Origin of the sequence: Meridianimarinicoccus sp. MJW13 (genome assembly GCF_014901205.1) — a bacterium.
GTDB lineage: Bacteria > Pseudomonadota > Alphaproteobacteria > Rhodobacterales > Rhodobacteraceae > Meridianimarinicoccus.
The window spans coordinates 230,687-285,575 of the sequence record NZ_JACNMU010000001.1 but is presented as its reverse complement, the minus strand read 5'-3'; the positions used below and the strand labels follow the sequence as shown (position 1 = coordinate 285,575).

At 65.4% G+C, this 54,889-nt stretch carries 58 protein-coding genes, 3 tRNA genes and 1 riboswitch (2 of these 62 cut by a window edge); of the genes, 27 read left to right on the top strand and 34 right to left on the bottom strand.

What is annotated here, in order from left to right:
- The 7 genes from H8B03_RS01255 to H8B03_RS01225 form a co-directional block, all read left to right on the top strand.
- Positions 1–499: the 3' portion of a class I SAM-dependent methyltransferase gene (locus H8B03_RS01255; protein WP_193139476.1), read on the top strand. The gene continues 263 nt to the left of window position 1, outside the view; 499 of the gene's 762 nt are visible here — the last part of the coding sequence; the start codon falls outside the window, past its left edge; its stop codon occupies positions 497–499.
- Positions 500–802: 303 nt separating this feature from the next.
- Positions 803–1,363, top strand: coding sequence for a F0F1 ATP synthase subunit delta (locus tag H8B03_RS01250; protein ID WP_193139474.1), 561 nt, complete (start codon positions 803–805; stop codon positions 1,361–1,363).
- The gene (atpA, locus tag H8B03_RS01245) at positions 1,363–2,901 is read left to right on the top strand and encodes a F0F1 ATP synthase subunit alpha (protein WP_193139472.1); all 1,539 of its coding nucleotides are present in this window, start codon (positions 1,363–1,365) and stop codon (positions 2,899–2,901) included. Before H8B03_RS01250 ends, atpA begins: the two co-directional genes overlap by 1 nt.
- 21 nt (positions 2,902–2,922) lie before the next feature.
- Complete coding sequence (locus tag H8B03_RS01240) at positions 2,923–3,792, top strand: F0F1 ATP synthase subunit gamma (protein WP_193139470.1); 870 nt, start codon at positions 2,923–2,925, stop codon at positions 3,790–3,792.
- A gap of 18 nt (positions 3,793–3,810) precedes the next feature.
- Positions 3,811–5,229, top strand: coding sequence for a F0F1 ATP synthase subunit beta (gene atpD, locus H8B03_RS01235; protein ID WP_193139468.1), 1,419 nt, complete (start codon positions 3,811–3,813; stop codon positions 5,227–5,229).
- A 12-nt stretch (positions 5,230–5,241) separates the two neighbouring features.
- Entirely contained in the window at positions 5,242–5,637 is a 396-nt protein-coding gene (locus H8B03_RS01230) for a F0F1 ATP synthase subunit epsilon (RefSeq protein WP_193139466.1), read from the top strand.
- A 162-nt stretch (positions 5,638–5,799) separates the two neighbouring features.
- A complete protein-coding gene (locus H8B03_RS01225; RefSeq protein ID WP_226925628.1) occupies positions 5,800–7,272 on the top strand; it encodes a mechanosensitive ion channel family protein in 1,473 nt (490 codons plus the stop codon).
- On the opposite strand, the gene H8B03_RS01220 is transcribed toward H8B03_RS01225, so the two are convergent.
- The 7 genes from H8B03_RS01220 to thiM form a co-directional block, all read right to left on the bottom strand.
- Complete coding sequence (locus H8B03_RS01220) at positions 7,269–8,009, bottom strand: ABC transporter permease (RefSeq protein WP_193139462.1); 741 nt, start codon at positions 8,007–8,009, stop codon at positions 7,269–7,271. The genes H8B03_RS01225 and H8B03_RS01220 overlap by 4 nt on opposite strands.
- Before the next feature lies 1 nt (position 8,010).
- A complete protein-coding gene (locus H8B03_RS01215) occupies positions 8,011–8,733 on the bottom strand; it encodes an ABC transporter ATP-binding protein (RefSeq protein ID WP_193139460.1) in 723 nt (240 codons plus the stop codon).
- 70 nt (positions 8,734–8,803) lie between these two features.
- A complete protein-coding gene (tenA, locus tag H8B03_RS01210; RefSeq protein ID WP_193139458.1) occupies positions 8,804–9,487 on the bottom strand; it encodes a thiaminase II in 684 nt (227 codons plus the stop codon).
- Positions 9,484–10,422: an ABC transporter substrate-binding protein gene (locus H8B03_RS01205; RefSeq protein ID WP_193139457.1), complete on the bottom strand. Its 939-nt coding sequence runs from the start codon at positions 10,420–10,422 to the stop codon at positions 9,484–9,486. The genes tenA and H8B03_RS01205 overlap by 4 nt, the downstream gene beginning before the upstream one ends.
- Positions 10,419–11,252: a bifunctional hydroxymethylpyrimidine kinase/phosphomethylpyrimidine kinase gene (gene thiD, locus H8B03_RS01200; protein WP_193139455.1), complete on the bottom strand. Its 834-nt coding sequence runs from the start codon at positions 11,250–11,252 to the stop codon at positions 10,419–10,421. Before thiD ends, H8B03_RS01205 begins: the two co-directional genes overlap by 4 nt.
- Positions 11,249–11,896 carry a thiamine phosphate synthase gene (gene thiE / locus H8B03_RS01195; RefSeq protein WP_193139453.1) on the bottom strand — a complete coding sequence of 216 codons (648 nt, stop codon included), beginning with the start codon at positions 11,894–11,896 and terminating at the stop codon, positions 11,249–11,251. The genes thiD and thiE overlap by 4 nt, the downstream gene beginning before the upstream one ends.
- Entirely contained in the window at positions 11,893–12,684 is a 792-nt protein-coding gene (gene thiM / locus H8B03_RS01190) for a hydroxyethylthiazole kinase (RefSeq protein WP_193139451.1), read from the bottom strand. Before thiM ends, thiE begins: the two co-directional genes overlap by 4 nt.
- Positions 12,685–12,732: 48 nt before the next feature.
- A riboswitch (TPP riboswitch) is annotated at positions 12,733–12,822 on the bottom strand.
- Positions 12,823–13,406: 584 nt separating this feature from the next.
- Here thiM and ade point away from each other — a divergent pair.
- From ade to H8B03_RS01170, 4 genes are all read left to right on the top strand, one after another.
- The gene (gene ade / locus H8B03_RS01185) at positions 13,407–15,203 is read left to right on the top strand and encodes an adenine deaminase (RefSeq protein ID WP_193139450.1); all 1,797 of its coding nucleotides are present in this window, start codon (positions 13,407–13,409) and stop codon (positions 15,201–15,203) included.
- A gap of 7 nt (positions 15,204–15,210) precedes the next feature.
- Positions 15,211–16,674 (top strand): AMP nucleosidase, encoded by a 1,464-nt coding sequence (locus tag H8B03_RS01180; RefSeq protein WP_193139448.1) that lies wholly within the window; start codon positions 15,211–15,213, stop codon positions 16,672–16,674.
- Positions 16,675–16,796: 122 nt separating this feature from the next.
- Positions 16,797–17,084: an HU family DNA-binding protein gene (locus tag H8B03_RS01175; protein WP_193139446.1), complete on the top strand. Its 288-nt coding sequence runs from the start codon at positions 16,797–16,799 to the stop codon at positions 17,082–17,084.
- 83 nt (positions 17,085–17,167) lie between these two features.
- Positions 17,168–18,046 (top strand): DMT family transporter, encoded by an 879-nt coding sequence (locus H8B03_RS01170; RefSeq protein ID WP_193139444.1) that lies wholly within the window; start codon positions 17,168–17,170, stop codon positions 18,044–18,046.
- A 136-nt stretch (positions 18,047–18,182) separates the two neighbouring features.
- Here the strand turns inward: H8B03_RS01170 and aroC are convergent, their stop codons facing one another.
- The 4 genes from aroC to petA all read right to left on the bottom strand — a co-directional run bounded on the left by aroC (position 18,183) and on the right by petA (position 22,170).
- Positions 18,183–19,289: a chorismate synthase gene (gene aroC / locus H8B03_RS01165; RefSeq protein ID WP_193139443.1), complete on the bottom strand. Its 1,107-nt coding sequence runs from the start codon at positions 19,287–19,289 to the stop codon at positions 18,183–18,185.
- Between the two features lie 153 nt (positions 19,290–19,442).
- Positions 19,443–20,234 carry a cytochrome c1 gene (locus tag H8B03_RS01160; RefSeq protein WP_193139441.1) on the bottom strand — a complete coding sequence of 264 codons (792 nt, stop codon included), beginning with the start codon at positions 20,232–20,234 and terminating at the stop codon, positions 19,443–19,445.
- Positions 20,235–20,250: 16 nt separating this feature from the next.
- Positions 20,251–21,594: a cytochrome b gene (gene petB / locus H8B03_RS01155; RefSeq protein WP_193139439.1), complete on the bottom strand. Its 1,344-nt coding sequence runs from the start codon at positions 21,592–21,594 to the stop codon at positions 20,251–20,253.
- Between the two features lie 12 nt (positions 21,595–21,606).
- Positions 21,607–22,170 carry a ubiquinol-cytochrome c reductase iron-sulfur subunit gene (gene petA, locus H8B03_RS01150; RefSeq protein WP_193139437.1) on the bottom strand — a complete coding sequence of 188 codons (564 nt, stop codon included), beginning with the start codon at positions 22,168–22,170 and terminating at the stop codon, positions 21,607–21,609.
- A gap of 289 nt (positions 22,171–22,459) precedes the next feature.
- Here petA and H8B03_RS01145 point away from each other — a divergent pair, with 289 nt between their 5' ends.
- Entirely contained in the window at positions 22,460–23,128 is a 669-nt protein-coding gene (locus tag H8B03_RS01145; protein WP_226925627.1) for an outer membrane protein, read from the top strand.
- Positions 23,129–23,186: 58 nt separating this feature from the next.
- Here the strand turns inward: H8B03_RS01145 and H8B03_RS01140 are convergent, their stop codons facing one another.
- From H8B03_RS01140 to dapF, 3 genes are all read right to left on the bottom strand, one after another.
- Positions 23,187–23,798: a glutathione S-transferase gene (locus H8B03_RS01140; RefSeq protein ID WP_193139435.1), complete on the bottom strand. Its 612-nt coding sequence runs from the start codon at positions 23,796–23,798 to the stop codon at positions 23,187–23,189.
- Between the two features lie 64 nt (positions 23,799–23,862).
- Positions 23,863–25,125: a tRNA (N(6)-L-threonylcarbamoyladenosine(37)-C(2))-methylthiotransferase MtaB gene (gene mtaB / locus H8B03_RS01135; RefSeq protein WP_193139433.1), complete on the bottom strand. Its 1,263-nt coding sequence runs from the start codon at positions 25,123–25,125 to the stop codon at positions 23,863–23,865.
- Entirely contained in the window at positions 25,122–25,976 is an 855-nt protein-coding gene (dapF, locus tag H8B03_RS01130) for a diaminopimelate epimerase (RefSeq protein WP_226925626.1), read from the bottom strand. The genes mtaB and dapF overlap by 4 nt, the downstream gene beginning before the upstream one ends.
- A 95-nt stretch (positions 25,977–26,071) precedes the next feature.
- Between dapF and H8B03_RS01125 the strand changes: the two genes are divergently transcribed.
- Together H8B03_RS01125 and H8B03_RS01120 are read left to right on the top strand one after the other, a co-directional pair.
- Positions 26,072–26,147 (top strand) — tRNA-Lys (locus H8B03_RS01125).
- A gap of 246 nt (positions 26,148–26,393) precedes the next feature.
- A complete protein-coding gene (locus H8B03_RS01120) occupies positions 26,394–28,352 on the top strand; it encodes a bifunctional 2',3'-cyclic-nucleotide 2'-phosphodiesterase/3'-nucleotidase (RefSeq protein ID WP_193139431.1) in 1,959 nt (652 codons plus the stop codon).
- Positions 28,353–28,387: 35 nt separating this feature from the next.
- Here the strand turns inward: H8B03_RS01120 and gph are convergent, their stop codons facing one another.
- From gph to H8B03_RS01100, 4 genes are all read right to left on the bottom strand, one after another.
- The gene (gene gph, locus H8B03_RS01115; RefSeq protein ID WP_193139429.1) at positions 28,388–29,056 is read right to left on the bottom strand and encodes a phosphoglycolate phosphatase; all 669 of its coding nucleotides are present in this window, start codon (positions 29,054–29,056) and stop codon (positions 28,388–28,390) included.
- A complete protein-coding gene (locus H8B03_RS01110) occupies positions 29,053–29,610 on the bottom strand; it encodes a thioredoxin family protein (RefSeq protein WP_193139427.1) in 558 nt (185 codons plus the stop codon). Before H8B03_RS01110 ends, gph begins: the two co-directional genes overlap by 4 nt.
- 26 nt (positions 29,611–29,636) lie before the next feature.
- A complete protein-coding gene (gene rpe / locus H8B03_RS01105; RefSeq protein ID WP_193139425.1) occupies positions 29,637–30,332 on the bottom strand; it encodes a ribulose-phosphate 3-epimerase in 696 nt (231 codons plus the stop codon).
- A 234-nt stretch (positions 30,333–30,566) separates the two neighbouring features.
- Entirely contained in the window at positions 30,567–31,265 is a 699-nt protein-coding gene (locus H8B03_RS01100; RefSeq protein WP_193139424.1) for a response regulator, read from the bottom strand.
- 138 nt (positions 31,266–31,403) lie between these two features.
- On the opposite strand from H8B03_RS01100, the gene mce reads away from it, so the two are divergent.
- From mce to H8B03_RS01085, 3 genes are read left to right on the top strand one after another with little or no spacing between them, the layout of a single operon-like run.
- Positions 31,404–31,808: a methylmalonyl-CoA epimerase gene (gene mce, locus H8B03_RS01095; RefSeq protein WP_193139422.1), complete on the top strand. Its 405-nt coding sequence runs from the start codon at positions 31,404–31,406 to the stop codon at positions 31,806–31,808.
- Positions 31,809–31,838: 30 nt separating this feature from the next.
- A complete protein-coding gene (locus H8B03_RS01090) occupies positions 31,839–32,123 on the top strand; it encodes a DUF1467 family protein (protein ID WP_193139419.1) in 285 nt (94 codons plus the stop codon).
- 55 nt (positions 32,124–32,178) lie between these two features.
- Positions 32,179–32,931: a VPLPA-CTERM sorting domain-containing protein gene (locus H8B03_RS01085; protein ID WP_193139417.1), complete on the top strand. Its 753-nt coding sequence runs from the start codon at positions 32,179–32,181 to the stop codon at positions 32,929–32,931.
- Here H8B03_RS01085 and H8B03_RS01080 read toward each other — a convergent pair whose 3' ends face one another.
- Positions 32,932–33,630 carry an EI24 domain-containing protein gene (locus tag H8B03_RS01080; protein WP_193139416.1) on the bottom strand — a complete coding sequence of 233 codons (699 nt, stop codon included), beginning with the start codon at positions 33,628–33,630 and terminating at the stop codon, positions 32,932–32,934.
- Positions 33,627–34,205 (bottom strand): nitroreductase, encoded by a 579-nt coding sequence (locus H8B03_RS01075; RefSeq protein ID WP_193139415.1) that lies wholly within the window; start codon positions 34,203–34,205, stop codon positions 33,627–33,629. The genes H8B03_RS01080 and H8B03_RS01075 overlap by 4 nt, the downstream gene beginning before the upstream one ends.
- 115 nt (positions 34,206–34,320) lie before the next feature.
- Here H8B03_RS01075 and H8B03_RS01070 point away from each other — a divergent pair, with 115 nt between their 5' ends.
- Positions 34,321–34,551 carry a DUF167 domain-containing protein gene (locus H8B03_RS01070; RefSeq protein ID WP_193139414.1) on the top strand — a complete coding sequence of 77 codons (231 nt, stop codon included), beginning with the start codon at positions 34,321–34,323 and terminating at the stop codon, positions 34,549–34,551.
- A gap of 53 nt (positions 34,552–34,604) precedes the next feature.
- Here the strand turns inward: H8B03_RS01070 and H8B03_RS01065 are convergent, their stop codons facing one another.
- Positions 34,605–34,850: a hypothetical protein gene (locus H8B03_RS01065; RefSeq protein ID WP_193139413.1), complete on the bottom strand. Its 246-nt coding sequence runs from the start codon at positions 34,848–34,850 to the stop codon at positions 34,605–34,607.
- Between the two features lie 157 nt (positions 34,851–35,007).
- Between H8B03_RS01065 and H8B03_RS01060 the strand changes: the two genes are divergently transcribed.
- The gene (locus H8B03_RS01060; RefSeq protein ID WP_193139412.1) at positions 35,008–35,721 is read left to right on the top strand and encodes a M48 family metalloprotease; all 714 of its coding nucleotides are present in this window, start codon (positions 35,008–35,010) and stop codon (positions 35,719–35,721) included.
- A 49-nt stretch (positions 35,722–35,770) separates the two neighbouring features.
- On the opposite strand, the gene H8B03_RS01055 is transcribed toward H8B03_RS01060, so the two are convergent.
- Positions 35,771–36,058: a hypothetical protein gene (locus H8B03_RS01055; protein WP_193139411.1), complete on the bottom strand. Its 288-nt coding sequence runs from the start codon at positions 36,056–36,058 to the stop codon at positions 35,771–35,773.
- 184 nt (positions 36,059–36,242) lie between these two features.
- Between H8B03_RS01055 and H8B03_RS01050 the strand changes: the two genes are divergently transcribed.
- Positions 36,243–36,536, top strand: a complete 294-nt coding sequence (locus H8B03_RS01050) for a DUF6455 family protein (protein ID WP_193139409.1) — start codon at positions 36,243–36,245, stop codon at positions 36,534–36,536.
- A gap of 42 nt (positions 36,537–36,578) precedes the next feature.
- Positions 36,579–36,926, top strand: coding sequence for a YigZ family protein (locus H8B03_RS01045; protein WP_193139407.1), 348 nt, complete (start codon positions 36,579–36,581; stop codon positions 36,924–36,926).
- On the opposite strand, the gene cutA is transcribed toward H8B03_RS01045, so the two are convergent.
- The 4 genes from cutA to H8B03_RS01025 all read right to left on the bottom strand — a co-directional run bounded on the left by cutA (position 36,908) and on the right by H8B03_RS01025 (position 40,180).
- Positions 36,908–37,255, bottom strand: coding sequence for a divalent-cation tolerance protein CutA (cutA, locus tag H8B03_RS01040; protein WP_193139405.1), 348 nt, complete (start codon positions 37,253–37,255; stop codon positions 36,908–36,910). The genes H8B03_RS01045 and cutA overlap by 19 nt on opposite strands.
- Positions 37,237–38,640, bottom strand: a complete 1,404-nt coding sequence (gene rimO, locus H8B03_RS01035; RefSeq protein WP_193139403.1) for a 30S ribosomal protein S12 methylthiotransferase RimO — start codon at positions 38,638–38,640, stop codon at positions 37,237–37,239. Before rimO ends, cutA begins: the two co-directional genes overlap by 19 nt.
- A 139-nt stretch (positions 38,641–38,779) precedes the next feature.
- The gene (locus tag H8B03_RS01030) at positions 38,780–39,256 is read right to left on the bottom strand and encodes a hypothetical protein (RefSeq protein WP_193139401.1); all 477 of its coding nucleotides are present in this window, start codon (positions 39,254–39,256) and stop codon (positions 38,780–38,782) included.
- 330 nt (positions 39,257–39,586) lie between these two features.
- Positions 39,587–40,180 carry a GcrA family cell cycle regulator gene (locus H8B03_RS01025; protein ID WP_193139399.1) on the bottom strand — a complete coding sequence of 198 codons (594 nt, stop codon included), beginning with the start codon at positions 40,178–40,180 and terminating at the stop codon, positions 39,587–39,589.
- Positions 40,181–40,358: 178 nt separating this feature from the next.
- On the opposite strand from H8B03_RS01025, the gene H8B03_RS01020 reads away from it, so the two are divergent.
- Positions 40,359–41,162: an ABC transporter permease gene (locus tag H8B03_RS01020; RefSeq protein ID WP_226925624.1), complete on the top strand. Its 804-nt coding sequence runs from the start codon at positions 40,359–40,361 to the stop codon at positions 41,160–41,162.
- Between the two features lie 28 nt (positions 41,163–41,190).
- On the opposite strand, the gene trpA is transcribed toward H8B03_RS01020, so the two are convergent.
- A complete protein-coding gene (gene trpA / locus H8B03_RS01015) occupies positions 41,191–41,982 on the bottom strand; it encodes a tryptophan synthase subunit alpha (protein WP_193139397.1) in 792 nt (263 codons plus the stop codon).
- A 215-nt stretch (positions 41,983–42,197) separates the two neighbouring features.
- Here trpA and ychF point away from each other — a divergent pair, with 215 nt between their 5' ends.
- Positions 42,198–43,295, top strand: a complete 1,098-nt coding sequence (ychF, locus tag H8B03_RS01010; protein WP_193139395.1) for a redox-regulated ATPase YchF — start codon at positions 42,198–42,200, stop codon at positions 43,293–43,295.
- A gap of 79 nt (positions 43,296–43,374) precedes the next feature.
- Here the strand turns inward: ychF and hisA are convergent, their stop codons facing one another.
- Positions 43,375–44,100 carry a 1-(5-phosphoribosyl)-5-[(5-phosphoribosylamino)methylideneamino]imidazole-4-carboxamide isomerase gene (hisA, locus tag H8B03_RS01005; RefSeq protein ID WP_193139393.1) on the bottom strand — a complete coding sequence of 242 codons (726 nt, stop codon included), beginning with the start codon at positions 44,098–44,100 and terminating at the stop codon, positions 43,375–43,377.
- Between the two features lie 140 nt (positions 44,101–44,240).
- Here hisA and H8B03_RS01000 point away from each other — a divergent pair, with 140 nt between their 5' ends.
- Complete coding sequence (locus H8B03_RS01000) at positions 44,241–44,627, top strand: DUF2147 domain-containing protein (protein ID WP_193139390.1); 387 nt, start codon at positions 44,241–44,243, stop codon at positions 44,625–44,627.
- 55 nt (positions 44,628–44,682) lie between these two features.
- Here the strand turns inward: H8B03_RS01000 and H8B03_RS00995 are convergent, their stop codons facing one another.
- The 5 genes from H8B03_RS00995 to H8B03_RS00975 form a co-directional block, all read right to left on the bottom strand.
- Positions 44,683–45,201: a VPLPA-CTERM sorting domain-containing protein gene (locus tag H8B03_RS00995; RefSeq protein WP_193139387.1), complete on the bottom strand. Its 519-nt coding sequence runs from the start codon at positions 45,199–45,201 to the stop codon at positions 44,683–44,685.
- 385 nt (positions 45,202–45,586) lie between these two features.
- A complete protein-coding gene (gene hisH / locus H8B03_RS00990; protein WP_193139384.1) occupies positions 45,587–46,225 on the bottom strand; it encodes an imidazole glycerol phosphate synthase subunit HisH in 639 nt (212 codons plus the stop codon).
- A 4-nt stretch (positions 46,226–46,229) separates the two neighbouring features.
- Positions 46,230–46,817, bottom strand: a complete 588-nt coding sequence (gene hisB, locus H8B03_RS00985) for an imidazoleglycerol-phosphate dehydratase HisB (RefSeq protein ID WP_193139381.1) — start codon at positions 46,815–46,817, stop codon at positions 46,230–46,232.
- A 136-nt stretch (positions 46,818–46,953) separates the two neighbouring features.
- A tRNA-Gly gene (locus H8B03_RS00980) sits at positions 46,954–47,028 on the bottom strand.
- A gap of 22 nt (positions 47,029–47,050) precedes the next feature.
- Positions 47,051–47,125, bottom strand: a tRNA-Gly gene (locus H8B03_RS00975).
- Positions 47,126–47,262: 137 nt separating this feature from the next.
- Here H8B03_RS00975 and H8B03_RS00970 point away from each other — a divergent pair.
- Positions 47,263–48,189, top strand: coding sequence for a ketopantoate reductase family protein (locus tag H8B03_RS00970; protein WP_193139379.1), 927 nt, complete (start codon positions 47,263–47,265; stop codon positions 48,187–48,189).
- A 67-nt stretch (positions 48,190–48,256) separates the two neighbouring features.
- Here H8B03_RS00970 and H8B03_RS00965 read toward each other — a convergent pair whose 3' ends face one another.
- Positions 48,257–51,691, bottom strand: a complete 3,435-nt coding sequence (locus tag H8B03_RS00965; RefSeq protein ID WP_193139376.1) for a pyruvate carboxylase — start codon at positions 51,689–51,691, stop codon at positions 48,257–48,259.
- A gap of 195 nt (positions 51,692–51,886) precedes the next feature.
- Between H8B03_RS00965 and H8B03_RS00960 the strand changes: the two genes are divergently transcribed.
- Together H8B03_RS00960 and H8B03_RS00955 are read left to right on the top strand one after the other, a co-directional pair.
- Complete coding sequence (locus tag H8B03_RS00960; RefSeq protein WP_193139374.1) at positions 51,887–52,693, top strand: glycoside hydrolase family 19 protein; 807 nt, start codon at positions 51,887–51,889, stop codon at positions 52,691–52,693.
- Positions 52,694–52,862: 169 nt separating this feature from the next.
- A protein-coding gene (locus H8B03_RS00955; protein ID WP_193139370.1) for an ATP-dependent helicase crosses the window boundary here: on the top strand, positions 52,863–54,889 show its 5' portion. It continues 346 nt past the right edge of the window; the window shows 2,027 of its 2,373 coding nt (coding positions 1–2,027); its start codon is at positions 52,863–52,865; its stop codon lies off the right edge, out of view.

The following is a 54,889-nucleotide window of genomic DNA, read 5'->3' as shown; positions in this document are numbered from 1 at the left end:
GCGCTGGCCGCTGCCCACCGGCATGGTCGACAAGCTGGTGCTGATGCACGGGCTGGAAACCTCGGAATACCCCTCGGCGTTGCTGGATGAATGCAGCCGGGTGCTGGGGCCGGGCGGGCGCATCCTGTTTATCGTGCCGAACCGGGCGGGGATCTGGGCGCGGTCGGATCAGACCCCCTTCGGCTATGGCCGGCCCTACAGCCTGGGACAGCTGGAAGCGCAGATGAAGCGCCACGGGTTTTCCGCCGAACGTCACGAGGTCGCCCTGTTCCAGCCGCCCTCGCACAAGCGGTTCTGGCTGAAGGCCGGACCGTTCTGCGAGCGTGTCGGGCAAAGCCTGTCCAACCGCTATGCTGGCGGCGTGCTGATGGTGGAAGCCTGCAAGGAGGTCTTCCGCCCCACCGGCAACGCGGTGCGCGACGCGCTGCCCGATCCGATCCGGGTTCTGGGCGGCATGGCCCCGGCGCGTCCGGTGGCGACACGGTCCGGGCAAGACTGACTCGGTATTCGAAGAAATAATTATGAGAATCAAGGTCTCGAAAACGGGGCGGAAGCGGGCAATCGGGCTGTCCGGGAAATGACATGTCTGGTTTGCATGGATTGCACAAACCGTCGCACCCGCCCAAACCCCCTTATTTTCTGGCGCTCTGCTGCAATCTGAGCCATGTTGCGCTGTTGCCTGTGAATACCTGCTTTGCTACACCCGCGCTGATTTTGACGGCTGCGTGAGCACACGAGCCACAGGCCCCGACCGGTGCCGCCCGCAGGGTGTGTTCCGGCCAACGACATCGAAAGGGTGGACGTGTCCGAACCAGCTTCGATCTCCTCAGGCATCGCCGAGCGCTATGCCACTGCCATGTTTGATCTGGCAAAAGAAGAAGGCCAGCTTGCGGCCCTAGAATCCGATGCGGATGCCCTGGGCGCCGCCCTTGGCGAAAGCGCCGAGTTCGAGGCCATGGTGCGGTCGCCGCTGTATGCGCGCCAGGAACAGCAGGATGCCATCGTGGCGCTTGCCGGGAAAATGGGCCTGTCGGCGCTGACCAGCAACACGCTGGCCCTGATGGCTTCGAAACGCCGTCTGTTCGTGCTGCCGCAGCTGATCGCGGCCCTGCACGAGATGATCGCCGAGGAAAAAGGCGAAGTAACCGCCGATGTGAAATCGGCAGCCGCGCTGACCGACGCGCAGGCCGCACGCCTTGCGGAAACGCTGAAGGCGAAGATCGGCAAGGATATCAAGATCAAGGCGACCGTGGATGAAAGCCTCATCGGCGGTCTTGTAGTCAAGGTGGGCTCGCGGATGATCGACACGTCGATCGCGGCCAAGCTCGCAAACCTCCAGAATGCAATGAAAGAGGTCGGATAATGGGAATCCAGGCAGCCGAAATCTCTGCGATCCTTAAGGAGCAGATCAAGAACTTCGGACAGGAAGCAGAAGTTGCCGAGGTCGGCCGTGTGCTGAGTGTCGGGGACGGCATCGCGCGCGTTTACGGTCTGGACAATATCCAGGCCGGCGAGATGGTCGAATTCCCGGGCGGTATCCGCGGGATGGCCCTGAACCTGGAAAGCGACAACGTCGGCGTCGTGATCTTCGGGACGGACCAGGACATCAAGGAAGGCGACACCGTCAAGCGGACCAACGCCATCGTGGACGTCCCTGCTGGCGAAGCCCTGCTGGGCCGCGTTGTCGACGGTCTGGGCAACCCGATTGACGGCAAGGGGGCGATCGAGACCACCGAGCGTCGCGTCGCCGACCAGAAAGCGCCGGGCATCATCCCGCGTAAATCGGTCCACGAACCGATGGCCACCGGCCTGAAATCGGTCGACGCCATGATCCCGATCGGCCGCGGCCAGCGGGAATTGATCATCGGTGACCGTCAGACCGGCAAGACCGCCGTGGCGCTGGACACCATCCTGAACCAGAAAGTCTACAACGACGCCGCTGGCGACGACGAAAGCAAGAAGCTGTACTGCATCTATGTTGCCGTCGGTCAGAAGCGTTCGACAGTGGCACAGCTGGTGAAGAAGCTGGAAGAAACCGGCGCCATCGACTACACGATCGTCGTCGCCGCCACCGCGTCGGACCCCGCGCCGATGCAGTTCCTGGCGCCCTACGCCGCGACCGCCATGGCGGAATACTTCCGCGACAACGGTCGCCACGCGCTGATCATCTACGATGACCTGTCCAAACAGGCCGTTGCCTACCGCCAGATGTCGCTGCTGCTGCGCCGCCCGCCGGGACGTGAAGCCTATCCGGGTGACGTTTTCTACCTGCACTCCCGCCTGCTGGAGCGGTCTGCCAAGCTGAACGAGGATCACGGTGCCGGCTCGCTGACCGCACTGCCGATCATCGAAACCCAGGGTGGCGACGTGTCGGCCTTCATTCCGACCAACGTGATCTCGATCACCGACGGCCAGATCTTCCTGGAAACCGAACTGTTCTTCCAGGGCATCCGCCCGGCCGTGAACACCGGTCTGTCGGTGTCGCGTGTGGGCTCTTCGGCGCAGACCGACGCGATGAAATCGGTTGCCGGCCCGGTGAAGCTGGAACTGGCGCAGTACCGCGAAATGGCGGCCTTCGCCCAGTTCGGGTCCGACCTGGACGCTGCGACCCAGCGCCTGCTGAACCGCGGCGCCCGCCTGACCGAACTGATGAAGCAGCCGCAGTATTCGCCGCTGACCAACGCGGAAATCGTTTGCGTCATCTTTGCCGGCACCAAGGGCTACCTGGACAAGATCCCGGTGTCCGACGTGGGCCGCTTCGAGCAGGGGCTGCTGGCCTTCCTGCGGAACCAGAAGTCGGACCTGCTGGTCGACATCACCGAGAACGACCGCAAGGTCAAAGGTGAGCTGGAAGACAAGATCAAGGCTGCGCTCGACGAATTCGCTGCTAGCTTCGCTTGAGCACCTTGAGGGAGAGCGCACATGCCTAACCTTAAGGATCTCAAAAATCGGATCGAGAGTGTCAAAAGCACTCGCAAGATCACGAAAGCCATGCAGATGGTCGCGGCGGCGAAACTTCGCCGCGCCCAGGAGAGTGCCGAGGCTTCCCGGCCCTACACAGAACGGTTCAACGCCGTTCTGAGTGGGCTGGCGGCGTCGGTCGGCGGCTCCCCGAGTGCGCCGAAACTGCTCAGCGGAACCGGCGCGGATCAGACCCACCTTCTGGTGGTGATGACCTCCGAACGGGGCCTGTGCGGCGGCTTCAACTCGTCGATCGCCAAGCTGGCCCGCATCCATGCGCAAAAGCTGCGCGGGCAGGGCAAGACCGTGAAGATCCTGACCGTCGGCAAGAAGGGCCGCGAGCAGTTGAAGCGCGATCTGGGGGATCTGTTTGTCGCCCATGTTGACCTGAGCCATGTCAAGCGTATCGGTTATGACAACGCCCTGTCGGTGGCCCAGGATCTGCTGTCCCGTTTCGACGGCGGCGAATTCGACGTCTGCACCATCTTCTACGCCCAGTTCGAAAGCGTGGTCAGCCAGGTGCCGACGGCACAGCAGATCATCCCGGCGAGCTTTGAAGAAACCGCGGAAGCGAGCACGCTGTACGATTACGAGCCCAGCGAGGAAGGCATCCTGGCCGACCTTCTGCCTCGGGGTGTTGCCACGCAGGTCTTCGCGGCCCTGCTGGAAAACGCCGCCTCGGAGCAGGGCGCGCGGATGTCGGCAATGGACAACGCAACCCGCAACGCTGGCGAAATGATCGACAAGCTGACCATCGAGTTCAACCGCTCGCGTCAGGCCGTCATCACCAACGAGCTTATCGAAATCATCTCGGGCGCCGAGGCGCTCTAAAGGAACCGGAGACACGACATGGCACAAGGCAAGGTAGCCCAGGTCATCGGCGCGGTCGTTGACGTCAAGTTCGACGGCGAACTGCCGGCGATTCTGAACGCACTGACCACCGAAAACAATGGCAAGAAACTGGTTCTGGAAGTGGCCCAGCACCTCGGTGAAAACACGGTCCGGACCATCGCGATGGACGCCACCGAAGGTCTGGTTCGTGGCCAGGCGGTTGAGGACAGCGGCGCCCCGATCTCGATCCCGGTTGGCAACGCCACTCTGGGCCGTATCCTGAACGTCATCGGCGAGCCGGTGGACGAAAAAGGGCCGGTCACCGCAAGCGAGACCCGCGCCATCCACCAGCCCGCTCCGCAATTCGACGAGCAGTCGACCTCGAGCGACATTCTGGTCACCGGCATTAAGGTGATCGACCTGCTGGCGCCCTACGCCAAGGGCGGCAAGATCGGCCTGTTCGGCGGCGCCGGTGTGGGCAAGACCGTTCTGATCATGGAACTGATCAACAACATCGCAAAAGTGCACTCGGGCTTCTCGGTGTTCGCGGGTGTTGGCGAACGGACCCGTGAAGGCAACGACCTGTATCACGAGATGATCGAATCGAACGTGATCAAGCCGGACAACCTGGAAGAATCGCAGGTGGCCCTGGTGTACGGTCAGATGAACGAACCTCCGGGAGCCCGTGCCCGTGTGGCGCTGACCGGCCTGACCCTGGCCGAGCAGTTCCGCGACCAGTCCGGCACCGACGTTCTGTTCTTCGTCGACAACATCTTCCGCTTCACGCAGGCCGGTTCGGAAGTGTCCGCCCTGCTGGGCCGGATTCCTTCCGCTGTGGGCTACCAGCCGACGCTGGCCACCGACATGGGCGCGATGCAGGAACGCATCACCTCGACCAAAGCCGGTTCGATCACCTCGATCCAGGCCGTCTATGTTCCCGCGGACGACCTGACCGACCCGGCCCCGGCCACCACCTTTGCCCACCTGGACGCCACCACCGTTCTGTCGCGCGCCATCTCGGAACTGGGTATCTACCCGGCCGTGGACCCGCTCGACAGCTCGTCGCGTCTGATGGACCCGGCGGTTCTGGGCGAAGAGCACTACAACGTTGCGCGTGAAGTGCAGGGGATTCTCCAGCGCTACAAGTCGCTGCAGGACATCATCGCCATTCTCGGCATGGACGAACTGTCGGAAGAAGACAAACTGACCGTTGCCCGTGCCCGGAAAATCCAGCGCTTCCTGTCGCAGCCCTTCGACGTTGCGAAAGTGTTCACCGGTTCGGACGGTGTTCAGGTCCCGCTGGAAAAAACCATCGAGTCGTTCAAGGCCGTCGTGGCCGGCGAATACGATCATCTTCCCGAGGCCGCCTTCTACATGGTGGGCGACATCGACGAAGTGATCGCCAAGGCCGAGAAGATGGCCGCGGACGCGGCATAAGGGAACAGGCGCATGGCTGATACCCTACAATTCGACCTCGTGTCGCCCGAGCGGAGCCTGGCTTCGCTCACCGCGACCTCGGTCCAGATCCCGGGCGCCGAAGGTGACCTGACGGCCATGCCGAACCATGCGCCGTTGATCACCACCCTTCGTCCCGGAATCCTCAAGGTGACCGGGCCGGACGGCACCAGTGAATTCGCCGTCACCGGCGGGTTTGCCGAGATCACCGCAGATGCGACCACGGTCCTGGCCGAGCGGGCCTTTCCCCGCCACGCCGATTCCAGACCGGCCGTCGAGGAACACCTGGTCGCCGCCCGCAGCACCCACGAGGATGCGTCGGGCGAGCACAAGGATGTGGCTGCCAAACTGGTGGCCGATCTGGTCAAGCTTCTGGAAGACATGGAATAACGCAGTTTTATTGCGTGTTCTGAACCCCTCGGATCACATCCGGGGGGTTTTCTTGTGTTCGGAATGCGCTATTCCTCTGACCACCATGGCGTCCCGGTTCGGGGCGTGTCCCCCCCGTGTTCAACAGGAAAGCTTGCCCAACAGATGCTTCGCCGCCTTCTCTTGATTCTATTTTTCGCCGCGGTTTCAGGTCAGGTCCTGACCGCGCCCGCTTTTGCCCAGACCCCCCCCGCTGCCGCGGGCGCTGATGAATCGGCGGAAGCCCCGGCCGAGGGCGATGCCGCCGCCGCCGAGGAAGCGCCCGCCGAAGAAGGGCCGTCCTATCCCGAAGGACTGGACAGCACCGGAATTCCTCTGGACGAGTTGAAGCTGCTGGTCATTCCGCTGACGGCGGACCAGTTGCAGGCCCTGGCCGAAACCTGGCTGGAGATCGTCCAGCGTCAGACGCAGGCGGTCGTCGATCAGCAGGTGGTCATCCTGCAGGCCGAAGGCGACGCCACCGAGGACATGCGGGACCGGCTGACTTCCATGAGCGACCAGCGCGGCGAAGCCTTTGCCCGTTATATCACCGTGGTCGACGCCTTCGAGAAGAAGGGCGGCGACGAGGCCGTGGTGGCGTCGTTCCGTGCCTACCGAAATGCGATCATTGTCGATGAAAAGCAGAACGCGGACTGGCGGACATTGGTCAGTCTGGCCCTGTCGTGGGCGCAGGATCGCGAAGGCGGTATTGCCCTTGCAATCCAGGTCGTGACGATCGTCGGTGCCTTCATCCTTCTGTTGATTGTCAGCCGCACCGTGCGCGGCTTCGTGCGCCGGGCGCTTGGCCGGGTGCCGAACCTGTCGCGGCTGTTGCAGGCTTTCCTTGCGATGGTGGTCTACTGGCTGACCATCGCGATCGGTCTGATGGTGGTGCTGTCGGCGCTCGGGATTGACGTTACGCCGATGTTCGCTCTGGTCGGTGGTGCTTCCTTCATCATTGCCTTTGCCTTCCAGGACACGCTGGGCAACCTTGCCGCCGGTCTGATGATCATGTTCAACCGCCCCTTTGACGAGGGCGACTATGTGACCATCGCGGGCATGGGCGGTACGGTGAAATCGGTGTCGGTGGTGTCCACCACCATCAACACGCCCGACAACCAGGTCATCGTGATCCCGAACTCGAAGGTCTGGGGCGACGTGATCACCAACACCACCGCTTCGACCACGCGCCGGGTCGATCTGACCTTCGGCATTGGCTATGACGACAGCATCTCTGATGCGCAGGCCATCCTTGAGCGGGTGGTAGAGGAGCATCCGCTGGTGCTGAGCGATCCGGCCCCGGTGATCCGGGTCAGCGCGCTGGGAGCCAGCTCGGTGGACTTCATCTGCCGGCCCTGGGTCAACAGCACGGACTACTGGACCGTCTATTGGGATCTGACCCGCCAGGTCAAAGAGGCCTTTGACGAAGGCGGAATCTCGATCCCCTTCCCGCAGACCGACATGCACCTGCACGTGGCCTCGGGGATGGCGCCGGCGCCGCTGCTGGGCGTCGCCCCGGTTGCGGTGGACGGTGACCACGGGCTCGGGCGGCCCAAGGGTGCGCCGGACTTCAAGTCCGGCGACGAAGGTGCCGACGAAAGCACCGACGACACCTAGACCATCCGCGCGGTCAGCCGGTCACAGGCCCGGCTGACCAGCACGTGCAGGGTCAGCGTCAGGCAGGCCAGCACAACCAGCGCTGCGAACATCAGGTCGATCTTGGCGCGGCCATTGGCCAGCAGCATCAGGTAGCCAAGCCCGTTGCTGGCCCCGACCCATTCCCCGATCACTGCCCCGATGGGGGCATAGACCGCGGCCAGCCGCAGGCCCGAGGCCAGTCCCGGAAGCGCGGCGGGCACGCGGATGCGCCAAAGCCTCTGACGCGGTGTCGCCTGCATGGTCTGGGCCAGATCCAGATAGCCGCGCGGGGTCTGCATCAGCCCGTCGAAAAAGGCCGAGGTGACGGGGAAATAGATGATCAGCACCGCCATCAGCACCTTCGACCACAGCCCGTAACCCAGCCACAGGGTCAGGATCGGCGCCAGCGCGAAGACCGGCAGCGCCTGGGTCAGCACCAGCGCCGGGCGGATCAGCCGCCGCGCCAGCCCCGAGGTGGCCAGTTGCAGCGCCGTGACGATCCCCAGCAGGGATCCCAGCACCAGCCCCGCCAGCACTTCGGAAAAGGTCACCAGCGCGTGCCAGCCGATCAGCCCGGCATTGTTCCACAGGGCCTGCGCCACCCGGACCGGGCCGGGCAGGATGAAGGGCGGCAGATCGGCCAGCGTCACCAGCGCCTGCCACAGCCCCAGCAGCACGGCGGTCACGAACAGCGCGTTCAGGATCCGGGCGCCCATGTTACGCCTTCCCGCGCAGGTGTTGCAGAAGCTGTGCCTGCGCCGTCAGCAGGGCGGGGTCGTCCACCGCGCGCAGCGGCGCACCGGGGGGCGTGGGCATCTGCGCAAGCCCATGGGATTCCAGCACGAAGATGCGGTGGCCCAGCCGCGCGGCCTCGGCCGGATCATGGGTGACCAGCAGCACGCTGCGCCCGGCCAGCAGGCCGAAGGCCAGATCCTGCATGTCGGCGCGGGTGCGGGCGTCCAGCGCCGAAAACGGCTCGTCCAGCAGCACCACGGGGCGATCTTCCATCAGCGTGCGGGCCAGCGCCACGCGTTGCCGCTGACCGCCCGAAAGCGCCGCGGGCCGCTTGCCGGAATGGGCCGCAAGTCCAACATCTGAAAGGAGTTTTTCGGCGCGCGCCCGTTCCGCCTTCTGGCCGCGCAACTCGGCCCCCAGCATCACGTTGCCCAGCACGCTGCGCCACGGCAGCAGCAGGTCGTCCTGGGCCATATAGGCCAGGTGCGAAGGGGGGAGCGGGCCGCCGTCGGCGGTGATCTGGCCGGTGAAGCGGGCGCCGGTGTCCAGCCCGGCGATCAGCCGCAGGATAGTGGATTTGCCGACGCCCGACGGTCCCAGCAGACAGGTCCAGCCGCCGGGTTCCAGTGTCAGGTCCAGCGGGCCGAACAGCGTCGCGCCGCCGATTTCGGCCTGACCCGAAACCCGGATCGCCGGGGCGCTCATGGCGCCAAAACCCGCGTCTGGAAAACGTCCGGAAAAGGTATGGCTGGCGTATGGCTGCGGGGCGGCTGGGTCACGGGGTCATCCCCATGTCCCAGAAGCCGACTTCCAGCGCCGTGGCGCGGGTGAACTGCGCCTGCAATTCGGGCCAGCGCGGGGCGGCATCGAACTCCGGCCCGATGCGGCGGGCAAGGGCGGCGTCGATCATCGCGCCAGTGTCGCGGCAGAGATCCTGATATTCGGCCCCGCCATAGGTCTCGATCCAATCGCCGTAAGGGGTGTCGGCGGCCCGTTCGACCGAAAGCCGCGCGCCGATCTCGCCATAGCCCAGCACGCAAGGGGCCAGCGTCGCCAACAGGTCGGCCAGATCGCCGGAATGGCCGGCATCCAGCACATAGCGGGTATAGGCGAGGTTCTCGGGCCGTTCGGTGGCGGTGAACAGGTCCTCCTCGGAGATGCCGGCCTCGGCGCAGGTGGTCACATGCAACTGCATCTCGTGGTTGACCAGCGCGTTCACCGTGGCGGCGGCGGCCTTCATCTCGTCCAACGTGCGGGACTTGGTGACCGCCAGCGCCCAGGCGCGCGAGAAATGCACAAGGAACACATAGTCCTGCACCAGGTAGTGCAGGAAGTTTTCGCGTGGCAGGGTGCCGTCCTTCAGCCCTTCGACGAAGGCGTGCCGGGTATAGGCCTGCCAAGGGTCCGCCGCGCCAGCCCGCCACAGGGCGAAGGCGCGGCCATAATCGGGCGCACTCATTGCGCGCCCAGATCCACGGCCAGTTGCGACACCGGGCGGGTGCCTTCGACCAGACCGCTGTCGGCAAGGAAAGCCTCGAACCGTGCGTAGCGGCCCGCGTCCAGACCGGCCGGCGTCAGGGAGAAGCGCGGATAGGTGTCGACCCAGGCCTTGGCGTTCAACTCGTCCTGAAGCTCCTTGGCGGTGCCCGAGAACACCTCCCACGCGGCTTCGGGGTTGTTGATGATGTATTGGGTGGCCAGTTCCGTGGCGGTCAGGAAGCGGCGGATCATGTCGGCATCCATGGTGTCCGGGTTGGCGACGTAGATCAGTTCGTCATAGGCGGGGATGCCTTCTTCCTCCAGATAGAAGCAGCGGCCCGCGATGCCCTCGATCTCCATCTGGTTGAGTTCGAAGTTGCGAAAGGCGCCGATGACCGCATCCACCTGACCGGCCATCAGCGCGGGCGACAGAGACCAGTTGACGTTGACCAGTTTGATGTCGTCCATGGTCAGCCCGCCGTTGGACAGGATCTTGGTCAGCAGCGCCTCTTCGACACCGGCGACCGAGAAGCCGACCTTGCGGCCGTCCAGATCGGCGAGGGTCTTGACCGGGCCGTCTTCCAGCACCAGCAGGCAGTTCAGCGGCGTGGCGACCAGCGTGCCGACGCGGATCAGCGGCAACCCTTCGGCGACCTGAAGATGCAGTTGCGGCTGGTAGGAGACGCCCAGATCGGCGCGGCCCGCGGCCACCATCTTGGGCGGGTCCGAGGGATCGGCGGGGGCAATGATCTCGACCTCAAGATCCTGTTCTGCGAAATAGCCCAATTCCTGCGCGACGATGATCGGCCCGTGATCGGGGTTCACGAACCAGTCGAGGATCAGGGTCATCTCGTCGGCGGCCTGCGCGGGCAGGGCAAGCATCAGGGCGAGGGCAGAGGCGGCAAGGGTTCTCATCCTTGGGTCCTTTCGGGATAGGTGGCCGCGGGCGGCCAATAGGCGTGGAAATGATGGGTCGGGCCGTGGCCGTGGCCGACGGAAAGCTCGCCCGCCCTGGCAACCGCGCCGGTGACATAGGATTTGGCGGTGCGCACCGCTTCGGGATCCGAGGCGCCCATGGCCAGTTCGGCCGCCAGCGCCGAGGACAGGGTGCAGCCGGTGCCATGGGTGTTGGCGGTGGGAATGCGGGCGGCTTCGAACCAGCGCAGGCCGTGGTCCGAGACCAGCAGGTCCGGGCTTTGGTCGCCGGGCAGGTGGCCGCCCTTCAGCAGCACCGTGCGGGGGCCGAAGGCGCGCAGGGCGGTGGCCTGGTCCTCCATCGCCGCGCGGGTGGTGGCGGGGGACGCGCCCAGCAGGGCCGCGCCTTCGGGCAGGTTGGGTGTCAGATGGGTGGCCAGCGGCAGCAGGTGGCGGGTCAGCGCTTCGACCGCATTGGGGTCCAGCAGGGCCGCCCCGCCCTTGGCGATCATCACCGGGTCCAGCACCACCGGAATGCCGCGATGCGGGGCAAGGGCGCGGGACACCGCCTCGGCGATCTCGGCGGTGGCGATCATGCCGATCTTCACCGCATCGACGCGCACATCGGCAAAGACGGTGGCGATCTGGTCGGCGACGAAGGCCGGCGGCACAAGGTGCACGCCGGTGACGCCGGTGGTGTTCTGCGCGGTCAGGGCCGTCAGCGCGGCCATGGCGTAGCAACCGCGCGCCGAGATTGCCTTGAGGTCGGCCTGGATGCCGGCGCCGCCCGAGGGGTCGGAGCCGGCGATGGACAGCACGTTGGGGATCATGAGCGGGCCTCCGAGAGCGCGGTGACAAGGGTGTGTGTGGCGGCTTGCGCGTCGGGCTGGCCGCAGATGGCCGAAACCACGGCAAGGCCCTGTGCGCCGGCCCTCAGGGCGTCTCGCGCATGTTCGGGCTTCAGCCCGCCGATGGCCACGGCGGGCACCGGGGCGGCGGCCACGATCCGGGCCAGACCGTCGAATCCCACGGGGGTCTTGTGGTCGGTCTTGGTGGGGGTGGCGAAGACCGGGCCACAGCCGACGTAATCGACAAGGGCCGGATCCACTTGCGCGGCAAGTTCAGGGGTTTCCACCGACAGGCCAAGCAGCGGGGTTTCACCCAGCCGGGCGCGGGCCTCGGCCACCGGTAGGTCGCCCTGGCCGATGTGCAGCCCGTGGGCGCCGATGGCCAGCGCAGCATCGATGTCATCGTTGACGATCAGGGCTACCTTGGTGCCCTCCAGCAGGCGCATCAACGTCCGACCGGTGTCGATCAGGGCTTCGGTGCCATGGGTCTTGTCGCGCAGTTGCACCACGGTGATCCCGCCCGCCAGCGCAGCGCGGGTGGTGGCGATCATGCCCTCGGGGCCGCCGCACAGGCCGGGGTCGAGCACCAGATAGGCCGAGAGGTCGGGCAGGGGGCGGCGGCTCATGCGGCGTGCCTTTCGATCCAGTCCAGATCCTCGGGCTTGGCAAGGTAGAGCGCATCCAGAAAGGCGGGCGCGAAACTTCCCGGTCCGGCGGCACCGATGCCCGCGCGCTGACCGGCGGCGGCAAACAGCGTCAGGGCGGCGGCGGTGGCGTCGAACGGGTCCTCGGTGACGGCGGCGAAGGCGGCAACGAGGCTGGACAGGGCGCAGCCGGTGGCGGTGACGCGGGGCATCAGCGGGTGGCCGCCGTGGATCCGCAGGGCGCGGGTGCCGTCGGTGACGAAATCAACCTCGCCGGTGATGGCCACGGTGCCGCCGGTGCGGACGGCCAGCGCCCGGGCGGCGCCTTCGGCGGCGGCGACCGGATCGCTGGCATCGACGCCACGCCCTTCTGACGCTTCACCGGCCAGTGCCAGGATTTCCGAGGCGTTGCCGCGAATGATGGTCGGGCGCAGGTCCACGAGGTCTTGCGCGACGCGGGCGCGGTAGGGGGTGGCGAAATGGCCGACCGGGTCCAGCACCCACGGCGTGCCCGCCGCCTGTGCCCCGGCGATGGCGGCGCGCATGCCGTCGACCCATGGCGGCGACAGGGTGCCGATGTTCACTGACAGCGCGCCCACGACCCCGGCGAAATCGCCGCTTTCCTCGGCGCAATGGATCATGGCCGGGGCAGCGCCCGCCGCCAGCAGCACGTTGGCCGAGAAATTCATGGCCACGAAATTGGTGATGCATTGCACCAGCGGGGTCTGGGCACGCAGGGTGCGCAGGGCCTCGGCAGGGGGGGTGGTCACGTCTTGCGCCTCCTATCAAGACGCAGGAGGCAATGCGGGGCAGCAACGGGGCGGGTCCGCAAGACTTCCTACGCCGGGATCAACCGGATCAGGTTCCAAGGGTACGTCTCAGCCCAGCGGGCGCCCCTGTCTCGGGCAGGGGGTAAACCACAGTCTCGCGGCCGTGTCACGGGCGAAAATCGGCGCGGGGGGGGGGCGGGCTGCCGCCGGGCAGGCGGCGCTAGGCGCTGGCCAAGGGATGCCGGATCGAACCGGGGGATGCCCCCTGCCGGGCCGCGAACCGGACGGCCCAGCGATGTGGTGTACCTACAGAGAGCCGGACAGACTTCGCGGGCGGGCGGCGTTGCACCCCCGGCCGCGCGCGACGGGTCTAGTCGGTCAGCGGGGCGGCGCGCGCCTGCACTGGCGTCCTGCGCGCGCCGCCGCCGGACCCGCGGGGGCAAGGAGGTCTCCCCTCGGGTCATCCGAATGCCATGGTGAGTGCATTTTGCACCGGCCGTTTCCGGCACCAGTTCCGGCAGCCCTTGGTCTAGCAGCCGAATCTCATCAAATTGTTGACGCCGGAGCTGCGCGGGTCCCATCAGGGTATGGAATTTCCCACCCGGCGCGGGAAATCACCGTGCGGGTCGCCTTGCACAACGCTGCGGCACGACCCGGCAACCCCCCGGATTGTCACCGCAATATCACTTGCCGTTCCCCCGCAGCTTGTGTCAGCCTTGGCCATGCAGACCATTTCCTCCTGGGCCGACTGTGCCCCCCGTTTGATTGCCGTCGCCGCCGGTCGCGCGCCTGCCGACCTTGTTCTGAAAGGCGGCACCTGGGTCAACGTTCACACGCGCGAATGCCTTGAAAATCACGACCTGGCCATTGCCGACGGCCGGTTTGCCTATTGTGGGCCCGACGCCAGCCATTGCATCGGACCGGAGACGCAGGTGATCGAGGTCGCCGGGCGCTTCATGATCCCCGGCATGTGCGATGCGCATATGCACATCGAAAGCGGCATGCTGACCCCGGCGGAATTCGCCCGCGCGGTGATCCCCCATGGCACCACCACCATGTTCACCGATCCCCATGAGATCGCCAATGTGCTGGGCCTGCGCGGCGTGCGGCTGATGCATGACGAGGCGCTGCTGCAGCCGGTCAACATCTTCACCCAGATGCCCAGTTGCGCGCCCTCGGCACCGGGTCTGGAAACCACCGGCTATGAAATCACCCCCGAGGATGTGGCCGAGGCGATGGTCTGGCCCGGTATCATCGGGCTGGGCGAGATGATGAATTTCCCCGGCGTGGTCAATGGCGACCCCAAGATGCTGGCCGAGATTGCGGCGACGCAAGCCGCGGGCAAGACCGTGGGCGGACATTATGCCAGCCCCGATCTGGGCCCGGACTTTCATGCCTATGCGGCGGGCGGCCCGGCGGATGATCACGAAGGCACCTGCGAGGGCGATGCCATTGCCCGCGTGCGCGCCGGGATGCGGTCGATGATGCGGCTGGGCTCGGCCTGGTACGACGTGGAAAGCCAGATCACGGCGGTCACCGAAAAGGGGCTGGACCCGCGCAACTTCATCCTGTGCACCGACGATTGCCATTCCGGCACGCTGGTCAATGACGGCCATATGAATCGGGTGCTGCGCCATGCCATCGCTTGCGGCTGCGACCCGCTGGTGGCCCTGCAGATGTGTACGATCAACACCGCCACCCATTTCGGGCTGGAGCGTGAATTGGGGTCCATCGCGCCGGGGCGGCGGGCGGATGTGATCCTGACCTCGGACCTGACCGCGCTGCCCATCGAGACGGTGATCGCGCGGGGGCAGGTGGTGGCCGAAAACGGCCGGATCACCGTGGAGTGCCCGCATCTGGACTGGCCCGAGGACGCCCGCGCCACCGTGCATCTGGGCAAGACCCTTGCCGCGCCCGATTTCGAGATCCCGGCCCCCGAAGGTGCCAATCACGTCACCGCCAAGGTCATCGGCGTGGTCGAGAATCAGGCCCCGACCAAGGCGCTGGTGCGCGAACTGCCGGTGGTCGATGGCCGGATCGAAGGTGATCCCGCGCAGGATGTCTGCCAGATCGCGCTGGTCGAGCGTCACCGCGCCACCGGCGAAGTTCAGAATGCCTTCGTGTCGGGTTTCGGGTATCAGGGCAACATGGCGATCGCCTCGACCGTGGCCCATGACAGCCATCACATGATCGTGGTGGGCACCGCGCGCGCGGATATGGCGGCGGCGGCGAATCATCTGGGCGAACTGGGCGGCGGCATCACGGTGTTTCGCGACGGGGTCGAGCTGGCTTCGGTGCCCTTGCCGGTGGCGGGGCTGATGTCCGACAGCCCGGCGGCCGAGGTGGCCGCACAGGCACAGGCGATGGTCGAGGCCATGGCAACCTGCGGCTGCACCCTGAACAACGCTTACATGCAGCATTCGCTGCTGGCGCTGGTGGTGATCCCGGAACTGCGCATTTCCGACATGGGGCTGGTGGATGTCACCCGCTTCGAACTGACCGATCTGATTGAAAGCTGAACCCCTTATGAACGACGTATCCCTTCTGACGCCGCCCGAGATGCCGGCGCGCGAATTCACCGATCCCGCGCTGGCCGTGGCCTATCTGCAGGAGCTGTACGATGTGGCACGGCTGCATCTGGCCGATGGGTTCGAGGCGGCGCTGAAAGCCGGCGAGCCTGCGGGCCGCTATCGCGCCTATTACCCCGAGATCCGGGTGGTCATGGGCTCGTACGCGCCTGTGGACAGCCGGTTGAGCTTTGGCCATGTGGGCCATCCGGGCGAATTCGCCGCCACGGTGACCCGGCCCGACCTGTTCGAGAACTATCTCAAGCAGCAGATCCGGCTGCTGCAAAAGAACCACGGCACGGCAGTGCGAATCGGGGTCTCGGACACCCCGATGCCGTTGCATTTCGCCATGGCCGGCAAGGCGGTGCCCCATGACGGCGCGCTGACCTTCGCCCTGCGCGATGCCTTCGACGTGCCCGACCTGAATTCGACCAACGACGATATCGTCAACGGCATGGTTCCAGCCGGGCCGGGCGCGGTGTCGCCGCTGGCGCCCTTCACGGCGCAGCGCATCGACTATTCTCTGGCCCGTCTCAGCCACTATACCGCCACCGACCCCGAGCACTTCCAGAACCACGTGCTGTTCACCAACTACCAGTTCTACGTGGATGAATTCGAAGCCTTCGCGCGGCAGGTGCTGGGCGATCCGGACAGCGGCTATACCTCTTTCGTGGGGCCGGGCAATGCCACGATCACCGGTCCCAAGGACGACCTTCTGCATCCCGGCAAGCTGCCGCAGATGCCGTCGTATCACCTGACCCGCGCCGACGGCTCGGGGATCACGCTGGTCAACATCGGGGTCGGTCCGTCGAACGCCAAGACCGCCACCGACCATATCGCCGTGCTGCGCCCGCATGCTTGGCTGATGGTGGGCCATTGCGCCGGGCTGCGGAACTCGCAGCGGTTGGGCGATTTCGTGCTGGCCCATGCCTATCTGCGCGAGGATCACGTGCTGGACGACGATCTGCCGGTCTGGGTGCCGATCCCGCCGCTGGCCGAGATCCAGGTGGCACTGGAACAGGCGGTGGCCGAAATCACCCGGCTGGAAGGGTACGAGCTGAAACGCATCATGCGCACCGGCACCGTGGCGACCATCGACAACCGCAACTGGGAACTGCGCGATCCTACCGGCCCTGTGCATCGCCTCAGCCAGTCACGGGCCATTGCGCTGGATATGGAAAGCGCCACCATCGCCGCCAACGGCTTCCGCTTCCGCGTGCCCTATGGCACATTGCTCTGCGTCTCCGACAAGCCGCTGCACGGCGAGCTGAAGCTGCCCGGCATGGCCAGCGACTTCTACAAGACGCAGGTTTCGCGGCATCTGGAAATCGGGGTGCGGGCGATGGAGCTGCTGCGCGACATGCCGCTGGAACGCATCCATTCGCGCAAACTGCGCTCTTTCGAGGAGACGGCCTTCCTCTGAGAGCCAAAAAACCCTTGAAAACTTGCCTTTTCGCCAAGGAAAGCAGGCGAAAACCATTGTGCCGCTGAATCGCTTGCCGCTAGACTGAGGCCAATGACAAAAGGCAGGCTCTGGAGGCTAGAATGAGCAAACCGATGACCAAGGCACAACTGGTGGCAGCAATCGCCGATGAAATGGGGGCAGACAAGAAGACCGCGACCGCGGCGCTGGACGCCATCACCGGGCTGATCACCCGCGAAGTTTCGGGCGGCGGTGCCGTGACCCTGCCGGGTGTCGGCAAGTTCTACTGCCGCGAGCGTCCCGAGCGTATGGTGCGCAACCCCGCCACCGGCGAGCAGATCAAGAAAGAGGCCGACAAGGTGGTCAAGATCACCGTCGCCAAGGCGCTGAAAGACAGCGTCAACGACTGACCGTTTGGGGCAGGGCGCTTGCCCGTCCCGGCACATCGTGATCAAGGGTCGCCCGGTGCGGCCCTTTTTCGTTGGAGCGCGACATGGATCTCAAGGCAATTCTGGCGGGGCTGGCCTTCGGGCTGATGTGGTCCTCGGCCTTCACCTCGGCCCGCATCATCGTGGCCGAGGCGCCGCCGATCGCGGCCCTGGCCCTGCGCTTCCTGATCTCGGGCGGCATCGCGGTGGCGATTGCGCTGGCGCTAGGCCAGACGTGGCGGCTGACCCGGCGCCAGTGGCAGGCGACGCTGATCTTCGGGGTCTGCCAGAACGCGCTCTACCTCGGGCTCAACTTCGTGGCGATGCAGACGGTAGAGGCCTCGGTGGGCTCGATCATCGCCTCGACCATGCCGCTGGCGGTGGCGGCCTTCGGCTGGCTCGCCATGGGTGAACGGCTCAGCCGGCAGGCCATCGCCGGTCTGGTGGCCGGGCTGATCGGCGTCGTGGTGATCATGAGCGCCCGGATCAGCGGCGGCGCCGATCCCTTCGGCATCGGTCTTTGCGTGCTGGGGATGCTGGCGCTGACCACGGCGACGCTGATGGTGCGCGGTGCCACGTCGGGCGGCAACCTGCTGATGATCGTCGGGCTGCAGATGCTGGTGGGCTCGGCGGTGCTCTGGGTGCCGGTGCTGATCACCGGGATCGAGCCGGTGATCGTGACCTGGCGTCTCGGCGCGGCCTTTGCCTATACCACCGTGGTGCCGGGGCTGCTGGCCACCATCGTCTGGTTCTGGCTGGTCAATCGGGTAGGGGCGACCCGCGCCGCCACCTTCCACTTCCTCAACCCGGTATTCGGCGTTCTGGTCGCGGCGGTGGTGCTGGGCGAACCGATCCGGCTGACCGATGGCATCGGGGTGCTGATCGTGACCATGGGAATCCTCGCGGTGCAACTGTCGCGCCAACGGCCCGCGCAGACGGCCTGATCTCCGCCGCGGCGGTCGCCGACCCAGCCTGATTCTTCTTGGCGAAAATACTCAAAAGGCGCCGCGCAGCGGCGCCCGGCCCAACGGGACGCGCTTCGGCACGAAGCAAGGACGGGCGGGAGTGGCCCCCCGGCTGTTATGTTCCGATCCGGCCGCGCAGGCCTTCGCCGTTCTGGCCCCGGTGCAGCAGCAGGTGATCCAGCAGCACACAGGCCATCATCGCTTCGCCCACCGGCACCGCGCGGATGCCGACGCAGGGATCATGGCGCCCCTTGGTGATGATCTCGGTCTCTTCGCCGTCGCGGGTGATCGTGCGCCGGGTGGTCAGGATCGAGGAGGTCGGCTTGACCGAGAAGCGCAGCACCACGTCCTGCCCGGTCGAGATCCCGCCCAGGATGCCGCCAGCGTGGTTCGAGGAATACTCCGGCCCGGTCGGCCCCATGAAGATCTCGTCGGCATTGGCGCTGCCGGTCAGGGCGGCGGCCTCCATACCCTCGCCGATCTCGACACCCTTGACCGCGTTGATCGACATCATCGCGGCGGCCAGATCGGTGTCGAGCTTGCCATAGACCGGCGCGCCCAGCCCGGCGGGCAGGCCGCTGGCGGTCAGTTCGATCACCGCGCCGACGCTTTCACCGGCCTTGCGCAGCCCGTCCAGATAGGCGGCCCAGTCCTCCGCCGCCTGCGCGTCGGGCACCCAGAACGGGTTCTGCGCGATCTGGTCCCAGTCGAAGCGGTCGCGGTCGATCCTGTGCGGCCCCATCTGCACCATGTAGCCGGTGATCTTCAGATCCGGCACCAGCGTGGCCAGGGCCGCCCGTGCCACCCCCCCGGCGGCCACCCGTGCCGCGGTTTCGCGCGCCGAAGAGCGTCCGCCGCCGCGGTAGTCGCGGATGCCGTATTTCTGCCAATAAGTGATATCCGCATGGCCGGGGCGGAACTTCTCGGCGATGTCGCCATAGTCCTTCGACCGCTGGTCGGTGTTGCGGATCATCAGCTGGATCGGCGTGCCGGTGCTCTGGCCCTCGAAGACGCCGGACAGGATCTCGACCGCGTCGGCCTCGCGCCGCTGGGTGGTGAACTTCGAGGTGCCGGGCTTGCGCTTGTCGAGCCAGACCTGAAGCGCCTCGGCCTCGATCGGCACGCCCGGCGGGCAGCCGTCCACGGTGGCGCCCAGGGCAGGCCCGTGGCTTTCGCCCCAGGTGGTGACACGGAACAGGTGACCGAAGGTGTTGAGGGACATGCGCAGGCTCCTTTGCCCGATGGATTAGCCGGGGCGGGGGCGGGGCTCAAGCCGGAAGCTGCAGTTTCCGGGGCGCGACCACCATGCCGGGCCACCAATGCAAAACGCGCGCCCCGAGGGACGCGCGTTTCGAAAGAGCGGGGGAAAGACGGATCAGTCTTCCTTGGCGGCTTTCTTGACCGGTGCCCAGAGGCGCTTGTTGGTCAGGTACAGCAGCACCGTCAGAACGGTCAGGAACAGCACGGCGGTCAGGCCGGCATCCTTGCGCGCCATCATCTTGGGCTCGGCGGCCCACATCAGGAAGGCGGACACGTCCTGGGCGATGGATTCGGCATCGTTGGGCGAGCCATCGGCGTATTCCACCAGACCATCCTCGATCGGCGGGCCCATGGCGATCCAGCCGCCGGCGAAGACCTCGTTTTCATAGAACAGCGTTCCGGCCTGTTCCTTTTCCTCGCCCGTATAGCCGACCAGCAGGCTGGCGATGTATTCGGCACCGCCGATGCCATTGACCAGCTGGCTGAGACCACTGCCCAGCGGGCCGTGGAAACCGGCACGGGCCTTGGCCATCAGGCTCAGGTCGGGCGCGTTTTCCAGGTTGCTGCCGGGGAAGTGATCGGTCGGCGCGGCCGGGCGATAGTCGTCCAGCGCGGGATCGAAGACCTCCCACTGCGCGGCATAGGCCCGGACCTGGTCTTCCGGCAGGGCCGGACCACCTTCGTCGCCCAGCGTCCGCAGGGGGACGTATTTCAGGCCGTGGCAGGCCGCGCAGACCTCGGTGTAGACCTGAAGGCCGCGCTGCAGCTGATGCTCGTCGTAGGTACCGAACGGCCCTTCGAACGAGAAGCTGTAGTCGTGGACATGGCCACCGCCACCGGCTGCCAGGGCACCGCTGGCCGAAACGGCCAGGGCAGCGAGCGATGCAAGAACGGTTTTCTTGAACATGGGTTCTCTAGTCCTCTTACTCGGCCGGGGTCGTGGCAGCGGCATCAGCCGATTTCGCTTTGCCGTAATGGGCCTTGAAGTCGTCTTCGATGGTGGCGACCTGGGGCTCCGGCTTCTCGATCACGCCCAGCAGCGGCAGGATGACCAGGAAGTAGCCGAACCAGTAGGCCGAGGCGATCAGCGACAGCGACGAATAGGGCTCTTCGGCGGGCATGGCGCCCAGCCACATCAGGGCCATGAAGTCGAAGCACAGCAGGTAGAACCACCACTTGAACATGGGGCGGTAGCGACCCGAGCGCACCGACGAGGTGTCGAGCCAGGGCACCAGGGCCATCACCGCGATGGCGCCGAACATGGCCAGAACCCCGAAGAACTTGGCATCGATGATGCCGAAGGACAGGAAGTTGGCGATCTGAACGACCCAGACGTCGGCGGTGAAGGCGCGCAGGATGGCGTAGAACGGCAGGAAGTACCATTCGGGCACGATGTGCGCGGGCGTCACCAGCGGGTTGGCTTCAAGGTAGTTGTCCGGGTGGCCCAGGTAGTTCGGCATGAAGCCGACGATGGCGAAGAAGATCACCAGCACGAAGGACAGCGCGAACACATCCTTGATCACGAAGTACGGCCAGAAGGGCAGGGTGTCTTTCTTGACCGAGTCCTTGCTGTCGGTCCGCACCGGCACGCCCGACGGGTTGTTGTTTCCCGTGGTGTGGAAGGCCCAGATGTGCACCACCACGAGGGCGGCAATCACGAAGGGCAGCAGGTAGTGCAGCGAGAAGAAGCGGTTCAGCGTATAGCCGCCCACCGCCGGTCCGCCCAGCAGCCAGGTCTGGATCGGTTCGCCGATGAAGGGGATGGCGCCGAACAGGCCGGTGATCACGGTCGCGCCCCAGAAGGACATCTGACCCCAGGGCAGAACGTAGCCCATGAAGGCGGTGCCCATCATGCACAGGTAGATCAGCATCCCGATGATCCATGTGATCTCGCGGGGGGCCTTGTACGACCCGTAGAACAGGCCGCGGAAGATGTGCAGATAGACCGCGACGAAGAACAGCGATGCGCCGTTGGCGTGCAGGTAGCGCAGCATGTGGCCCCCGTTCACGTTGCGCATGATATGCTCGACGCTGGCAAAGGCCGCGCTTTCGGACGGCACATAGTGCATCACCAGCACGATGCCGGTGGCGATTTGCAGCACCAGGCAGAAGGCCAGGACGATGCCCCAGATCCACATCCAGTTGAGGTTCTTCGGAGTGGGGATCATCAGGGTGGTATAGAGCAGGCCGATGATTGGCAGGCGGCTTTCCACCCACTTCTCAGCTTTGGTCGACGGCTCGTAATGGTCGTGAGGAATTCCGGACATGCGGGCTCTCCCTTAGCCGAGTTTGATAGTGGTTTCGTCGGCGAAGGCGGCGACGGGAACATGAAGGTTTTCGGGTGCGGGTCCGCGACGGATCCGGCCCGAGGTGTCGTAGTGCGACCCGTGGCAGGGGCAGAACCAGCCGCCGTAGTCACCGGCGCCATCGCCCAGCGGGACACATCCCAGGTGGGTGCAGACGCCCATCATCACCAGCCATTCGCCGCTTTCGTCCAGCGCGCGGTTGGCATCTTCGGCATCGGTCGAGGCGTCGAGGTTGAAGTTGCGGGCGAAGGGGTCGATGAGCTCGCTCATTTCGACGCCCTGGGCCTCGGCAATTTCTTCTTCGGTGCGACGGCGCAGGAACACCGGTTTGCCCAGCCACTGAACCGTGATCTGGGTGCCGCTTTCAACACCGCTGATGTCGACGCGGATCGACGACAGCGCCTGAACGTCGGCGCTGGGGTTCATCTGGTTGACCAGCGGCCAGACAGCCGCGCCGGTTGCAACCGCACCGGCCCCGGCGGTCGCGTAGTAAAGGAAATCCCGGCGGGTGCCTTCGTGATCTTCTGCGTGGGACACGGAAATTCTCCATCATTTTCGTCGGAATAACCGACGCAAACCCTGGCCGCATATTACGCAGCCTCACCGCCGGTAGGTAGACCTCTGCCCGGGACGGGTCCAGCGGACAATCTAGCGCATGACGGGCGAAATGCCGCAGAAATGCCATGTTTGCGGTCTCAAAAGAGCACATTTCGTGAAAGGGGATTGCACCGGCGCCGGTTGACTGCCAATTCCAAGATCAATTTCACGCCTCGCCCATGCTCCCGGATCGTCGCGCCGCGACACATCGGGGGTCGGAGAACCAGACATGCGCAAGATCTCTACGCTTCTCGCCGCCCCGATCGTGGGCTTCGCCCTGTCGATGGCCGCGTTGCCCGCGGCGGCCGAGTTCGAATTGCAGGCCTACGGTGGGTTCCAGACGTCCCCGCACAGCACCGTCAAAGGGTCCGACCCGAACGGCGTCGGCGATTTCAACTTTACCGCCGGATGGGACGGCAAGTCCTTCGAGGCGCCGCCCTATTGGGGCGTGCGCGGGATCTGGTGGCGCGACGAGGTTCTGGGCTTCGGGGTCGATTTCAACCACGCCAAGGTTTACGCCGACGACGAAACCCTCGACGAAAGCGGATTCGAACGGCTGGAGTTTACCGACGGGTTGAACATCCTGACCGCCAACGTGTTCCGCCGCTTTCCCAGCCTTGAGCGCAAGTGGACGCCCTATGTGGGCGGTGGCGCCGGTGTGGCGATCCCGCATGTGGATGTGGAATCCTCGGGCAGCAAGACTTTTGGCTACCAGGTGACCGGCCCCGCGGTGCAATGGGTGGCGGGCGTGTCCTATCCGTTCGCCGAAAGCTGGTCGGTCTTCGGCGAATACAAGGGCACCTATTCGATGAACAAGGCGGATCTGAAGGGCGGCGGCAAGCTGGAGACCAACATCGTCACCAACGCGCTGAACCTGGGGGTCGGTTTCCGGTTCTGAGGCTTCTTCACCTTGCAGGCTTCAAGCCCCCGGTCGCAGGGCCGGGGGCTTTTTCGTGTCAGCCCGCAGGTGGCACCGTGGCCTGCATCGACGGTCGTTCGGCGAAACCGGCGTACCAGTCGGACAGCGCCGGAGCGTCGGCGCGCCAGTTGCGGGCATCGTGGCGGAAGTCCAGATAGCCGAGCGCACAGCCCATGGCGATCTGCCCCATGGTCATCGGTCCGGCCAGATGGCCGATCCAGCGCGCTTCCAGTGCGTCGATCGACCGGGCGATCTTGGCCCACCAGGCATCCTTCAGGGCGGCGACCGAGGTGCCCTCGGGGCGGATGCGATCCTCGTAGACCATGGTGACGGCGGCATCGAGCATGCCATCGGCGGTGGCTTCCAGCGTCAGCACGTCCCAGAGGTGCGGGGCCTCGGGGTACAGCCGGGCCCCGGCGCGATGGTCGAGGTACTGGGTGATGACGCGGCTGTCATACAGCGCCGGACCCTCGGGGCGTTCCAGCACCGGGATCTTGCCCAGCGGGTTCTGGGCCAGCGGCATGGCCGAGCTGTCGAGCGGGGTGCCGCCGGTCTGAACCAGCTCGATGCTGTCGATCTGGCCGGTCTCGTGCAGCAGCACGAGGCATTTGCGAACAAAGGGCGAAGTGTGGGAGCCGTGCAGACGCATGGGGCGCGTTCCTTCTGGTTGGGCAGTCGCGCAAACCCTAGGCCGCTATGAGCGGTTCCTCAAGTCAGGCGGCGAGGCGGCTTCCGTCATGGCCGGAAATCCGGGCGGTCACGATCTGGCCCACGGGCTGGGCCGTGGCAAAGCGCACCTCGGCGAATTGCGGGGTGCGGCCCAGATCGGGCGCCTCCATCAGTACCGGATGGGCGCGGCCCAGTTGCGCCTCAAGATGCCGGTTCACGGCGCTGCTGCCCGCCGCCCGCAGACGCGCCGCGCGCTCCTTGATGGCCCGGCCGTTCACGGGGGGCATTTTCGCCGCCGGGGTGCCCGGACGCGGCGAATAGGGAAAGACGTGCAGCCAGGTCAGGTGGCAATCGTCGACCAGTTTCAACGAGTTTTCGAACATCGCCTCGGTCTCGGTCGGGAAACCGGCGATCAGATCCGCGCCGAAGGTGATGTCGGGGCGCAGGCGGCGGGCCTCTTCACAAAAGGCGATGGCGTCGTCGCGCAGGTGGCGGCGTTTCATCCGTTTCAGGATCATGTCGTCGCCCGCCTGCAATGACAGGTGCAGATGCGGCATCAGGCGCGGCTCGCTGGCGATGGCTTCCATCAGCGCCGGGTCGGCTTCGATCGAATCGATGGAGCTGATGCGCAGCCGCGACAGGTCGGGCACCAGCTTCAGGATGCGCCGCACCAGATCGCCCAGACGCGGCCCGCCCGGCAGATCGGCGCCCCAGGAGGTCAGATCTACCCCGGTCAGCACCACCTCGTTATAGCCCTTGTCCACCAGCCGGGTGATCTGATCGACCACCACGCCTGCGGGCACCGAACGCGAGTTGCCGCGCCCGAAAGGGATGATGCAGAAGGTGCAGCGATGATCGCAGCCGTTCTGCACCTGCACATAGGCGCGGGAGCGGGTGCCGAAACCATCGATCAGGTGGCCGGCGGTTTCGCGCACCGACATGATGTCGTTGACCTGAACCTTCTCGGTCTCGCCGATCCAGTCGGCCCCGGCCAGCCCGGCCCAGGTCTCGGGCTGCATCTTCTCGGTGTTGCCGATGACGCGCGCGACCTCGGCCATTTCGGCAAAGCTTTCGGGATCGGTCTGCGCCGCGCAGCCGGTGACGATGATCTTCGCGTGCGGGTTGTCACGATGCAGGCGGCGAATGTCCTGCCGGGCCTTGCGCACCGCTTCCGAGGTGACCGCGCAGGTGTTGACGATGATCGCATCGTCCAGCCCGGCCTGTGCCGCCAGATCCTTCATGGCTTCGGTTTCATAGGCGTTCAGGCGGCACCCGTGGGTCGAGAATACCGGCGGTTTGGCGGTCATGACAGCGCCGCCAGCAGGCTGGGCGACAGGGTGCCGGAAAATACCTCGGCCGTGGGGCCGGTCATCCAGACGCCATCCTCGCGCCAGTCGATGATCAGCCAACCGCCGTCCAACTCGATCCGAACCTCGCGCTCGGTCAGCCCCAGCTTGTGGGCGGCTACCGCTGCCGCACAGGCACCGGACCCGCAGGCCAGCGTCACGCCTGCGCCGCGTTCCCAGACCCGCATACGCAGGGTGCCGTCGGCGCGGTGTTCGATGAATTCGACGTTGGTGCGTTCGGGAAACAGCGGGTCGTGTTCCAGCTTCGGGCCGATCTCTTCCAGCGCCACGGCCGCGACATCGCTCACCACGGTGATGCAATGGGGATTGCCCATGCCCACGGCGGCCGGGCGACCGGGCAGGGGCAGCGCCATGATATCGACGTCGCGGGCCAGCGGGATCTCGCGCCAGTCCAGTTGTGGCTGGCCCATGTTGACCGACACCATGCCTTCGGCCCCGCGTCTGGCCGACAGCAGCCCGCGTTCGGTCTCAATGACAAGGCTGTCGGCGCCGCGTGCCGTCATGGCCCGCTCGGCCACGCAGCGGGTGGCATTGCCACAGGCGCCCGAGCGCGAGCCGTCGGAATTCCAGAACAGCAGCTTCAGATCGGCCCGCGCGCTGGGCAGAACCTCGGCCAGTTGGTCAAACCCCACGCCGCGATGGCGGTCGCCCACGGCCCGCGCCAGCGCCGGGGTCACCGGCATTCCGCTTTGCGCGGTATCGACGACCACGAAATCATTGCCCAGCCCGTGCATCTTCACGAAGGGCAGGGCGGCCGGAAACTCAGGGGAACTGTTCATCATCGCGGGCATATAGACCCGCCCCGGAAAAAAATAAAGATGCCGCGAAAAAAGTCGGAAAAGCTGCTTGACCCCCCCGGTGGGGATTTATAGGAGGAGCCTCAAGTGGGCCGTTAGCTCAGTTGGTAGAGCAACTGACTTTTAATCAGTGGGTCGCAGGTTCGAATCCTGCACGGCTCACCACTTGCACCAAGGGCTCGGACGGAAACGTCCGAGCCCTTGGTTTTTCTGCCAAAGTTGAAACGCGCGCTGGCCAGACTGACCCAAAGGGGCTGTCGGGGCTGGGTGTGTGCGGTCCGGGCACACCCTTGCCAGCCAACGACCGACCCCCGTGTCCGGCCAAACGACATGCCGCTCGAACTCAAGGCTGTCACGACTCGTTCTTAGTGCTAGGCTGGCCCACGACTTTCCAAAAGATAGGGGCTCCCAATGTCACTGACTCTCACCCGTCGCGGATTTCTGGCCGGTACGGCGGGCATGATTGCCTTGCATCCTTTCTCGGTCCGGGCCGCTGCCAACCAGGCGCATCTGCGCATCATGGAAACCACCGATCTGCATGTGCATGTCTTCCCCTATGACTATTATTCCGACCGTCCCACCGACCAGGTCGGGCTGTCGCGGACGGCGGATCTGATCAACGGCATCCGGGCCGAGGCGACCAACGCGCTGCTGCTCGACAACGGAGATTTCCTGCAGGGCAACCCGATGGGCGACTACATCGCCTATGAGCGCGGGATGAAGGAGGGCGACACGCACCCGATCATCGCCGCCATGAACACCCTTGGCTACGATGCCTCGACCCTTGGCAATCACGAGTTCAACTACGGGCTCGACTTCCTTGTGAAATCGCTGGCCGGGGCGAATTTCCCGGTGGTCTGCGCCAATATCTCGAAGTCGCTGGGCGCCAGCCCACGCGAGGACGAGACCTTCCTGCCCCCCTATGTGATCGTCGAGCGCGAGGTCGTCGATGGCGCGGGCGACACCCATCCGATCCGGATCGGGTTCATCGGCTTCGTACCGCCGCAGGTGATGACCTGGGATCGTCGCCATCTGGAAGGCAATGTCTCGGCCCGCGACATTCTGGAAGCCGCCCGCGCCTGGGTGCCGCAAATGCGCGAGGAGGGGGCCGACATCGTCATCGCGCTCAGCCATTCGGGCATCGGAGCGGCAGACGCGTCGGACGGGATGGAGAATGCCTCGGTGCCGCTGGCGGCGGTCGAAGGGATCGACGCGATCCTGACCGGGCACAATCACCTGGTGTTCCCGTCCTCTACCTTTGCCGAGTTTGCCGGCGTCGATGCCGACAAGGGCACGCTGATGGGCAAGCCGGCCACCATGGGCGGGTTCTGGGGCTCTCACATGGGGCTGATCGACCTGATGCTGGAGCGCGACGGCGCTGGCTGGCGGGTGCTGTCGCATGTCTCCGAAGCGCGTCCGATCTACAAACGCAACGAGGATCGTTCGACCACCGCGCTGGCCGAGGATGTGCCGGCGGTTCTGGCCGCCGCGCAGATCGAGCATGATGAAACCCTGGCCTATGTGCGCCGGGCCGTCGGCAAGACCGACGCGCCGCTGCACAGCTATTTCGCGCTGGTGGCCGATGATCCCTCGGTGCAGATCGTGTCGAACGCCCAGATCTGGTACATCGCGCAGATGATGGCGGGCACCGAACACGAGGGCCTGCCGATCCTGTCGGCGGCAGCCCCATTCAAGGCCGGGGGGCGCGGCGGGCCGGAGTATTACACCGACGTGGCGGCGGGCGATGTCGCCATCAAGAACGTTGCCGACCTGTATCTCTATCCCAACACCGTGCGTGCGGTTCGGATCACCGGGGCGCTGGTCAAGGACTGGCTGGAACGCTCGGCCGGGATGTTCAATCAGGTCGACGTTGGGGCGCAGGATGCGCCGCTGCTGAATCCCGATTTCCCCAGCTACAATTTCGACGTGATCGACGGGGTGGAATACCAGATCGACCTGTCACAGCCGTCGAAGTTCGACAGCAAGGGCAACCTGATCAATCCCGAGGCCAGCCGCATCGTGAACCTGATGTTCGACGGGCAGCCCATTGATCCGGCGCAGGAGTTCATCGTCGCGACCAACAACTACCGGGCTGGTGGCGGCGGCAACTTCCCCGGCGCCAATGACGACACGCTGGTGTTTGAAGGCCCTGATACCAACCGGGACGTGATCGTGCGCTATATCGTCGAGAAGGGCACCGTCAGCCCGCGCGCCGATGGCAACTGGCGCTTTGCGCCGGTGGATGGCGCGACGGTGATCTTCGAGACCGGGCCAAACGGGGCCGCCTATGCCGCGGAAGTGCCGGGTGTAACCATCGAGGAAGCGGGCATGGCCGACACAGGCTTTGCGCGGTTCCGCATCACCTTGTGACAGGATCTGCGGAAAGGGGCCGGTGGCAGCCCCTTTCATGCAGCCGGCAGGCGCAGGGCGGTTTCGACGATGCCCGGCAGCGCCTTGAAATGATCGAACAGATGCTGGTGGGGGATCTGGGCCACCGGCGATTTGCGATAGCCCCCTGAATAAAGCGCGAAGGGCTGGCCGCTTGCCTGCGCCGTCGCCGCATCCACTTCACTGTCGCCGACGTAAAGGCAGCCCTCGACGCCCAAGCGGTCCAATGCGGCGCGCAACGGTGCCGGGTCGGGCTTTTTCACCGTCAGCGTGTCGCCGCCAATGACGACCGGCAGGAAGCGCGACAAGCCGAAACTGGCCAGAATCGCCCGCGCCGGGGCCTCGGGCTTGTTGGTGCACAACGCCATCGGGCAGCCGAGGGCTTCCAGCTGCTGCAAGGCGCGCAGGGCGCCGGGATACAGTGTGGTCAGTTCGGCGGGCGCGGCGTTGTAGGACCGCAGGAAACCCGCCACCATGTCGGCGTGCCGGTCCGGATCCTCGGGCAGGCCGACCGCTGCCATGATCCGCGCGACCAGCGTGGGAACGCCGTTGCCGATGAAGCTGCGGGTCTGGGCAAAGGTGATCGGCGACAGGCCGTCGGCGGCCAGCATCGCCAGGGCCGCGGCATGCAGATCCGGGGCGCTGTCGACGAGGGTGCCGTCCAGATCAAAAACGACCGCTGTCACGTCTCGGACTTCCACTTGATCGAACATCCCATCGACGGGATCTGATCGCTTGGCCCCTGACCGGTTTCAGCCACCAGTTTCATCGCCTCATACAGATCGCGGCGCAGATCGGCGGGGCCGGTCGTGTTGCGCGAGGCATCCAGCCGCCCGCGATACTGCAATTTGAGATCAGCATTGAAGCCGAAGAAATCCGGCGTGCAGGCGGCATCGAAGGCGCGGGCGACGGTCTGATCGGCGTCGTGCAGATAGGGGAAGGGAAATCCCTTTTCGACGGCCATCTTCTGCATGTTTTCGAAGCTGTCAGCGGGGTGGGAGGTGGCATCGTTGGAACAGATCGCGACAACCCCGACGCCAAGGTCCTGCAGGTCGCGGGCATCGCGGATGATGCGATCCAGTACCGCCAGCACGAAGGGGCAGTGGTTGCAGATGAACATCACCAGCGTCCCGTTCGGACCGGCGATATCGGTCAGGGTGTGGGTCTGCCCGTCGGTGCCGGTCAGGGAGAAATCCGGCGCGGGCCAGCCAAAGTTGCAAACCGGGGTTTCAGTGGCCATGGCGTTTCTCCAGTTTCTGGTGGGGGTCAGGCCGAAGCTGCCGAGGCGCTGGCTGCATCGCGGATGGCGGCGATATTGGTGCCGTAGACTTCAGGCGCCGCGACCGAGCCGCCCTTGAAGACGGCGGATCCGGCCACCAGAACATCGGCTCCGGCGGCGGCCACCAGCGGGGCTGTCTGGGTGGTCACGCCGCCGTCGATCTCGATATGGATCGGGCGGTCGCCGATCATCTGGCGCAACTGGCGCACCTTGCCTGTCATGTCGATGAACTTCTGACCGCCGAAGCCGGGGTTCACGGTCATCACGCAGATCAGGTCGGTCAGGTCCAGCACATGGGCGACGGCCTCGGCCGGGGTGCCGGGGTTCAGGGCCACGCCTGCCTTCATGCCGGCACCGCGAATGGCCTGCAGGGTGCGATGGATATGCGGGCCGGCTTCCACATGCGCGGTCAGGATGTCGGCCCCGGCCTCGGCATAGGCGTCAATATAGGGATCGACCGGCGCGATCATCAGGTGCACGTCCATCACCGTTTTCACATGCGGACGGAAGGCTTTGACGGCGGGGGGGCCGAAGGTCAGGTTGGGCACGAAATGGCCATCCATGACATCCACATGGACCCAGTCGCAGCCCTGATCCTCGATCGCACGAATCTCGGCGCCGAAATTGGCGAAATCTGCTGACAGGATCGACGGAGCGATCTTGATCGAACGGTCGAATGACATGGTCGGTCTTCCTCTGGCCGGGGCGGCAGCGGGCCGCGGACATCCGGCAGTATGGCAGCCGGCTTCTGTCCGTGTCGATACCGCTGCGAGACGGCAAGGACCAGAGGGGCGAGGCGCAAATCAGCCCGTGAGGACCGTTTGCGACCCCTGGCAGAGGTATGCGCGCCGGGCGGCCCCGCGCCTGTTTCCGTCAGTCGAGGCACGTTGGCACCCCGGATTGCCGCCTGTGAGGGGTCAGACCGGCGCGCGCGTTTCCTTGCGCAAACGGTCCTGCAGCAGCGCCCGCAACTGCCGCAGCGCGCCTGAACCTGCAGTGGCGGGCAGGTCGTCGGCGGCACGGGCCAGCGACTCATCCTCGGCACAGCGGGCGACCCCGGCCACGAAGGCGCCCAGATAGGTCCGCATTTCTGTATCCGGTTCGCCGCGGCACAGCCGTTCTGCGTGATCCAGGTCGTCGCGCAGGGCGGCCCGGTCCGGCATCGGCAACTCCCGTCGCAGGATGCGTGGCCCCTTGGGGCGGGCGCTGTCGGGCAGATGGCGCAGGATCACCTGTTCGAACAGGCCAAGACTTGCGACCGGCTTGGGCAGGAAGTCATGCGCCCCGGCCCGCCGCGCCGGCATTTCCCGGTCGGGGTCGCCCGACGTGGCGATCACCGGGGCAAGGTCGCCGCAGCGTTGGCGAATTTCGGAGATCAGCTCGGCCCCGTCGCCATCCGGCAGCCCCATGTCCACGATAGAGACCGAGGGGAAATAGGCCGCCAGGTGCCGGCGGGCCGAGGCAATGCAATCGGCGCGCCGGATCCGGGCGCCGCCGTGCAGGCACATCTGCCGCAGGGCTTCCGAGGCGAAACGGCTGTCTTCCACCACCATGACGGTCAGGCCCAACAGGGGGCGGGCCGATGTGGGGATCAGTCTTGCAGGGGCTGGGGTCATCCTTCTTCTCCATTCTGGCTGCACCCAGAAAAGACCCGCCATGGTGAACGCTGGGTTAAGGCGGCTGCGACGCTCGGTTGCCTTGCCTGCCCCGGTCCGGCACGGGATAAGCCGCAAAACCCATTGGAGGATACTGCCATGATCGGTCGCTTGAACCATGTTGCCATTGCCGTTCCGGATCTGGAGGCGGCCTCGGCCCAGTACCGCGATGCGCTGGGCGCCAAGGTCGGCGCGCCGCAGGACGAACCCGATCACGGCGTGACCGTGGTGTTCATCGAACTGCCCAACACCAAGATCGAACTGCTGTACCCGCTGGGCGAGGACAGCCCGATCAACGGCTTCCTGGAAAAGAACCCTTCGGGCGGCATCCACCATGTGTGCTATGAGGTCGAGGACATCCTGGCCGCCCGGGATCATCTGAAAGCCTCGGGCGCGCGGGTGCTGGGATCTGGAGAGCCCAAGATCGGCGCCCATGGCAAACCGGTGCTGTTCCTGCATCCCAAGGATTTCAACGGCTGTCTGGTCGAACTGGAACAGGTCTGACCGGACCCCTAGGAAAGCGAGCGCGGACACATGTCCATCACCTCTGCCATCGTCCTGTTTGCCGTGATCTGGTTCATGGTGTTCTTCGTCGTGCTGCCCCTGCGTCTGACCACGCAGGGTGAAAGCGGCAAGGTAGTGCCGGGCACCCCTTCGTCGGCGCCCACCAACCCGGCCATCGGGCGCAAGGCGCGGCTCACCACGATCTGGGCGGTGGGGCTGTGGGTCGTGATCTTCACGGTCATCGTCACCGAAACCATCACCGTGCGCGATTTCGACGTGATGGGACGGATGCCGCCGGTGGCCGGGGCCGAATAGCACCCGGCGACAATCTGACCGTTTTCTGCTATGCTTCCCGCAGGGGGAACAGATCATGAAACGGACAGGGAAACCCAGATTCTTCCGAACAATGTGCCTTGGTCTTGCGACCGGGGTTATTGCCGTTGCGCTGCAATCGACGCCAGCCCAGGCGGTCGTGTTCGACGCCGCGTCGCTGCCGCAGTGTTTTACGCAGGATTCGCCGTTCATTCCACCGCAGAAGCAGCGCACGACGATCCACCTTGAGATACACCTGTGCGAGGAGCCAAACCACGTCAAGGCGCTGTTTGTAGGGGACCGGATCCAGCCGGGCACGGCCATCGCCCTGGGTTGGGTGGGGCAATACTGGCAGGGGTACCTGAAGCTGACGCAAAGCACCAATGCGGGCAACAACCGGCAGGTGGATGCCTCGGGCTGGGTGCAGCACCTGGTTCCGTCGGTCGCGCCGCGGTTCAATTTCTCGGGCCTGACGGGGGGCGGCACGGGCAATCCGCAGGTCGAGACGATCAGGGCCATCGGCGGATCGGTGCCGCACGAGTCCGTCTCAGACGACTATTTCCTCGATTTCCTGCTGGACGAGGGTACCGCCCTGTTTGGTCTGTCGCCGGGGAGTTCCCACAACGTCACCCGTCGGGGATGGCTGATCGAACTGGAAGGCTTCCACGGGCCGGGGCCGTTCGATTTCTCGAACCCGCCGAAACCGTTTGAAGTGCAACTTGAGGCCGTGCCGCTGCCCGCAGCCGGCCTGCTGTTGCTGGCCGCGCTGGCGGGGCTATCCGTGGTGCGTGGGCGCAGAACAGGCAGTTGATCAGCTTCGGGCCTCGCCGCGCAGGCGATGATACAAGTGCGTGAAGGTGGCCGCACCCAGGATCGGCACCAGAAGGTTGACCAGCGGCACGGTCAGCGGCACCGCCATCAGCGCGCCCGCCAGCCAGATCTGCACCGAATGGCGGCGGCGCATCCGCCGGGCGTCGGCCTGTGACAGCCGCCGCATGGCGACCATCTGGAAGTATTCCCGGCCCAGGAGGAACCCGTTCATGCTCCAGAAAATGAAGGGCGCGAAGGGTGGAAATACCGCGTAAAGCACCAGCGCCAGCAGGTTGGCCAGCACGATCACGCCCAGAAACTTCAGCGAATCGCCAAGCGCCTTGAGGAACTCGGCCCGTGGTGCGGTGGCCAGTTGCGGATAGTGGCGATCTTCGACCGCGTCTGCCACGTCGTCCAGAAACAACCCGGTGAATGCCGAGGCCACGGGCACCATCAGGAACACCGACAGACCCATGACCGCGATCAGCGAGAAGCCCGAGGCGATCTCGCTGATGTGGCCCACCTCTCCGACAAAGGGCAGGGTCAGGGTTTCGGGCACCAATGCCCCCACCAGCCAGACCGTCGCCACATAGGCCGCAATCAGCAGCCCGAAGGTCAGGCCCAGCCCCAACAGCAGCACCCGGCGGAAGCGCGGATCGCCCAATTGGCCAAGCGCCTTCAGAAAATCGCTGAAGATCATGCGGACACCCAACTGGTGATGGCAGACAGGTCCGGGCGCGGGCGTTCGGGCGGGGCGGCCGGTTCAGTGCCCAGATGGATGAACCCGGCGATCCGCTCGTGCGTGGCCAGGTTCAGGGCGCGGGTGCGGAATTCGGCATCATGCGAGATCCAGCCCGACAGCCAGTTGGCGCCCCAACCTGCGGCCAGCCCGGCATTGACCAACGCCAGGCAGACGGCCCCGGCGGAATAGGTCTGTTCGATCTCGGGGATCTTTGGCGAGGGCTTGGGGCTGGCGATCACCGCCACCACGCAGCCCGCACTGCGATAGACGGCGGCAAGCTTGTCGATATCCTCGGGGGTTTTGCCCAGGTCTGGGCCGCGCGCCTCGATCACCCCGGCGATGCGGGGCAGGGCAGCACCCGTGAGCACAATGAACCGCCACGGCTCCAACGCGCCATGGTCGGGGGTGCGGGCGGCGGCGGTGAGGATCGGCGTCAGGTCTTGCGGCGTCGGGAAGGGGGCCGCCAGCAGCTTGCCGGGGCGCGAGCGCCGCGTGAGAAGAAAGTCGAGAACGAGAGGATTTGGATCAGGCATCAAGGGGTCCGGCGTTTTGTCTGTCCCTGACCTGTGCAATTCTTGCCGCAGTTGCAAGGGGCGGGTCCGGTTTGCCGGGCCGGAAGCGGAAAGATCGGGCCAAAGGGCGGGCAGAATGGCACAAGCGGGGCAGCAATGGCAGGTGCGGGTGACGCCGCGCGCCTCGCGGGCGCGGGTCGAGGACTCCGGGACGGGTCTGCGGGTCTATGTCACCGTGGCGCCCGAGAATGGCAAGGCCAATGCCGCCGTGCGCAAGCTGTTGGCCAAGCATCTGGGCGTGGCGCCGGGACGGCTGGAGCTGGTGCGCGGCGCCAAGTCCCGCGACAAGCTCTTTCGCCTGATCTAGGCGCGGGCGGCGGGGGCGGGAGCCTCCGGCGGGAGTATTTACGCCAAGAAGACTCAATCCGGGGCGGTGCGGGGTTTCAGCCGGTAGACGCCTTCGGGCAGATCAAGAGCGGCGGCGAGATCCTGGATCTGGCGCAGCGTGAAGGTGATGCGGACAACATCGTCGCGGCGGGGGTCGAATTGTTCGACCGTGACGCAATCCTCGAAGGCCTGCACCGAAATGTCTTCGGAGGTCGGCCCGGCCTGATCGTCCACAAGGGTGATGACGGTGGCGTCGAATTCGTGCTCGATGGAGAACATGGCAAGGCTCCGGCTGGTTTTCCTTACAGGCTAGGCCGGGCCGGGCGGCGGGGCCAGCCCTGTTTGTCAGGTGACGCAGGGTTGGCCGGGACCCCATTGTGAAGCCCGCGCGTTTCAGGCTTCAATGGCGCGGTGATCGACCGCGACGGAGGATGGGATGAACAACTGGCACAAGCTGGGCCTTGCTGGGCTGATCCTGATGCTGGCGGGCTGCGCGTCCTCGACAACCCCGGTGCCGCGCACGGCCGGCACGCCCGCGACCGTCGCCCCGGCCCGCGCCCCTTCGCAGGAGGTGAATTTCGCGGCCATCGTGCGGCGGGTGGAACCGGTCGCCGAGGAAACCTGCCGGCGCAGCGGCGCCGTGGCCCAATGCGACTATCGCATCGTCGTGGACACGCGGCCCGGCGTTCCCGCCAATGCCTTCCAGACCGTCGACAAGACGGGACGGCCCTTGCTGATCGTGACCCAGCCGCTGCTGGAGGAGACCCGCAATGCCGATGAGGTGGCCTTCATTCTGGGGCATGAAGCAGCGCACCACATTCGCGGACATCTGACCCGCACCAGCAACACCGCCGTGCTGGGTGCCATTCTTGCCGGTACCATCGTGGCTGCGGGCGGGGGGGATCTGGCCTCGGTCGAGGCGGCGCAGGATCTGGGTGCGCTGGCAGGATCGCGGGCGTTTTCCAAGAACTATGAACTGGAGGCCGACGCCCTGGGCACGGTAATCGCCTATCAGGCGGGATATGATCCGGTGCGCGGGTCGGCCTATTTTGCGCGCATCCCCGATCCTGGAAACCAGTTCCTGGGCACGCACCCGCCCAACGCCGATCGTCAGCGGGTGGTGCGGCAGGTGGCGGCGGGGCTGAACTAAGGGAACTCGTTACGCTTTGGGATCGGCGCGGGGGAGCGCCGCACCGACCCTAACCGGTCACCGGGGCGTCGGCCTGCGCGGGCTTGCGCAGGCGGGTCAGGATCGCCGAAGCACTGGCAAGGATGTAGAAGACCTGAAGCATCGCCGCGCCCAGGTTGAAATCAAGGTGCAGACCGATCAGCACGAGGGTGGCGGCCACCCCGTTGCGGGCAAAGTAGCGCAGTTCGGTCCCGTTCAGGCGGCCCGAGCACAGGGACACGTAGTTGCAGGCATAAAGCGCAAAACCCAGAAGGCCGGGAAGGTCTTTCCAAGACAGCATGATGCCGGCGATTTCCATGGTCGTGATCCTTGCTCGTTTGTCTTCATGAAAGTTAACAGATCCCGAATAATGGGCATGGTCAGGGATTCCCGATGAAACCGGATGCATCGGTCAGGGATTCCCGCATCATTTTGACCTGCATCAAGGTAGACGGGCAAAATGGGCCGCTTCATCGTCGGGCAACCAAACGAAGGACCCGGCCATGACCCTGCACAGCCCCAAGCCGCTTGGCGATCCGATCACCCACTATTGGCTGGTGCTGGAGATGGCGCGCGCTGCCGGTGTCGACCTTGCGGACGCCATGGAAGCAGGGCGCCTGTCGCACGAAGGGTGGGCCGGAATGGTGGAACGCTGCCGTGGTTGCGACTGGCAGCGCGACGGTGGGTGCACGCGCTGGCTGACCATGCAGGATGCGGGCGGCGCCGAAGTGCCGGGAAGCTGTCTCAACCAGCAGGAATTCGACGCTCTGGCCGAGCCGACCGCGCCCGAAGCCTGATCAAGGCTGGACCCTGGCGGTGCCTTGCGGCAGGACGGGGTCATGCGACAGATCGAAAATGTCATCACCGATCGCGGATCGAAATACGCGGTGTCCGGCGGCCCGGCAGCCTCGCGCGCCGAGGTAGAGGCCTTTCTGAAAGAGCTGAAGCGGGCCAAGAAATACGCCAAGGCCACCCACAACACATGGGGGGTGCTGCTGGCGGACGGGCCGCTCAAGTCCGATGACGGGGAATCCGGGGCCGGGATGGTGATCCTGCGGATGCTGGAGCGCGCCGATCTGCGCGACCATGTGATCGTGGTCACACGCTGGTACGGCGGCAAGCATCTGGGCGGGGATCGTTTCCGCCATGTGCAGGAAGCGGTACGGGTCTACCTCGACGCGCTGTGAGCCTGGGTTTCTTGCGCCACCCAACCGGCGGTGGCGGCGTCGGTCTGCACCTCCCACCAGGTGATCGCGGGCAGATCATAGGGATGCGTCTTGCGGATCAGCTCGGCCAGCGGGGCGGCCAGGTCCGGGCGGGTCTTGAACAGGGCGGCGACCTCGGTCTCGCTGTTCAGGGCATCCTCCCAGTGAAACTCCGCAGTGATGGCACCCAGGTTGGCGCAGGCGGCCAGGCGCGCCGTCAGGGCGGCGCCGGCGATGCTGCGGGCGCTCTGGTCGTCGGGGCAGGTGACCCGGAGCAGGGTGATCGTGGCCATCAGACGAGCTTGCCCCACAGATCGTATTCGCCGGCTTCATCCACCTCGACCTCGACGATGTCGCCGGGTTTGAGGGTTTCGAAACCTTCGTCGATGAACAGGTTGCCGTCGATCTCGGGGGCATCGGCCATGGTGCGGCAGGTGGCGGCGTCATCTTCCACCAGGTCGACGATGACCTTCTGGCGGGTGCCGACCTTGGCGGCCAGACGGGCCTCGGAAATTGCCTGAGCCTTCTCCATGAAGCGGTCCCAGCGGTCCTGCTTGATCTCGGCCGGCACATGGTCGGGCAGGGCGTTGGCACGGGCCCCGGCGACGTTTTCGTACTGGAAGCAGCCGACCCGGTCGAGCTGGGCCTCGTCCATCCAGTCCAGCAGGGTCTGGAATTCTGCCTCGGTCTCGCCCGGATAACCGACAATGAAGGTCGAGCGCAGGGTGATGTCCGGGCAGGTGGCGCGCCAGGCGGCGATCTCGTCCAGCGTCCTCGCCGCCGCCGCAGGCCGGGCCATGCGCTTCAGCGTGTCCGGGTGGGCGTGCTGGAACGGAATGTCGAGATAGGGCAGGATGCCACCGCCGCCCGCGTCCAGACCTTCGGCCATCAGCGGGATCAGGTTGCGCACATGGGGATAGGGATAGACATAGTGCAGCCGCACCCAGGCTCCGAGTTGCCCAAGTTCACGCGACAGATCGGTGACATGAGCGCGAACCTCGCGGTCTTTCCAGCTGCTGGCGGCGTGGCGCAGGTCAAGGCCATAGGCCGAGGTGTCCTGGCTGATGACCAGCAATTCACGTACCCCGGCGGTGACCAGGCGCTCGGCCTCGCGCAGAACGGCGGCAGCCGGACGCGACACCAGTTTGCCGCGCATGTCGGGGATGATGCAGAACTTGCAGGCGTGATTGCAGCCTTCCGAGATCTTCAGATAGGCGTAGTGGCGCGGGGTCAGTTGCACGCTGGTCCCCGGCACCAGGTCGATGAAGGGATCAGGGCTGGGCGGCACCGCCTTGTGCACCGCATCCATGACCTGTTCGTACTGATGCGGCCCGGTGACGGCCATGACGGAAGGGTGCGCGCCGGTAATATACTCGGGCTCGGCCCCCAGACAGCCGGTGACGATGACCTTGCCGTTTTCATGCAGCGCCTCGCCGATGGCCTCCAGGCTCTCGGCCTTGGCGCTGTCCAGAAAGCCGCAGGTGTTGACGATGACCGCGCTGGCCCCCGCGTAATCGGGAGAGATCGCATAGCCTTCGGCCCGAAGCCGGGTGAGGATGCGTTCGCTGTCCACCAGCGCCTTGGGGCAGCCCAGGGACACCATGCCGATGGTCGGCTGGCCCTCTCGGGGGGCCGCACCATCGAAACTGGCGCGCGGGGCAAGGTCGGGGCGGAGGCTGGGCGGATTGCTGGTCATGGGGGCGCTATAGGCAAGCCTGCGGTCTGGTGCAATGTGTGCCGCGCGTGGGACGTGATCCGCTAGGGTGCCAAACCGGGTCAATCCCAAACCGGGGAACAGGACCAGCCATGGCCGCCCCTGTCGATGCAATCTGGTCCTAGGGGACCGCAACGGCCCCGGTGACGGTGTTCTGGAAGGCGCCGGTTTCGGGGTCGGTCTCCGAGGCGAAAGTCCCGCCGCCAGAAGCCCCTTCCAACGCGCCCTTGCCGCCCAGGACCGCCCACGTCCCGGTTACCGCACCGTCGGCAGTCAGCGCGGTGATGGTCCAATGCGAGAACATCGCATCGCCATCGTCGCGGGAAAACACGCAATGCCCGGTCCCGTTAGCCATGGGCGGGGCCATTTCAACCGCGCCGTAGCACGTGCCGCTCATCCCGGCCATGGCGCTGCCGTTGCTGGCGGGGTCGAAACTCTGGTAGGCTGAGTTCGAACGAAGAACCATGTGGTTTTCGTTGATCTGGTGGACTTCCGAGGCGGATGTGCCGGACCAGACGCCGTTGGCCGGCAGGATCTCTGCGCCGTACAGCGGGCTTGTCAGGGCGATGGCGGTGAGTGTCGTCAGGATCTGTTTCATTCCGGGAACTTTCTCTCGGGGGGAGCAGACCAATGGCCATCCTGATCGCGCGGCCCCGCCGGTCCACTCTCTGCCCGGGGCGTGCCTCGACTATGCACGATTCTCGCCCGTTGTGACGTGGAATGAAGTATTTTTCCCAAGAAGAACGGCGCAGGGGTGGAGCTGTGATGCACGCCAGAAATGTCCACCGCCGAACGCCCGGAACAGGTCTGCAGTCCGGCCCGCGTCGCGGGCGGCCTCGCGCTGCGCAGACCTGCGCCGAAAGGCTGTCCCGTCCCAACGGAGTTGGACCGGGGTTTCGCGAGACCGCTCTTGGGCCGGACCGGCGCCTTACCGTTTCCGGTCGCGGCGCGAGGACATGGGCTGGAAGGCCACGCCCACATGCGCCTCGCAATAGGGTTTGCCCTGTTCCACGGGCAGGCCACAGAACCAGAACTCCTCGGTTGCGGGGTCGCCGATGGGCCATTTGCAGGTGCGTTCGGTCAGCTCCATCAGGGTCAGCTTGCGCGCCTTCTTCTCGACCTCGCGCTGCGAGGCCAGGGCCTCGGGCGAGATTTCATTGGCCGAGGGTTGCGGCGGCAGCGGCTGGCCGGCGGGAATGATCGCCTTGCGGGCGGGCAGGGCCGGTTTCGGTGCTGGCGAGGCGGGGGCTGCAGCGGCAGGCGCGGCGGCGGCCGGTTGCGGCGCGGGTTTCGCCGCGGCGGGGGCGGCCGGTTTTTCGGCGGCAGGCGCGGGTTTAGCCGCAGGTTCCGCCGGTTTGGCCGGCGCGGCACCGGTGTTGCGGTTGGACAGGCCCAGACGATGCACCTTGCCGATCACGGCGTTGCGGGTCACCCCGCCCAGTTCCTTGGCGATCTGGCTGGCACTTTGGCCGTCGGCCCACATTTTCTTCAGGATCTCGACGCGTTCTTCGGTCCAGGACATGGGGCCACCTTGCAGACATGGGTCAAACGAGAAGGCGCCCGTCGACCCGGACGCCTTGGAGAAATTCAGCAGATGCCTATTTTAATCTTCGTGCCGCCGGATACAAGGTGTCCTTGCGGATTGAGTCCGGTGTGACGGGCCGGAACCCGAGACAGCAGCGAAACATGGAAGGCGGAACATGACGGATATGACCGGAATGGGGGAACGGCGCTTTGGCCGCGTCAACTGGCTGGGCGTGGCGACACTGGCCGAACGCGAGGTGCGCCGGTTTCTGGCGGTCTGGTCGCAGACCCTGATGGCCCCCCTGATCACGGCGGGGTTGTTCCTGGCGATCTTCTCTCTGGCCATCGGCACCCGGCGGGGGGAGGTCATGGGCGTGCCCTTCGCCCAGTTCCTTGCCCCCGGCATCCTGATGATGACGGTGATCCAGAACGCTTTTGCCAACACCTCGTCGGCGATCATGATTGCCAAGGTGCAGGGCAATATCGTGGATACGCTGATGCCGCCGCTGTCGCCGGCGGAACTGGTGGCGGGCTATCTGGCCGGATCTATCGGGCGGGGGCTGTTCGTGGCCACCGCCATTCTGATCGTGGCGGCGATTTTCCTGGGCCAGGGGATCACGCATCCGGTCTGGGTGCTGGTCTTCGTGGTGCTGGGCAGCGCGCTTCTGGGCGGGCTGGGGATCATCGCCGCGATCCTGGCCAACAAGTTCGACCAGATGGCGGCGATCACCAATTTCATCATCACGCCGCTGAGCTTCCTCTCCGGCACCTTCTATTCGGTCGAAGGCTTGCCGCCTGCGATGCAGGTTCTGACCCATGTGAACCCGGTGTTCTACCTGATCGACGGGGTGCGGTTTGGCGTGCTGGGCACCTCTGACAGCTCACCCTGGATCGGCTTGCCGATCTGTCTTCTGGCCACGGCGGCGGTGCTGGCGATCTGTCTGCGTTGGTTCCGCACGGGATTTCGCCTGAAGCCGTAAGGGCAGGTGCTGCGCCTGACGGCAGACGTCAGGCGCGGTGCGCGCCGTCGGCCAACCCCTTGACGAAGGCGAGGATATCGGAAACCGGCTTGCCCTCTTCCACCTGCTTGACGATGGCCGAACCGACAACGGCGCCATCGGCCACCGAGGCGATCTCCTGCGCCGTTTCCGGCGAGCGGATGCCGAAGCCCACGATGACCGGCAGGTCGGTGCTGGCCTTGATGCGGGCCACTTCCGGGGCCACGTCGGTCGCCGAGGCGGCGGCGGCGCCGGTGATGCCGGTGATGGACACGTAATAGACGAAGCCCGAGGTGTTCTGCAGCACCTTGGGCAGGCGCTTGTCATCGGTCGTGGGTGTGGCCAGGCGGATGAAATTCAGTCCGGCGTTCTGGGCCGGAATGCACAGCTCGTCGTCTTCCTCGGGCGGCAGATCGACCACGATCAACCCGTCGATGCCGGCGTCCTTGGCATCCTGCAAAAACCGCTCGACACCGCGATTGTAGATCGGATTGTAGTACCCCATCATCACGATCGGCGTGCTGTCGTCGGTTTCGCGAAAGGCCCGCGCCATTTGAAGGGTCTTGTCCATCGTCTGCCCGGCCTTCAGGGCGCGTTGCCCGGCCAGTTGGATCGTCGGGCCATCGGCCATCGGGTCGGTGAACGGTTGACCCAGTTCGATGATGTCGACCCCGGCGGCCGGCAGCCCCTTGATCAGGTCCAGCGAGCTGTCGTAGTCCGGATCGCCCGCCATCACATAGGCCACGAAGGCTTTCTTTCCTTCGGCGCGAAGGTCGGCGAATTTGCGATCGATACGAGTCATGGCGGGCCCTCTGAATGTCGTCGCGATGGTGTCGCCCATGGGGCCGGAAAAGGCAAGCGGGCGCCGCTGCGCGCCGCAAGTTGCGTATTCTTGACAAGAAAAAGCGCGGTGCGGGGACATCCGGTGTTCGGGCCGGGCTGCTGCTGGCGGCGTCAGCGCTTGCACAGGCTGGGCCGTGCGCCTAAGAGCGTGCCGGTGCCAAGGAGGGACGTATCATGGGTTTCAAGATGGGGATCGTGGGGCTGCCGAATGTGGGCAAGTCCACCCTGTTCAACGCGCTGACCAGGACGGCGGCGGCGCAGGCGGCGAATTTTCCGTTCTGTACCATCGAGCCGAATGTCGGCGATGTTGCCGTGCCCGATGATCGTCTGGAAAAACTGGCGGCGATCGCCGGCTCTAAGGAGATCATCCCGACGCGGATCACCTTCGTCGATATCGCCGGTCTGGTGAAAGGTGCCTCGAAAGGGGAAGGGCTGGGCAACCAGTTCCTGGCCAACATCCGCGAGGTTGATGCCATCGCGCATGTGTTGCGCTGCTTCGTGAACGAGGATGTCACCCATGTGGACGGGCGGGTCGATCCGGTGGCCGATGCCGAGACCATCGAGACCGAACTGATGATTGCCGACATGGAAAGCATCGAGCGGCGACTGCAGAACCTGTCCCGCAAGGTACGCGGCGGCGACAAGGAGGCGGTGCAGCAGGAGCGCCTTCTGAAACAGGCCATGGCCGTGCTGGAAGACGGCCAGCCAGCCCGCACCGTCGAGGTCAGCGACGAAGATGCCAAGGCATGGAAAATGCTGCAGCTCCTGACCTCCAAGCCGATCCTCTATGTGTGCAACGTCGAGGAAGACGCGGCCGGAACAGGCAATGCCTTCTCCGACGAGGTTGCCAAGATGGCGGCGGCGCAGGGGGCGGGCACCGTGGTGATCTCGGCGGCCATCGAAGAAGACATCAGCCAGCTGGATGCCGAAGAGGCCGAGGTGTTCCTGTCGGATCTGGGGCTTGAGGAAGCCGGGCTGGATCGGCTGATCCGGGCGGGCTATGAGTTGTTGTCGCTAGAGACCTTCTTCACTGTGGGTCCGAAAGAGGCGCGTGCCTGGACGATCCGGGAAGGCACCCTGGCGCCGCAGGCCGCAGGGGTCATCCATGGCGATTTCGAGCGCGGGTTCATCCGCGCCGAAACCGTAGCCTATGATGACTATCTCACCTGCAATGGTGAAAGCGGTGCCCGGGATGCGGGCAAGCTGCGCGCGGAAGGCAAGACGTACGAGGTCAAGGACGGCGACGTCCTGCACTTCCTGTTCAATGCCTGACGCCGACCAAAGCTGAAATCGCCGATTTCTTCTTGGTCCAAATACTCAAACAGGCACCGCGCAGCGGTGCCTGCCGCCATCAGGTGGCCTTGAGAAGCGCAAGGGCTTCGCCCAGATCCAGCGCCCCGTCATACAGTGCGCGGCCCGAGATTGCCCCGTTCAGCGGTGTGCCGCAATCGCGCAAGTCGATCAGATCCTGCATTGATGACACCCCGCCCGAGGCGATCACCGGGATCGTGGTGGCGCGCGCCAGGGCTGCTGTGGCGTCTGTGTTGGGCCCCTGCATGGCGCCGTCGCGGTTGATGTCGGTGTAGATGATGGCGGCAATGCCGGCGTCTTCGAACTTGCGCGCCAGATCGGTGACCTGGATCTCGGTTTCTTCCGCCCAGCCGCGCGTCGCCACGAAGCCGTTGCGCGCATCCAGACCAACAGCCACCTGTCCGGGAAAGGCTGCCGCCGCCGCGCGCACAAGGTCGGGATCCTCGACCGCCACGGTGCCCAGGATCACCCGCGAGATTCCCTTGGTCAGCCACATCTCGATGGTGGCCATGTCGCGGATACCACCGCCCAGTTGTGCCGGGACCGAGATCTCGGACAGGATCGCCTCGACCGCCGCGGCATTGACCGGCTGGCCCTTGAAAGCGCCATTCAGATCGACCAGATGGATCCACTCGCAGCCGGCATCCTGAAAGGCGCGGGCCTGTCGGGCCGGGCTGTCGCTGAACACCGTGGCCTTGGTCATGTCACCTTTCAGCAGGCGAACGCAGTGGCCGTCTTTCAGGTCGATGGCGGGGTACAGGATCATGGGGCACCTTCCTTGGCAGAACTTGCGCGCTGTCTGTCACGCGGGGGCGGCAAAGCCAAGGGGCGCGCGACGCAACGTATCACTTGCCACAAGGCTGACCTGCACGTCACCTGAGCCTTCGATCCTGGGAGGAGATGAAAATGAAAACCTTGGTTCTGGCGGCCACACTGGCCGCGATGGCGACGGCCGCCTTTGCGGATCCCGTGCTTGGCACCTGGAAGACCCAGCCGGGCGACGACGGTGCCTATGGCTATGTCGAATTGTCACCCTGCGAAGGTAAGGTCTGCGGTGTGCTGGTGCAGGCTTTCGATGCTGGCGGTGGTCCGCGCAGCAGCGCGGCAGTTGGCAAGCGCATGGTCTGGGACATGGTCGCGCATGGGGGCGGAAGCTATGGCAAGGGCAAGATCTGGGCGCCGGATCGCGACAAGACCTATGCTTCCAAAATGGCGCTGGAGGGCAACACGCTGAAGGTTTCAGGTTGCGTCATCGGAATCTGCCGCACGCAGGTCTGGACCCGCGTGCAGTAACCGCGTCGGCCGTGCTCGCGCCGTGCCGGACAGCAACGGCGCGGGCCGGTTTGGGTCACGCGCTGCCCGGGCGGCGTGCGCGGCGTAGCCCGGTCATGCCGATCAGCGCGGTGCCCAGCAGAAGCGCACCGGCGGGCAGGGGAACTGCCGCGATGTCGAGATCGATGTTGGCCATATCCCCGCGCACCGCACCCCATGCGACCGTCAGCGTGTCCGCGCCACCGGAGGCCAGCCGGGAGCGCACGTTGATGATGGCATTCTGGCCCTGGGCGACCGTCTGGGACTGGCCATTGGCCCAGCTGATGGTCACACCGTCGAAGGTGCCGGAAAACTGCAGAACGGTGCCTTGCGCGACGCCTGCCGTGAACCGGCCCAGCGTGGAATTGGTGAAGGTGAAAGAGGCCGAACCGGCGCTGTCGCCCCGGGAAAAAGTGGCATCCCAGAAGAACGGCCCGTTGGCGATGTCATAGTTGCCGCCATCGCTGATGTTGGAACTGGGCGAGATCGTGGCGGCAAGCGTGGCGGCGGGCGTCAGGGCGACGACGGCGGCCAGGGCAATGGATTTCAGGTTCACTTTTCAACTCCTTGAAACAACTTCCGCGCAGCATCTGGCGCGTCATGATCCAAGGATGCGGAAGGAATTGTCTCAAATCCAACGGAGTTGGGGGGGATGGTTAAAGCCGGACGGCACCGGGGGCGGCAACCATCCTGCGATTATCCCGGTGTGCCTTGCGTCCGCTTCCCAGCCCTAAAAAATTCAGGTGAAACATCATGTGCTTGGACCCGCACGGCGCGACTGTTCCAGCACGGGTCAGGGCCCCGATGGTGCGTTAACCCTGCAGTAAACTCTGGGCGTCCGCTTGGGGCTGCAACCCCGCAAGCACCGAAAAAGCGGGCGGCGCTCTGCATCTGCAGGGTCGGCTACACGGGGCCCAACCACGCGCGGGCCGGGTGGAAACTCAGGGCGCCCAGCCCAGGAAATTGCCAATCATCCGCAGGCCCGCCGCCTGGCTTTTTTCCGGGTGGAACTGAAGGCCGACCATGTTGTCGCGCGCGACCATGGCCGTCACCTCGCCGCCGTAGTCCACATAGGCCAGACGGCTGGCCGGGTCCGAGACGTGGAACTGGAAGGAATGCACGAAATAGGCGTGATCGCCGGTGGCGACGCCCTCCAGCACCGGGTGAGGATGGTCGATGACCAGGTCGTTCCAGCCCATGTGCGGCACCTTCAGGGTGGGGTCCGAGAGCACGATCCGTTCCACGTCGCCGCCGATCCAGTCGAAACCGGGGGTTTGCTCGTACTCATGGCCGGTGGTGGCCAGCATCTGCATGCCGATGCAGATGCCCATGAAGGGCACGGCGCGGTGGCGCACGGCCTCGTCCAGCGCCTCGAACAGCCCGTCGCAGGCTTTCAGGCCGCGCAGGCAGGCCGGGAAAGCCCCGTCGCCGGGCAGCACCACGCGGTCGGCGCGGGCGACATCCTCGGGGAGGGCCGAGACGATGACCTCGCCGGTGCCTGCATTGCGCGCCATGCGCTGGAAGGCCTTCTCGGCAGAATGCAGGTTGCCGGATTCATAGTCGATCAGAACCGTGGTCATCGGCTTACAGGGTTCCCTTGGTGGACGGCACGTCACCGGCCTTGCGCGGATCGGTTTCCAGCGCATCGCGCAGGGCGCGGGCCACGGCCTTGAAAGCGGCTTCGGCAATGTGGTGGCTGTTCACCCCGTGCAGCGCGTCCACATGCAGGGTAATGCCGCCGTGGGTCGAGAACGCCTGGAAGAACTCGCGCACCAGTTCGGTGTCGAAACTGCCGATCTTCTGGGTCGGCATGTCGACATTCCACACCAGGAACGGCCGCCCCGACAGATCCAAGGCCGCACGCACCAATGCGTCATCCATCGGCAGCAGGCAGGCGCCATACCGGGTGATGCCGCGCTTGTCGCCCAGTGCCGCGCTCAGCGCCTGGCCCAGGGTGATGCCGGTATCTTCCACGGTGTGGTGATCGTCGATGTGCAGATCGCCCTCGGCCCGAATCGTCATGTCGATCAGCGCGTGGCGGGCAAGCTGGTCCAGCATGTGATCGAAGAAGCCGACACCGGTCTGGTTGTCATAGCTGCCGCTGCCGTCGAGATCGATCTCGACAGTGATGCTGGTTTCGGCGGTCTTGCGGGTGATGCTGGCCTTGCGCATGCGGGTCTCCATCCGTTTCACCTGCCTTTTAGGAGGCTTGGCACGGGATGAGAAGGCCTTGCAGCGGACCGGGCGCAATAGCTTTGCAGCGGTGGTCCGAAGGGGCGGCGGTTTGAAAGGCTGGGAGTGGTTTTCCTGGAGCGGGCGATGAGATTCGAACTCACGACCCTAACCTTGGCAAGGTTATGCTCTACCCCTGAGCTACGCCCGCATCCGGAAACCTGTCTCTCTCTTGGAGCGGGCGATGAGATTCGAACTCACGACCCTAACCTTGGCAAGGTTATGCTCTACCCCTGAGCTACGCCCGCATCCTTGAGAGTGCGCGTTGTCTAGCGCCACGTTCGGGACGCTGCAAGGGAAAAAATGGCCCCTCGTGCGGGATTGCCACTAGAGTGCAGGTCATGCCTTGATGCGGCCATACGGGCAGGGAACGAAAGAGGATGCGATGAAAATACTGGTCATGGGGGCAGGGGCGCTGGGGGGATTCTACGGCGCGCGGCTGGCCCGAGACGGGCATGAGGTCACGCTGGTGGCGCGCGGCGCGCATCTGGACGCGATGCAGCGCGCCGGTCTGCGGGTGGAAAGCCCGTTGGGCGATCTGCATGTGACAGATTTCCACGCAACCGATCGGCCCGAAGGCAATCCGGACATCGTTCTGCTGATGGTCAAGAACCGCGACGTGGAAGACGCGGGCGCGCAGGTCAAGCCGTTCCTGAATGACGACAGCGCCGTGGTGACGGTGCAGAACGGGGTGTCGGCGCCTGAACGGCTGGGACGGGTGATCGGGGCCGAACGGGTCATTTCCGGTTCGGTCTTCATGCCCGCCAGCATCAAGACACCGGGCGTCATCCTGCATTCATCGGACAACAGCCTTGTGCGCGCCGGCGTGCGCGATGGTGGGCCATCCGATCTGTGTGACAGGCTGATCGCGGCACTTGCCGCAACGGGCGTGGCGACAGAGCGTGTCGAGGACACCGACAAGATGCTGTGGGAGAAGATGATCTTTCAAAGCGTCTTTTCCGCCATCACTACCCTGACGCGGCTGGATATCGGGCCGCTGCGCGACTGCCCGGAAACCCTAGCCTTGCTGCGGGCCGGGGTCGAGGAAGCGGCGGCGGTGGGCAAGGCGGCCGGGATCAATCTGGATGCGGATGTGGCTGAAGTTCAGTTTGCCCGCCTGATGGAGGGGCTCCCGCGGCACAGCCATGCCTCGATGCTGGATGACCTGAACCGGGGCAAGCCGCTGGAACTGGAGTATCTGTCCGGCGAGATCGTGCGGCTGGGGCTGAAACACGGGATCAGCACCCCGACCCACAGCTTCATGCAGGCCGCGTTGTTGCCCTTTGCCCAAGGGGCTCCCGCAGCCCCCTGACGAAAACGCCCCGCCGACGGCATCGGCGGGGCGTGCTATGGGCGGTGGCGGGCAGGGCCGCCCGCGCTTATTCCAGTTCGACCAGAAGATCCTTGGCGTCGATCTGCGCGCCGGGCTGGACGTGAACCGCCTTGACGGTGCCGTCGCGGTCGGCGGCCAGGCCGGTTTCCATCTTCATGGCCTCGATGGTCAGCAGCAGATCGCCTTTCTTGACGGCAACACCGGGCTGCACGGCAACCGAGGCGACGACGCCGGGCATCGGCGCGCCCACGTGATTCGGGTTGCTTTCGTCCGCTTTCGGCGTCGCCTTGCGGCTGGCCTTGGCGTGGCGGTCGGGCACGCGGATCACGCGCGGCTGTCCGTTGAGTTCAAAGAAGACCTTGACCTCGCCTTCCTCGTTGGTCTCGCCGGCCGCCTGCATGCGGATTTCCAGCGTCTTGCCGGGATCGATCTCGGACGAGATCTCTTCCCCCGGCTCCATGCCATAAAAGAAGACCGGCGTCGGAAGGGTGCGGACCGGACCGTAAAGCTCGTGCCGCTTGGTGTAATCCGCAAAGACCTTGGGATACATCAGCGCGCCGTTGAGATCCTCGTCGTCCAGCGGACCGCCAAGTTCGGCTTCCAGTTCGGCGCGGCGGGCCTCCAGGTCGACTGGCGCGGCATGGGCGCCGGGGCGGTCGGTCATCGGGGTTTCGCCGCGCAGGACCTTGGATTGCAGGGCCTTGGGCCAGCCGCCCGGCGGTTGGCCAAGGTTGCCCTTCATCATGTCGACCACCGAGTCGGGGAAAGAGACCTCTTGCCCCGGATCCTCGACATGCTTGCGGGTCAGGTTCTGGCTGACCATCATCAGCGCCATGTCGCCGACCACTTTCGACGACGGCGTCACCTTCACGATGTCACCGAACATCTGGTTCACCTCGGCATACATTTGCGCGACCTCGTGCCAGCGTTCTTCCAGCCCCATGCTGCGCGCCTGCGCCTTGAGGTTGGTGAACTGACCGCCGGGCATCTCGTGCAGGTAGACTTCAGACGCCGGCGCCGCGAGGCCGGATTCGAAGGCCACGTATTGCGCGCGCACCTGTTCCCAGTATTCGCTGATCGCCCGGATCGCGCCGATATCCAGCCCGGTGTCGCGGTCGGTGTTGCGCAGGGCCTCGACCACCGAGCCGAGGCAGGCCTGCGAGGTGCCACCCGAGAAGGCATCCATGGCCGCATCGACGGCATCGACGCCCGCATCGGCCGCCGCCAGAATGGTGGCCCCGGCAATGCCGCTGGTGTCATGGGTGTGGAAGTGGATCGGCAGGCCGACCTCTTCCTTCAGCGCCTTGATCAGGACCTTCGCGGCGGCAGGCTTCAGCAGGCCGGCCATGTCCTTCAGGCCCAGCACGTGGGAGCCTGCATCGCGCAACTCCTTGCCCATGGCGACATAGTACTTCAGGTCGTACTTGGCGCGGTCCGGGTTCAGGATATCGCCGGTGTAACAGATGGTGCCTTCGCAGACCTTGTTGTTTTCCAGCACCGCATCCATCGCCAGGCGCATGTTCTCGACCCAGTTCAGGCTGTCGAACACGCGGAAGACATCGACGCCGGTTTCGGCAGCCTGCTTGACGAAGAATTTCACCACGTTGTCGGGATAGGTGGTGTAGCCCACCCCGTTGGCGCCGCGCAGCAGCATCTGCGTCAGGAGGTTGGGCATGGCCTTGCGCAGATCGCGCAGGCGCTGCCAGGGGCATTCCTGCAAGAAGCGATAGGCCACGTCGAAGGTCGCCCCGCCCCAGCATTCCACCGAGAACAGTTGCGGCAGGTTGGCCGAATAGGCCGGCGCCACGCGGATCATGTCGATGGAGCGCATGCGCGTCGCCAGCAGCGACTGGTGACCGTCGCGCATGGTGGTATCGGTCAGCAGCAGTTGCGGCTGCGCGGCCATCCAGTCGGCCACCGCTTGCGGCCCATGGGCATCCAGGATCTGCTTGGTGCCCTCGGCCCCTGCGGCAATGGCCAGCGGCGGTTTGGGAATACGCACATCGGCGGGTCTGGCGCGGCCCGTGGTCTCGGGATGCCCGTTCACCGTGATATCGGCGATATAGGTCAGGATCTTGGTGGCCCGGTCCTGGCGCGGCGAGAAGTCGAACAGGTCCGGCGTCTCGTCGATGAACTTGGTGGTGTATTCGTTCGACAGAAAGGTCGGGTGCTTCAGCAGGTTCTCGACGAAGGCGATGTTGGTGCTGACGCCGCGGATGCGGAATTCGCGCAGGGCGCGGTCCATGCGGGCGATGGCAGCTTCGGGCGACTGCGCCCAGGCCGTGACCTTGGTCAGAAGGCTGTCATAATAGCGGGTGATGACCGCGCCCGAATAGGCGGTGCCGCCATCCAGACGGATGCCCATGCCGGTGGCCGAGCGATAGGTCTGGATGCGGCCGTAGTCGGGAATGAAGTTGTTCTGCGGATCCTCGGTGGTGACCCGGCATTGCAGGGCGTGGCCCGACAGGGTGATGTCGTCCTGCTTCGCGGCCCCGGTGGCCTCGGCCAGCGTCTTGCCCTCGGTGATCAGGATCTGGGCGCGCACGATGTCGATGCCGGTGACCTCTTCGGTCACGGTGTGTTCGACCTGAACGCGCGGGTTGACCTCGATGAAGTAGAAATTGCCGGATTCCATATCCATCAGGAATTCGACGGTGCCGGCACATTGGTACCCGACGTGCGCGCAGATCTTGCGGCCCAATTCGCAGATCTCGGTGCGTTGGGCGTCGGTCAGATAGGGCGCGGGCGCACGTTCGACCACCTTCTGGTTGCGGCGTTGGACCGAGCAGTCGCGCTCGAACAGGTGGTAGATCTCGCCGTATTTGTCGCCCAGGATCTGCACTTCGACGTGGCGGGCGCGGGTGATCATCTTTTCCAGATAGCCCTCGCCGTTGCCGAAGGCCGCTTCGGCCTCGCGGCGACCTTCCAGAACCTTCTCTTCCAGTTCATCGGGGCCAAGGATCGGCCGCATGCCGCGACCGCCGCCGCCCCAGGAGGCTTTCAGCATCAGCGGATAGCCCACCGCTTCAGCCTCGGCGCGGATCGCGTCCATGTCGTCGCCCAGAACCTCGGTGGCGGGGATGACCGGCACGCCGGCTTCGATGGCGACCTTGCGGGCGCTGGCCTTGTCGCCAAGGGCGCGCATGGTTTCGGCCTTTGGGCCGATGAAAGCGATGCCATTGTTGGCGCAGGCTTCCACGAAGTCGGGGTTTTCCGACAGCAGGCCATAGCCGGGATGGATCGCGTCAGCCCCACAGGCCTTGGCCACGCGGATGATCTCGTCGATGCTCAGATAGGCCGCGACCGGTCCCATGCCGTCACCGATCTTGTAGGCCTCGTCGGCCTTGAAGCGGTGCAGCGAAAGCTTGTCCTCTTCCGCGTAGACGGCGACGGTTCGCTTGCCCATCTCGTTGGCTGCGCGCATCACGCGAATGGCAATCTCGCCTCGGTTGGCGATCAGTAGCTTCTTGAACTCAGTCATCGGGCTGATTTCCTTGCATGCACCGGGGGTTGGGGCGTTTCTAGCGCTAACGGGATCATGCCGCAACGCGGCGTTTTACTTGGTCAAGTTTATTCACCAATATTTCTGGCCCGTAAGCAAGGCGCTGTGGAATTCCCAACTTGGCAAGTGGCTGGTTGACGTTACGGTAGAACAATCCAAGAGGGGGAGGATACCATGTCTGTAGAAGCTGCAATTGCCGCGGTCGCCGCGTCGAACAACGCTGCTGCCACGGCGGCGAATGCCTGGAAAGCCCATGCCGAGAAGCTGGAGGCGCTGGGGGCGAATTCGCCTCTGCGTCTGGCCGCCATCATCGGCCAATGCGCCCATGAAAGCGGGGGTTTCCTGCATCGGTTCGAGAACCTGAACTATTCGCAGGCCTCGCTGCGGCGGGTGTTCAAGAAATACTTCAAGACCAATGCCGAGGCCGCCGCCTTTGCCCGCAAGCCGGAAAAGATCGCCAACCGGGTCTATGGCAACCGCATGGGCAACGGCTCCGAAGGGTCCGGGGACGGCTGGCGCTATCGCGGGCGCGGCTACATCCAGCTGACCGGCAAGTCGAACTACACCAACTTCGGCGCGGCCATCGGCGAGGATCTGGTAGGCAACCCCGACCGGGCGGCCGACCCCGGCATCGCCTGGATGGTGGCGGTACGCTACATGGCCTCGCGCAAGCGCAGCGGCAAGACCTGCCTGCAATGGGCCGATGAGAGCGATGACCGCATGGTGACCCTGGTCATCAACGGCGGCACCCATGGTCTGGTCGATCGCGAACTGCGCACGGCCAAGGCCCTGACGGCCCTGGGCGGCAGCAAGATCCCGCCGGTGATCGAACAACAGCGGGTGCTGCTGGCTGCGGGGTTCAACCCCGGTCCCATCGACGGGCTGATGGGCAGCAAGACCAAGGCCGCCACCGAGGCCGCTGCCAGGAAGTTCGGCCTGAAGGGCGCGGACCTGTGGGAGAAACTGGAAAGCATCGCCTGAGGCGGCATCCATCCCGGACACCCCCCGGAGCGCCAGCGCTTGGCGGGTGGTGTTCCGGTCCCGTCCAGGGCGGACCGTGGGCGCGCGGGGTTGAACTGGCCACTACAATCGTGGGAACAGAGCGCGAACAGGGGCTTGCGTCGGTGCGGGCGCGGCCTATGCTGCCGCCATGAGCGGATATGACGATGACGGCGCCTTTGCCGATGCCCCCACACCTCTGTCGGCCCGCGCCATGGCCGCGCGGCCCACGCCGTATCTGGACGGGCTGAACCCGGCGCAGCGGCAGGCGGTCGAGACGCTGAAAGGCCCGGTGCTGATGCTGGCCGGCGCCGGCACCGGCAAGACCCGCGCCCTGACGGCCCGCATCGCGCATCTACTGAACACCGGCACCGCACGCCCCAATGAAATTCTGGCGGTGACCTTCACCAACAAGGCCGCGCGCGAGATGAAGCTGCGGGTGGCCAAGCTGATGGGGATGGAGGTCGACGGCCTGCCCTGGCTGGGCACTTTCCACGCCATCAACGTCAAGTTGCTGCGCCGCCATGCGGAACTGGCCGGGCTGAAGTCGAACTTCACCATTCTGGACACCGACGATCAGATCCGCCTGCTGAAACAGGTAATCCTGGCCCGCAACATCGACGAAAAGCGCTGGCCGGCACGGCAGTTGGCCGGGATGATCGACCATTGGAAGAACCGCGCCTGGACGCCCGAACATGTGCCGGCCGCCGAAGGCTCGGGGTTCAACAACATGGGCGTGACGCTATACGCTGACTATCAACAGCGGCTGCGCGATCTGAACGCCGTGGATTTCGGCGATCTGCTGCTGCACATGGTGACGATCTTCCAGCGGCACGAAGACGTGCTGGCGCAATACCAGCGCTGGTTCCGCTATATCCTTGTGGACGAATACCAGGACACCAACATCGCACAGTACCTGTGGCTGCGTCTGTTGGCGGCGGGGCATCGCGACATTTGCTGTGTCGGCGATGACGACCAGTCGATTTATGGCTGGCGCGGGGCCGAGGTCGGCAACATCCTGCGGTTCGAAAAGGATTTCCCCGGCGCCACGGTGATCCGGCTGGAGCAGAATTACCGCTCCACGGCGCATATCCTGGCCGCCGCTTCCGGCGTGATCGCCGGGAACAAGGGGCGGCTGGGCAAGACCCTGTGGACCGAGGCCGACGGCGGCGACCGGGTGCGCCTGATCGGCCATTGGGATGCCGAGGAGGAGGCGCGCTGGATTGGCGAGGAACTGGACGCCATGCAGGGCGGCGCGCGTGGCGGGCGGCCCTACACGCTGAACGAATGCGCGATCCTCGTGCGCGCCAGCCACCAGATGCGGGCGTTCGAGGATCGGTTTCTGACCATTGGTCTGCCCTATCGCGTGATCGGCGGCCCGCGTTTCTATGAGCGGCGCGAGATCCGCGATGCCATGGCCTATTTCCGGCTGGTGGTCAGTCCCGACGACGATCTGGCCTTTGAACGCATCGTGAACCTGCCCAAGCGGGGTCTGGGCGACAAGGCGCAGCAAACGATCCAGCAGGCGGCGCGCGCCAATGGCGCAAGTCTTCTGGAGGGTGCGCGGATCGCGGTCGAGTCCGGGCTGTTGAAGGGCAAGGGCAAGACCGAACTGGCCAAGCTGGTGACCGCGCTGGACCGCTGGCACGGGGTGGTGGTGGCCGATACCACCTATGACCATATCGCGCTGGCCGAAACCGTGCTGGATGGCTCGGGCTATACGGGCATGTGGCAGGCCGACAAGACGCCCGAGGCGCCGGGGCGGCTGGAGAACCTGAAGGAACTGGTCAAGGCGCTGGAGCAATTCGAGAACCTGCAGGGGTTTCTGGAACATGTCGCGCTGATCATGGACAACGAAACCGACGACGGCGGCCCGAAGGTGTCGATCATGACCTTGCACGCGGCCAAGGGGCTGGAATTTCCGGCGGTGTTCCTGCCGGGGTGGGAGGACGGGCTGTTTCCCTCGCAACGCTCGATGGATGAAAACGGCCAGACCGGGTTGGAAGAGGAACGGCGGCTGGCCTATGTCGGCATCACGCGGGCGGAAGAGCTGTGCACAATCTCTTTCGCGGCCAACCGCCGGGTCTATGGCCAGTGGCAATCGGCCCTGCCATCGCGCTTTGTGGATGAACTGCCCGAAGCGAATGTCGAGGTGCTGACGCCGCCGGGCCTGTATGG

Coding starts and splice junctions, on each gene's coding strand:
- hisB (WP_193139381.1), bottom strand. CDS start 46,817: ATGCGCAAGGCCAGCATCACCCGCAAGACCGCCGAAACCAGCATCACT.
- H8B03_RS00960 (WP_193139374.1), top strand. CDS start 51,887: ATGTCTGTAGAAGCTGCAATTGCCGCGGTCGCCGCGTCGAACAACGCT.
- H8B03_RS01030 (WP_193139401.1), bottom strand. CDS start 39,256: ATGAAACAGATCCTGACGACACTCACCGCCATCGCCCTGACAAGCCCG.
- H8B03_RS01220 (WP_193139462.1), bottom strand. CDS start 8,009: ATGGGCGCCCGGATCCTGAACGCGCTGTTCGTGACCGCCGTGCTGCTG.
- H8B03_RS01230 (WP_193139466.1), top strand. CDS start 5,242: ATGGCTGATACCCTACAATTCGACCTCGTGTCGCCCGAGCGGAGCCTG.
- H8B03_RS01180 (WP_193139448.1), top strand. CDS start 15,211: ATGAACGACGTATCCCTTCTGACGCCGCCCGAGATGCCGGCGCGCGAA.
- H8B03_RS01025 (WP_193139399.1), bottom strand. CDS start 40,180: ATGTCCTGGACCGAAGAACGCGTCGAGATCCTGAAGAAAATGTGGGCC.
- hisA (WP_193139393.1), bottom strand. CDS start 44,100: ATGATCCTGTACCCCGCCATCGACCTGAAAGACGGCCACTGCGTTCGC.
- H8B03_RS01170 (WP_193139444.1), top strand. CDS start 17,168: ATGGATCTCAAGGCAATTCTGGCGGGGCTGGCCTTCGGGCTGATGTGG.
- H8B03_RS01205 (WP_193139457.1), bottom strand. CDS start 10,422: ATGAGAACCCTTGCCGCCTCTGCCCTCGCCCTGATGCTTGCCCTGCCC.
- H8B03_RS01065 (WP_193139413.1), bottom strand. CDS start 34,850: ATGTTCTCCATCGAGCACGAATTCGACGCCACCGTCATCACCCTTGTG.
- H8B03_RS01110 (WP_193139427.1), bottom strand. CDS start 29,610: ATGGCCACTGAAACCCCGGTTTGCAACTTTGGCTGGCCCGCGCCGGAT.
- H8B03_RS01140 (WP_193139435.1), bottom strand. CDS start 23,798: ATGCGTCTGCACGGCTCCCACACTTCGCCCTTTGTTCGCAAATGCCTC.
- H8B03_RS00970 (WP_193139379.1), top strand. CDS start 47,263: ATGAAAATACTGGTCATGGGGGCAGGGGCGCTGGGGGGATTCTACGGC.
- atpD (WP_193139468.1), top strand. CDS start 3,811: ATGGCACAAGGCAAGGTAGCCCAGGTCATCGGCGCGGTCGTTGACGTC.
- atpA (WP_193139472.1), top strand. CDS start 1,363: ATGGGAATCCAGGCAGCCGAAATCTCTGCGATCCTTAAGGAGCAGATC.
- tenA (WP_193139458.1), bottom strand. CDS start 9,487: ATGAGTGCGCCCGATTATGGCCGCGCCTTCGCCCTGTGGCGGGCTGGC.
- thiD (WP_193139455.1), bottom strand. CDS start 11,252: ATGATCCCCAACGTGCTGTCCATCGCCGGCTCCGACCCCTCGGGCGGC.
- H8B03_RS01215 (WP_193139460.1), bottom strand. CDS start 8,733: ATGAGCGCCCCGGCGATCCGGGTTTCGGGTCAGGCCGAAATCGGCGGC.
- rpe (WP_193139425.1), bottom strand. CDS start 30,332: ATGTCATTCGACCGTTCGATCAAGATCGCTCCGTCGATCCTGTCAGCA.
- H8B03_RS01175 (WP_193139446.1), top strand. CDS start 16,797: ATGAGCAAACCGATGACCAAGGCACAACTGGTGGCAGCAATCGCCGAT.
- H8B03_RS01080 (WP_193139416.1), bottom strand. CDS start 33,630: ATGATCTTCAGCGATTTTCTGAAGGCGCTTGGCCAATTGGGCGATCCG.
- H8B03_RS01000 (WP_193139390.1), top strand. CDS start 44,241: ATGAAAACCTTGGTTCTGGCGGCCACACTGGCCGCGATGGCGACGGCC.
- H8B03_RS01020 (WP_226925624.1), top strand. CDS start 40,359: ATGACGGATATGACCGGAATGGGGGAACGGCGCTTTGGCCGCGTCAAC.
- H8B03_RS00965 (WP_193139376.1), bottom strand. CDS start 51,691: ATGACTGAGTTCAAGAAGCTACTGATCGCCAACCGAGGCGAGATTGCC.
- H8B03_RS01145 (WP_226925627.1), top strand. CDS start 22,460: ATGCGCAAGATCTCTACGCTTCTCGCCGCCCCGATCGTGGGCTTCGCC.
- H8B03_RS01240 (WP_193139470.1), top strand. CDS start 2,923: ATGCCTAACCTTAAGGATCTCAAAAATCGGATCGAGAGTGTCAAAAGC.
- ychF (WP_193139395.1), top strand. CDS start 42,198: ATGGGTTTCAAGATGGGGATCGTGGGGCTGCCGAATGTGGGCAAGTCC.
- mce (WP_193139422.1), top strand. CDS start 31,404: ATGATCGGTCGCTTGAACCATGTTGCCATTGCCGTTCCGGATCTGGAG.
- hisH (WP_193139384.1), bottom strand. CDS start 46,225: ATGACCACGGTTCTGATCGACTATGAATCCGGCAACCTGCATTCTGCC.
- ade (WP_193139450.1), top strand. CDS start 13,407: ATGCAGACCATTTCCTCCTGGGCCGACTGTGCCCCCCGTTTGATTGCC.
- H8B03_RS01075 (WP_193139415.1), bottom strand. CDS start 34,205: ATGCCTGATCCAAATCCTCTCGTTCTCGACTTTCTTCTCACGCGGCGC.
- H8B03_RS01050 (WP_193139409.1), top strand. CDS start 36,243: ATGACCCTGCACAGCCCCAAGCCGCTTGGCGATCCGATCACCCACTAT.
- petB (WP_193139439.1), bottom strand. CDS start 21,594: ATGTCCGGAATTCCTCACGACCATTACGAGCCGTCGACCAAAGCTGAG.
- H8B03_RS01160 (WP_193139441.1), bottom strand. CDS start 20,234: ATGTTCAAGAAAACCGTTCTTGCATCGCTCGCTGCCCTGGCCGTTTCG.
- H8B03_RS01070 (WP_193139414.1), top strand. CDS start 34,321: ATGGCACAAGCGGGGCAGCAATGGCAGGTGCGGGTGACGCCGCGCGCC.
- dapF (WP_226925626.1), bottom strand. CDS start 25,976: ATGCCCGCGATGATGAACAGTTCCCCTGAGTTTCCGGCCGCCCTGCCC.
- H8B03_RS01060 (WP_193139412.1), top strand. CDS start 35,008: ATGAACAACTGGCACAAGCTGGGCCTTGCTGGGCTGATCCTGATGCTG.
- H8B03_RS01045 (WP_193139407.1), top strand. CDS start 36,579: ATGCGACAGATCGAAAATGTCATCACCGATCGCGGATCGAAATACGCG.
- mtaB (WP_193139433.1), bottom strand. CDS start 25,125: ATGACCGCCAAACCGCCGGTATTCTCGACCCACGGGTGCCGCCTGAAC.
- H8B03_RS01120 (WP_193139431.1), top strand. CDS start 26,394: ATGTCACTGACTCTCACCCGTCGCGGATTTCTGGCCGGTACGGCGGGC.
- H8B03_RS01055 (WP_193139411.1), bottom strand. CDS start 36,058: ATGGAAATCGCCGGCATCATGCTGTCTTGGAAAGACCTTCCCGGCCTT.
- rimO (WP_193139403.1), bottom strand. CDS start 38,640: ATGACCAGCAATCCGCCCAGCCTCCGCCCCGACCTTGCCCCGCGCGCC.
- thiE (WP_193139453.1), bottom strand. CDS start 11,896: ATGAGCCGCCGCCCCCTGCCCGACCTCTCGGCCTATCTGGTGCTCGAC.
- H8B03_RS01100 (WP_193139424.1), bottom strand. CDS start 31,265: ATGACCCCAGCCCCTGCAAGACTGATCCCCACATCGGCCCGCCCCCTG.
- aroC (WP_193139443.1), bottom strand. CDS start 19,289: ATGTCCCTCAACACCTTCGGTCACCTGTTCCGTGTCACCACCTGGGGC.
- H8B03_RS01090 (WP_193139419.1), top strand. CDS start 31,839: ATGTCCATCACCTCTGCCATCGTCCTGTTTGCCGTGATCTGGTTCATG.
- H8B03_RS01085 (WP_193139417.1), top strand. CDS start 32,179: ATGAAACGGACAGGGAAACCCAGATTCTTCCGAACAATGTGCCTTGGT.
- trpA (WP_193139397.1), bottom strand. CDS start 41,982: ATGACTCGTATCGATCGCAAATTCGCCGACCTTCGCGCCGAAGGAAAG.